Consider the following 57,234-nt stretch of genomic DNA (forward strand, 5'->3'; position numbering starts at 1 on the left):
AACGAGTTGAACACTCTGCTCGATATGCTCGACGATCATAAGATTGTTAAACAAGATCGCGACTTGCCAAAAGAAGTGTGGGATTTTCTGCGTAAGGAGCGTTTCTTCTCTCTGATCATTTCTAAAGCATATGGTGGCCGCGAGTTCTCAGCGTTAGCTAACTCCACGATTGTCACTAAGATTGCTACTCGCAGTATCAGTACCGCAGTTTCTGTGATGGTGCCTAACTCACTTGGTCCGGGTGAACTCTTGTCTCACTATGGTACGCAAGAGCAGAAAGATTACTGGTTGCCGCGTTTGGCCAATGGTACCGATATTCCGTGTTTTGCGCTCACAGGCCCAGAGGCGGGTTCTGATGCTGGCGGGATCCCTGATGAAGGTATCGTCTGTTATGGCGAACACGAAGGCAAGGAAGTCTTGGGGGTGCGCCTCAACTGGAACAAGCGCTACATCACGCTTGCCCCGGTTGCCACGGTCTTGGGTTTGGCATTCAAGATGTATGACCCTGAGGGTCTGATGGGCGATAAAAAAGACATTGGTATCACTTGTGCGCTTATTCCTGCTGATCATAAAGGCGTTGAGATTGGCGAACGCCACGATCCGCTTGGCTTGGCGTTTATGAATGGCCCAACCCGCGGGCAAGATGTGTTCATTCCTATGGAATGGTTGATTGGTGGTCAAGACTACGCGGGTAAAGGTTGGCGCATGCTGGTGGAATGTTTATCGGCGGGGCGCGGTATTTCACTGCCTGCGCTGGGTACAGCCATGGGTCACCTAACGGCTCGTACGACTGGGGCATACGCTTATGTACGTAAGCAGTTTGGCATGTCGATCGGTAAGTTCGAAGGTGTTGCGGAAGCGTTGGGCCGGATAGGCGGTATGACGTACTTGCTTGAGGCAACGCGCACACTAACGACGACGTCGTTGGATTTAAAAGAGAAACCGGGCATCGTCACCGCTATTGCGAAATACCACATGACAGAAATCGCTCGATCTATTCTCAATGACTCAATGGATATCCATTCTGGTCGCGCCATTCAAGACGGTCCGATGAACTACTTAGCGGCGCCTTATCTGGGGATTCCAGTGGCGATCACCGTAGAAGGGGCCAACATCCTGACACGTAATCTAATGATCTTCGGCCAAGGTGCGACGCGTTGTCACCCTTACGTACTCAAAGAGATGGAAGCAGCGGCGAATCCAGATGACAAGCAAGGTGCAAAAGATTTCGACGATTTGCTGTTTAAACACATTAAACACGCGATGGGCAACACCTTTGGTGCGTTTGGTGCGGCGCTGACTGGCTCGCGCTTTATCAAAGCGGATATGAGTGGCCCCACGCAACACTACTATAAAGAGATGACTCGTTTGAGCCGAGCACTCGCGGTAAGTGCGGATATTGCGATGGCGACTCTGGGGGGGGACCTCAAACGCAAAGAGATGATTTCGGCACGTTTGGGAGATGTGTTGGCTTATCTTTACATGAGCTCTGCCGCACTGAAAAAATACGAAGATGAGGGTCGCCAACAGCAAGATCTTGACTATGTACACTATGCTGTCCAGCACTGCTTGTACCATGCGGCACAATCGCTTGAACAAGCCTTTAGCAACTATCCGCAAAAAGCCGTGGGTCGTTTGTTGAAAGTGATTATCTTCCCGTTGGGTAACCATTACGCGAAACCAAGTGATGATCTGACGGTTAAGTTGGCCGACAGCTTAATGACGCCAGGAGCACACCGTGATCGCCTGACCAACTTATGCTTTATTGGTAAAGGGGAAGACGACAGCGTTGGCTTAATGGAGAACGCGTTCCTAGCTATGTACGATATCAAGAGTCTAGAGCGTAAACTGATGCGCGCAGCTAAAGAGGGTAAGGTCGCCCGTAAGGGGCTGTTAGCTGACCGCTTGGCACAGGCGTTAGAGGCCGATGTGTTAACTCAGGAGGAAGTCGATAAAATCTTGGCAGCAGACAAATTGCGTTACAAAGCGATTCAGGTCGACCACTTTAGTCATGACTTTAGCGAAGTACGCACCCATGGTGATAAAAAAAAGCGCAAGGCGAAGCTCAATAGCGCCGCGTAACTCATCGCTGTTTCCATTCTAAGGCACCTAATCGGGTGCCTTTATTTTTGCCTTAGCTCTAGCTATTGGCTGAAAGTGCTCCAACCACTTACATTTTAGAGTCATTTTGACAGAAATTAGATGCGAACTGAGGGCGAACCTTTTATCCTAGCGGGGTTTTTTAAAGGAAGTTGAATATGATCATCAAACCTAGAATTCGTGGATTTATCTGTACCACAACGCACCCAGTGGGTTGTGAAGCTAACGTAAAAGAACAAATCGCATACACAAAAGCGCAAGGTCCAATCAAAAACGCACCTAAGCGCGTGTTGGTGGTTGGCGCATCCAGTGGCTACGGTCTATCTTCTCGTATCGCGGCAGCATTTGGTGGCGGCGCTTCAACTATCGGCGTGTTTTTTGAAAAAGAAGGCACGGAGAAAAAGCCAGGCACGGCAGGCTTTTATAACTCAGTCGCGTTCGAAAAGCTGGCACGAGAAGAGGGGCTGTACGCGAAAAGCCTAAACGGTGACGCCTTCTCGAACGAAGCGAAACAAAAAACCATCGACCTGATTAAGCAAGACTTAGGTCAGATTGATATGGTGGTTTACTCGCTCGCCTCTCCAGTACGTAAAATGCCAGAAACGGGCGAGCTAGTGCGCTCTGCTCTGAAACCGATTGGTGAAACTTACACATCAACAGCCGTTGATACCAACAAAGATGTGATCATCGAAGCGAGCGTTGAGCCAGCTACAGATGAAGAGATCAAAGACACTGTGACCGTAATGGGCGGTGAAGATTGGGAACTTTGGATCAAGGCGCTATCTGAAGCGGGCGTTCTGGCTGACGGTTGTAAGACAGTCGCCTACAGCTACATTGGTACTGAGTTGACTTGGCCAATCTACTGGGATGGTGCACTAGGTAAAGCAAAAATGGATCTAGACCGCGCCGCGAGCGCTCTTAACGAGCAATTATCGGCAACTGGCGGCAGTGCAAATGTTGCGGTTCTTAAGTCGGTTGTGACTCAAGCTAGCTCTGCGATTCCAGTTATGCCACTGTACATCGCCATGGTGTTTAAGAAGATGCGTGAAGAAGGTGTCCACGAAGGTTGTATGGAGCAAATCTTCCGCATGTTCAGCCAACGTCTATATAAAGAAGATGGTAGCGAACCTGAAGTAGACGAGAAAAACCGCCTACGCCTAGATGACTGGGAATTGCGTGACGACATTCAGCAGCATTGTCGTGAACTATGGCCACAAATTACTACCGACAACCTAAAAGAGCTCACCGATTATGTTGAGTACAAAGAAGAGTTCTTGAAACTGTTTGGTTTCGGTGTTGAAGGGGTCGACTACGACGCTGACGTTAATCCAGACTACAAAGCCGATTTCATCGCGATCTAATTAATCGTCGGAACGGTTATTTGTACGAAAAAGGCCAGCAATTATGCTGGCCTTTTTGCACTTGGCTTAATCTATCACTTAAAGGTTGACCAAATCGGTGCGTGGTCAGATGGCTTTTCAATACCGCGCAGTTCGTAATCGACATCGGACTCAACACACTTCTCAGCCAGCTTTGGCGTTGCTAAAACCACATCGATACGCAGGCCACGATTGTCATCGAACCCTCTTGAGCGGTAATCGAACCATGAAAAACGATCGTTAACGTCGGGATGGATCTGGCGGAATGTATCAACAAATCCCCAGTCTAATAATGTCTTCAACCATTCACGTTCTTCTGGTTGAAATGAACATTTGCCTGTTTTCAACCAGCGCTTACGGTTGGGTTCTCCAATGCCAATATCACTATCGAGTGGACTGATATTGATGTCTCCCATGACGATCAGTTGTTCTTCATTGGTATGATGTTGATTAAGATAAGTCATTAAGTCTTTGTAAAACTGACGTTTGTAAGGGTATTTAGTTTCGTGAGCGATGTTATCACCCTGTGGGAAGTAACCATTCAATACAGTGACTTTCTCTCCGTTGTCATCCTCAAGCGTCACCATAATCATGCGTTTCTGATGCTCTTCGCTATCAGTGGGAAAACCCTTTTGTACTGACAGAGGCGTTTTCTTACACAGCATAGCCACTCCATAGTGCGCTTTTTGACCGTGAAAATAGACTTTGTAGCCCATCGCTTCGACGGACTCTGTAGGAAAAGCCTCATCGTGAACCTTGATTTCTTGAAGGCCAATCACATCCGGTTGGTGCTTATCGATAACCGCTTGTAGTTGATGAAGGCGAGCACGCAGACCATTGATATTGAAAGAGATGACTTTCATCTGGATTCCTTTTTACTGACAGTTCGTTTTTTTGTTGTCGTCATACTAACATCAAATAAACGCTGACGTGAAACCTAGTCACCCTGTCAGTGAGTGTTAACATAATTGAAACTTTCGATTGATAAATCGGCGAATTATGATGTAATTCACTGTGTTATTAAGGTTTATACCAAACAGCAAGAATGACCAGACATTTATGCTGTTTGGTATTAGCCTAACAGTCAAAATCGAGTTTGCTAAAAGGATGTAGTATGCGAACCTTATCAGTGCAATGGAAAATCACCTTGCTAGCCGGATTCTGCCTGCTAGTTACGTCTCTCTCTTTGATCGGTTTTTCAGTCTTTAATGCGGTCACCAATCAGCAACAAATTAAAGCCCAGAGTGCTCAGTCTGTCAGTGATAAGTCTGAACAGATTGTTGAAACCAGAGCACTGTTAAATGCGACGGAAGTCTCTGAATACTTGAGTGAAGCTCTATACCGAGCAGAAATGTTGGCATCGAGCGCGATGTTCCAAAAGACGCTGAGTGAAGAAAATTTCGGCGACAGTGAAACCTTGCGTACTGGCCTTGATGAGATGGTGCGACGTGCGGTGCTCGATTTTGATACGATTCAGGGCGCCTACTTGGTGTTCAAACCTGATTTACTCGACGCGGAAGACAGCAACTATATCGATGCTGAGTATGTGGGCTCCAACGATATCGGTCGTTTTGCACCTTATTGGACGGTAGCTGAAAACGGTGAAAACGTCGTGGCGAATGTGCTGTCCGAAGCGGCTTTAACAAATGATGCAAACAGCGAACGTTTCTTCTGCCCTTTGTCCTCTGGCGGAACTTGTATTACTACACCTCGATTAGTCAGCCATGACAATGGTCAGTTCCTTACCGCCTCTATTTCTGTTCCGTTATTAGTTGATGAAGTCGCAATAGGCTTTTTTGGTATTGATCTGCGTCTTGATGGGTTATCTGGAGTGGTTTCTCAGTCTGACAAGGAGCTGTTCTCTGGCAGTGGTAACGTCAACCTAGTGAGTTTGGATGGCACCTTGATTGCGACAGATAACAGTGAACAACGGATTGGACAACCTTATGTCAGTGATACTCTGACCAATGCTCAGTTGACGGATCTGCTGTTTGGCCAGCAAGTCGATACCCGATGGAGCGAGGATGGCGAGTGGCTGCGGGTGTTTGCTCCCATCATGATTGCCAACCAAACCTGGGGTGTGCTGTTTGATATGCCGCGCGAAAGTGTGTTGGCAGATGCTGTGGCCTTAGACGAGACGATTAGCCAGCAGGTGGAGTCAAGTATCAGTAAAGAACTCGTTGCCGGAATGGTTTTGGTTATTCTCGGTTTGGCTACCATTGCGATAACGGCAGCGCGTCTTGTGAAACCAATTCGTGCGGTTGTGGCTCGGCTTGAAGATATTGCCTCGGGAGAGGGGGATTTGACTCAGCGCTTAGAGGTCGCATCACAAGACGAAATCGGTCAACTTGCGCGTGGCTTTAATCAATTCTTAGATAAGTTGCAGTCGATTATTAGTGATGTGGTCGACACCACGTTGCAAATTGGCACTACCTCACAGCAGTCAAGTGTTGCCGCGCAGCAAACGCGTGCGAGTAGCGATTCCCAGTTTAAAGAGGTCGACTTAGTTGCTACCGCGGCAGAAGAGATGACGCAAACGGCAAGCTTAGTGGTGCAAAATGCAGAAACGGCGGTCAATGCAGCCGAACAAGCAAATGAAGCCGCAGGAAGCGGGCAGAAGGTGATTGAGCAATCACAAGCGGAAATGGCTCGCTTGGTCGAAAGGATGACGGCTGCGGTCCCTGTCGTTGAGGAACTGGCGAGCAATAATGCCAATATTACTGAGATCTTAACCGTCATTGAGGGGATCTCTGAGCAGACGAATCTACTCGCTCTCAATGCTGCCATTGAAGCGGCTCGCGCAGGAGATCAAGGGCGTGGGTTCGCAGTCGTCGCAGATGAGGTGCGAAACCTTGCCAGTCGAACCCAAGATTCAGTCGGCGAAATACGCCAAGTTATTGAAAGTGTCCAAACGGGTACGCGCGATGTCGTGCAAGCGATTCAAGATGGCAACGATTTGGCCAATGATTCCGCGGACCATGTGCAAAATGCGGCAGCTGAACTGACGCATATTTTTGAAGCCATCGCATCCATCAATGATATGAACTCGCAGATTGTTCGCGCGGCCGAAGAGCAGCAATCGGTATCGGCAGAGGTCAACCAGAGTGTCAGCAATATCCGCGATCTGAGTGCTCAGATCTTGTCACAGGCTGAAGAATCAGAAAGTGTCAGCACGCAAATTGGTGGCTTGTCACAACGGCAGCAGCAGCTAGTGAATCAGTTTAAGGTGTAAAGCTTTAGCGGTGAAAGTGATGTTCAGAAAGGCTTCGCGCTGTCGAAGCCTTTGCTTTATTCATGATTATTGTCGAGCTTATTAATTAAATCCGCTTTGACGATTTCAAGCGCTGCCAAAGCAGTCTTTGGGTCGACGTGGTTGCTTTCAAGCAAGTAGATCAGGTCAACGGCGAGCTTAATTTCATCGGGCGCAGTTTCAAGTCCATGGGTTGGCGCAGTCATGACTGATGTCTCTCTCTATATGTGATCTGCTTTTCTATTTTCAGTTTTGCCTCTTGGCAACGTTTTAGGCGTTGCTCGGTTGCTAACAACGCTTGCTGAGCGGCCTGTTGTTGAAAAGGGGGGGCGTATTGCAATGCGAGCTCTTTATCTCTGACCATCTCCATTAATCTTCTCTCCCACTCCTGATGCTGAGATAAGTGTTGATAGAGCTCATTGATTGGCTTTTGAAAATAGCTTTTGTGTTTCGGCTCGTGCTTACGAATATTAGTGGTCGCGAGTTCACGTTGGATAGCGGAAACTTGCGCCAATAACCGTTCTGTCAAGTACTCCGCTCGCATAGGGGTCAGCTTGCTCGCTTCTTCCTCCCGAACTAAGGTCTTTAACGTCGCTTGAGTTTCTTTAACACACGGAACAAGGAGTTTAGACTTCGAGTGAAACAGACGTTCGTCAAATAGCGGTAGGTGATGTTCACCCCGTTGTCGATCAATGGCGGCGGCTTGCACTGCAAGCTGCTCTAATGTGGCTTGTAATTGACGAATCTTACTCATTGCAGCTACTCAATCAAAGTGGAACAAACCAAGCATCATAAGCGAGTTTTATCGCTAAAACGCTCACTACGGTAACAAAAACCGGACGGATAAACTTGGCGCCAAACCGAATGGCCGAATGGGCACCGACAAAGGCACCAGCCATTAGGCAAACGCCCATTGTTAAACCTAACACCCAATCAATATGTCCTAGCACGGCAAACGTGATCAAAGAGGTAAAGTTGCTGGTAAAGTTCATCGCCTTGGCTAGGCCTGAAGCCAACAAAATATTGAGTCGATACAGCGCCATCGAGCTGACCGTCCAAAATGCGCCAGTTCCCGGTCCTGCAACACCATCATAAAACCCAAGAGAAAGGCCTTGTAAGTATTGTTTCTTGTTTAAGGTAGGACAAGGTTCGGGGATCGCGCTGTCTGATGTTGCTGGTGTTTTATGCCATATGGTGTAGATGGCTGCGGCCAGAATAATCAGCGGCAAGATCTTCTCCAACCACTCTGTGCTGATCCAGTCGACGACCAAAGTGCCCAGAATCGCCCCCACCAAGGTCGCAAAAAAGGTTCTTCCCCAGCATTCTGGTTTGAACAACCGCTTGCGATAGTAAGTGAAAGCTGCGGTCGATGAGGCGAATGTGGCGGCGAGTTTATTAGTGCCAAGCGCGATGTGCGGAGGCAACCCCAAGGACAGTAGAGCCGGGACTGTTAACATTCCGCCACCGCCTGCAACAGCATCGATAAAACCCGCAGCAAAAGCGACTAATGCCAACACAATCAACACGGTTGGCTCGAGTAATTCCATAGATAATTCTTCTTGTTGTTCGGAGTATTATTCAATCACGCGTTTAAAAGGCGGGAGTGAGTCGAGTAATGCACTGCCATAGCGTTTAGTGACTAAACGGCGATCGAGAATAATGACTGTACCAGAATCCCGCTCTTTTCGCAGCAAACGACCGACAGACTGAATTAACTTTTTACTCGCCTCTGGGACACTGATTTGCATAAAGGGATTGCCACCACGGCGTTCGATGTACTCTGCATGAGCTTGTTCTACCGGAGAGGTAGGGACGGCGAAAGGTATCTTAGTAATAATCAAGTTTTCCAGTAACTCGCCGGGTAAGTCTAATCCTTCAGAAAAGCTACCCGTACCAAACAGTACACTGGTTTTTTGACATTGTACTAACGCTTTATGTTTTTTTAGTATTTCTGAGCGAGATTCTTGCCCTTGAACTTGTAGCGCCCAACCTTTTTTTACAAACTGAGTCGATAACGCATCGGCGACTTGATTCATCTGCCAATAAGAAGAGAACAGCACCAGGTTCGCTTTTTGTTTCTCTATGAGCTCTGGCAGTGCCTCTATTAAGTAGTCGGTAAACTGTGGTGCTTGTGGTTCACACGGCGTGTGTGGAATGCGCAGTTCTGCCTGATTTGTATAATCAAAAGGTGAGGCAAGGGCCAAAAACCGCACGCCATCCTGCGCTTTTTCGCTGATCCCCGCCTGACGACAGAAAAAACTGAATGAGTTGAGCGCTCGAAGCGTCGCGGAGGTAAGCACCGCGCCAACGCAACGACTCCAAACTTGTTGGTCAAGCTGCCAGCCCACTTCTAAGGGAGAGACGTTAACAATGAAATCACCTTCTCGCTCAGGGCTGACTTCCAGCCAGCGGGCTAACGGGGCGCCTTTTTCGCGCGTTGGCTCAGCCATTAACCGCCAAACTTGAGCAAGATTATCCATCCTCTGAATATAGAACCCGAGTTCAGCTAGGGCGGGTTCAGCAAGTTTGTTAGATAACTCACCCTCTTTGACTCTTTCAGCGATTAGGTCGGTGATTTTCGTCACGGCTTGTGCGCCTTTTTGTGACAACTTTTTGAGGTCTTTCGCTTCTTCTTCCAACCACGTGGGCAGTTCACCATTTTCAAATCGGTAAATATTGTCGACAAAGTGAGCAGGATCAAACCGATTGGCAAGCTGAGCTAAAGAGGGAAGTAATTGTTGAACGGAGTCTTGTAACTCATTGCGAAATTGGGCTACGCGCTTTTCGTCGGCTAGATTAGCGAACTTGCTCACTGACTGGTTGAGTCGTTCAAGCCATGATGCTGCCCCTTTAAGGCTCGCGGCCGCTGAAGAGTGATCACGAGCTACGTGTGGAAGATGATGGGCTTCGTCGAAGATATAGAGAGTGTTTTCTGGTTCTGGCAAAATCACACCACCGCCTAGATCGGCATCAGCCATCACTAAGCTATGATTGGCGATAATCACATCTACTTTGTCGAGCTCTGCACGGGCTTTCTGAAAAGGACAGTCTCTGTGAACAGGCATACTGTTGTTACAGCTATGCTTATCGCTCACGATCATCTGCCATAGTTCGTCTTTAATCGGTTTTGGCCACGCATCGCGATCACCATCCCATTTTCCTTGTGCCAGTGCGCGGTACATAGTTTCGAGTTGCTCGACTTCTTTGCGTTTGGGCTTGTTCTCAAACATTGCCAATTGGCCGCCATCAACACCACTGGCCGACGCGAGTTTTTCGGCGCAGCAATATCTCTGTCTTCCTTTTGCCAGCAAAAACGAAAATTCAAAGTCAGTCAGGCGTCGATAAAGCGGGAGATCTTTATTAATTAACTGCTCTTGTAGAGCGACGGTAGCGGTTGAAATAACCACTTTGCGGCGATTGAAAACAGCCACAGGAATCGTCGCCATCAGATAGGAGAGCGATTTACCAATGCCCGTGCCCGCCTCCGCCACAATCATACGTGTAGTTTTATGGTATTCACCACAGAGTGTTTTTGCTATTTCAGCAACGAGATAGTTTTGTGCTCTACGTGGGACAAAGTGGTCAAGTTGAAACTGAAGATTTTTATAGCTAGTGCGAATAGCTTGTTGGGCTTTACTGGTAATCATATCGTGACCTAACTGATGGGGGCGGCATCATAGCACAGTTTGATAAACACTACTTAGTTCACGAATTAGAATCCTTAATTCCAAAATGTGGATCTTGTTCACAAAAAAAAACTGAACCTTCAGAGACTTACAATTAATTCTAAATATAAAAAATATATCACGCCACATACGCTTAACATCCAGTTGTTTGTTCTGTGTTGATTTATTTTAGATTAGAATTTTAGGTTATTATTCTAGATCTGAACTCAAGCGCATTTGGTTGAATAAGACTGAAAAACTTATGAACCTGGTCGTATTTTGCGCATGTAAATGTGTAACTCTTTGTTTTTGTTGGTTTTTATGTTTTTTTAGTCTGGTTTTTTATAAGATTTGACACGCAGGATAATCTTTTGCAATCTAGACCCCGAATTTAGTGGCGATGCCATCTTACTCACAAGAAGTAAGAGTCATCATCAAAAAACAAGGGAACCGGATAAGGATTTCCCAATCTATAGAAAAGGCAGTGGATTATTATGAAAAAGACTCTAGTAGCTCTTTTAGTAGCTTCAGCAGCAACAGCAGCACCTTTTGCTAACGCAGCTATCGAACTTTACAACGAAGAAGGCGTAACAGTTAACCTTAAAGGTGATATCGAAGTTGTATACCGCAACGACGTTGATGGCAGCAGCCAAATGCAACAGCGCATCGAAGATGCTGACTTCGGCTTTGACATCCGTTACATGGTAAATACAGATTGGACTGTAGGCGCTTACTGGGAATTCAATGGTTCTGAGAGCACTAACTCAGAAATCACTCGTAACGGCGATACTTACGTTGCAGCTTACCACAATACTGCGGGTTCTATTAAGTTCGGCCGTCTATGTACTGCTGCTGATGACCTAGGTATCGGTTCAGATGAAGCATTCGGTATTTCTACTCTTCTAGACGCTGCGACTGATGAGTGTTCTGACGAGGCAGTTCGTTACGACTACGACAACGGTACGTTCTACGCAACTGTAGGTTACGTTCAAAACAAACTTACTCAAGGTCTAGTTCTTGACGGAACTGATCTAAAAGTAGAATCTAAGCAGCGTGATACGCAAGATACTTACCTAGACGCACGTGCTGGTTACCGTTTTGCTGACTTTGACGTGTCTGCTTTTGTTGCTCAGTACAACGCAGAAGACGAAACAGCTAAGAAAGACGACACTGCATACGCTCTAGAAGTTGTATACGGCGGTATCGAGAATGTTGGTCTATCTGTTGCTTACTACGCAGTAGACGCTGATGCTGATAACTCAGACAACAACATCTTTGCTTTTGCTGCTGATTACACAATGGGCAAAGTAGGTTTTGCGGCAGGTTACTCTAAAGGCGACCACGACCAAAAAGCTAAAGAAGCTGACCGTTGGTTCGTTAACACTACTTACGCTGTAGCGCCTAACACTAAGCTATACGCTGAAGTTGGTGGTCTTGACCAAGAAGGTGTTGAAGATAACACTGGTCTAGCAATTGGTGTTGAAGCTTCATTCTAATTTTTTGTTAGAACAAGCTTAAATTTTAAAAAGCCACCCAAGGGTGGCTTTTGTCTTTTTTAGTGTTTAAATTACAGTCTTTTGGTTAATTGGGAAGTGAAAATGAAGTATTGCCTTATCATTACTATGTTAAGTAGCCTAGTCATTGGCTCTGTTAGTGCGGCCACTTTAACGCCAAAGCGCGGGGTGGATATTCTGTACATCAACGGGCAGGCATCTCAGAGTAAAATTGGAGAAAACCAAATAGAGCAAGGTTTTAACCAAGTGGTTCTGCGAATGAACAAAGATATGTCTAAAGGTTCGAGCAGTGACGTGTTTACCTCAAAGCCCTTTGCAATTTCATTTGATGTTAGAGGTGATGAAGTAGTGATCGATCACCCGATTGCTAGAAGTATGAATGAAGCAAAAAAAGCATTTAAAAACAATACCCCTGAGTGGTTTGTTGAAGTTGATGGAAATCTTGTTGACTATCAACAGTCTCACATCAAAGGAAAGTCAGGATTTTTGCCTTTTTCTGGGCTTCAAAAGCGTGTTGCGGAGCATAATGCAAAGCAAGGAATTTATTTTAGTAATGGCAAGTTAGTTGATAAACCCGCGGATCCACTAACAGTGCAACAAGCGGTTTCTGTAGCTTCGGTCACCTCTGCTGCCTCAAGTCCTTCAAAAGTATTGGAAACGAACACGAAGAAAGTAAGTACTCGAGTGGAAGAGCAAGCGCCTCAAAACCTAGATCAACTCAAAGCTTGGTACTTAAAGTCTTCTAAAGAAGAACGCAAAGCGTTCCGCCGTTGGATGATTGACCAAGAATAATCACCCGCTCAAACTGAGTTTCTAGTTCCTAGACTTATCTGGGAACTAGAAATATACGCTATTCTCTAGCCAAAAAGCATTCTTCACTTTCCAACGCAGACTTAATTGCGGTAATTAGCGTTTCAATATGTTCCGGCTGGCTTATAAACGGCGGCATCATATAAATTAGCTTACCAAAAGGTCGAATCCATACTCCCTGCTCAACAAAGTGAGCTTGAATCGTTTCCATATTGACTGGTCGCTTAGTCTCGACGACGCCAATGGCGCCGAGCCAGCGTACGTCGGCAACTAACTCGTGCTGCTTTAGTTCAGGGAGCCGCTCTGAGAAGAGTTGCTCAATTTGTTTTGTCTGTTGCTGCCATTCATTACGTTCTAACAGTTCCATACTTGCGTTTGCCACGGCGCAAGCCAGCGGGTTACCCATAAAGGTCGGGCCGTGCATAAAACAGCCAGCTTCGCCTCCGCAAACGGTATCGGCGACATTTGATGAGGCGAGCGTAGCAGAGAGAGTCATGTAACCACCGGTTAATGCTTTGCCCACACATAGGATGTCGGGCTCTATACCCGCATGCTCACAAGCAAACATTTTACCTGTGCGGCCGAAGCCGGTCGCGATTTCATCTAAGATCAACAACACGCCAAACTCGTCACACAGCGTTCTGACTCCGGCTAAAAACTGAGGATGGTAGATACGCATACCGCCCGCGCCTTGAACGATCGGTTCGAGGATCACTGCTGCTATCTCAGTATGGTGCTTGGTCAGCTTGGCCCTAAAATCATCGAGGTCTGATTGATTCCACTGTTGCCAGAAACCCGTTTTCGGTGAGGTGGCAAAGATGTGCTCAGGAAGAAAGCCTTTGTACAGAGAGTGCATCGAGTTGTCGGGGTCTGTGACTGACATAGCCGCAAAAGTGTCACCATGGTAGCCATCCCTCAGGGTAAGAAACTTAGAGCGAGATTCACCTTTCGCATGCCAATATTGCAGGGCCATCTTTAAACTTACTTCTACCGCGACCGAGCCGGAGTCTGCCAGAAAGACATGTTGCAGATTATCTGGTGCCAGAGAGAGTAACTTTTTACTTAGATTGATCGCAGGTTCATGAGTGATTCCGCCAAACATCACGTGGGACATTTTATCGATTTGTTGGTGCGCTGCGGCATTTAGATGAGGATGGTTATAGCCGTGAATGGCTGACCACCAAGAAGACATACCATCAACAAGCTCTTTGCCGTTTTCCAACTGAAGGTAAACCCCGTTTGCTGAAGAGATTGGGTAGCAGGTCAGAGGTGTGAGTGTCGATGTATAAGGATGCCAGATATGACGGCGATCAAAGACGAGATCCATAAATAAATCCTAAAAATTACTGTCCAATAAGCAATCAAATGTAAACCTTGGTCTTTTTGGGTTGTTGACAGTCTATCGTGTGTCGGTAGACTAGCCAAGCAAACTAACAATAATTAAAGGAAAGCAGGTGGAAGTTCGTCATAACTGGACCGTCGAGCAAGTTCGATCGCTAATGGAAAAGCCGTTTATGGATTTGTTGTTTGAAGCTCAACAGATTCATCGACAGTATCAACAACCCAACCACGTCCAAGTCAGTACTTTGCTGTCAATAAAAACCGGCGCTTGTCCCGAAGACTGTAAGTACTGTCCGCAGAGTGCTCGCTACACGACAGATATCGAAAAAGAACGTTTGATGGAAGTAGAGCGAGTGTTAGACGCTGCGCAGAAAGCCAAGAGCGCGGGCTCGACGCGTTTTTGTATGGGGGCTGCTTGGAAAAATCCGAAAGCCCGTGATATGCCGCACCTTACCCAGATGATTAAAGGCGTGAAGGGAATGGGACTCGAAACCTGTATGACCTTGGGTATGCTAACGCCTGATCAAGCGCAGCAATTATCAGATGCCGGGCTGGATTACTACAATCACAATTTGGATACGTCGCCAGAGTTTTACGGCAATATTATTACCACTCGCACCTACCAAGATCGATTGGATACGCTATCCCATGTTCGTGATGCTGGAATGAAAATTTGTTCGGGCGGCATTATTGGCATGGGCGAAAGTGCCAACGACAGAGCGGGATTATTGGTCGAACTTGCTAATCTTCCTACCCATCCGGAAAGCGTGCCAATTAACATGTTGGTAAAAGTAAAGGGCACCCCACTAGAGCAAGTAGACGACGTTGAGCCGTTTGATTTTATTCGCTTAATTGCGATAGCGCGGATCATGATGCCACAATCGGCGGTGCGTTTGTCTGCTGGCCGCGAAAACATGAATGAGCAAATGCAGGCGCTATGCTTTATGGCTGGCGCTAACTCTGTGTTTTACGGTTGCAAATTACTCACCACACCTAACCCGTCAGAAGATAAAGATCTTCAACTGTTTAATAAGCTTGGCATTAATCGTGACGAAGTCTCGCAAAAACCGGATCAGATAGAAGAAAACGAATTACTAGATCGAGTGGTGGAACGCGTTGCGTCGAGACCGAGCAAGGATGACCTGTTCTACGATGCCAGCGTTTAGTCATCGAATCGAGCGAGCTCTCTCCACAAGAAAACAGCAAGGTTTGCAACGTACGTTACAGGTTGTCGAAGGTGGTAATGCTCGTCTGTTGCGCTGCGCAAACCGTCAATATCTCAATTTTTCGAGTAATGACTACCTTGGTTTAGCAACGGACAAGCAACTCACTAAAGCTTGGCAGCAAGGGCTGGATAAGTATGGGAATGGCAGTGGTGCGTCACCACTAGTCACTGGTTTTAGCTCAGCACATTACGGGTTAGAACACACCTTGTGTGAGTGGCTTGGCTTTGATCGCGCGATCTTGTTTGGCTCAGGTTTCTCTGCCAATCAAGCTTTATTATTTACTCTGCTTGAGCAAGAGGATCTTCTGCTCCAAGATAAACTGAACCATGCCTCTTTAATGGAGGCGGGGTTGCTGTCCTCTGCAACCATGAAGCGCTTTCATCATAACGATGTTAGGCATCTTGCGAAGCTGCTCAAACCACGCAGTATGGTAGTGACTGAGGGTGTGTTTAGCATGGATGGGGATGTTTCTCCTTTGGCTGATATCGCATCCTTGGTTCAGCCAGATTCTTGCTTGGTTGTCGATGACGCGCACGGTATCGGTGTTTTAGGCGCAAACGGCTCAGGTAGCTGTACACACGCGGGCATTCTGCCCGACATACTGATTGTAACGTTTGGCAAAGGCTTTGGTTTGTCGGGTGCCGCTATTATGTGCAGCCAACAGATGGGGGATTATCTCACTCAGTTTGCCCGCCATCATGTTTATTCAACTGCACTGCCTCCGGCGCAAGCTTTTGCCTTGCAAACAGCAGCTGAAATGATTCAGCAGCAAGATTGGCGTCGTGAAAAGCTCGCTGAACTGTCTAATTACTATGACCACCTTTTACGTGATTGTATGGGATATCGTCATACCAGTACTGCTATCAAGCCTTTTGTGCTTGGAGAAAGCCGTGTGGCTGACAGATACTCGCATCAATTAAAGCAGCAAGGTATCTGGGCTAGTGCGATTAGACCACCGACTGTGGCACCGGGAAGTGCTCGCCTTAGACTAACCTTGACGGCGTCGCATACTAAGCAAGATATCGAATTGTTAGCAAGTCAGCTTAAACGTTTGAGTCAGGAGTTCCAGTGATGCAAGATGCGTTAACACTGCCTACACCTAACAGTGACAAACAACCTATTGCTGACGCGTTTGGACGCGCCGCGCGAACTTATGACAATCATGCGGCGTTTCAGCGTGAAGTTGGCGAGCGTCTTTTGAGCAAAATGCCACAAGACCTAAGCGGGAAAGTGGTTCTCGACTTAGGTTGTGGTACCGGTTACTTCTCCGAAGCTCTATTGCTTAGAGGGGCCGAGGTCATCAGCTTCGACTTGTCATCCGAGATGTTGTCGGTGGCTAAAGAGCGCTGCGGTGACAACGCTGTGTGTTATGTTCAGGGCGATGCCGAGGCATTGCCTTTGCGTAATGACAGCGTCGATTATGTGTTCTCGAGTCTCGCTTTGCAGTGGTGTGCGGATTTTTCCAACCCGCTCAAAGAAGTTCGAAGAGTTGTCAAAGAGGGCGGAGAAGCCTATGTGTCTACGCTATTAGATGGGTCGCTATATGAGCTCAAACAGGCATGGAGAAAAATTGATGCATATCAACACGTCAACCAGTTTACTTCACTCAATCAGATAAAAATTGCGTTAGCGCAATCTGAGTGTGATACCCATCAACTAGACTTACCGGCTATTACGGTTTGGTATGCGTCAGCATTTGCTCTGATGCGTGACTTAAAAGGTATTGGTGCCACCCATGTCAATGGGCGCTCGCAAGGCCTAACCAGTCGTCGTGTTTTGCTTGGTGTTGAACGAGAATATCAGACCTATCGTAACCATCAAGGTCTTCTACCTGCAACATATCAGGTTTGTTTAGGGGTTATTCATCTATGATTGATGCATTTTTTATTGCGGGTACGGATACCGATGTTGGAAAAACAGTTGCGTCGAAAGCGATTCTCAATGCGCTCGCACAACAAGGCTTGCGCACCATTGGTTATAAGCCGGTGGCCGCAGGTAGTGATAAAACGGAGTTAGGCTTTCGCAACTCGGATGCGCTTTATTTGCAAAAAGCGGCGACGGTTGACGTTGACTACGACAGCGTTAATCCTTACGCGTTAGAGTTGCCCGCCTCACCTCACATTGCCGCTAAACATGAAAGCGTAACTATTGATTACGCTTTGCTAAGCGACAAACTCGACCAGCACAAACGAAGCTCGGATATCGTTTTGGTTGAAGGGGCTGGGGGGTGGCGAGTCCCTGTGTCAGATACAGACTGCCTATCAAGCTGGGTGCAGCAAGAAAAGTTGCCCGTAGTACTGGTGGTCGGTATTAAATTGGGCTGCTTGAGTCATGCGCTCCTGACCTTGGACGCTATTAAAGCGGATGGTCTGGAAGTGATAGGTTGGGTTGCTAATCGAATCAACCCAGGAACCGAGCATTATGCGGACATCATTGCCATGTTAGAGCAAAAGATTGATGCGCCAAAAATTGGCGAAATTCCTTATGTACCGAGCGTGAAGCGAAAAGATTTGGCCAAGTACATTAATGTCGAACCGCTTCTTAGCGAGTAAAGTTAAAAACAGACAAGAAGGGCTGCCGTATGGCAGCCCTTCTTTATACATTTGTTGTTATCTGTCTTGATTTAGCCCCATCAGCGCGTGCTGGGTTTCAAGTATACGTTGTTGAGTTTTATCTTCGGCAGAAATACCAAGCTGCTGCTTCGCTTCGTCCTCAGAAATACCTAGATGACAACACAACAGATCAATAGCCATTTGATAGTCGTTAGTTTCAACCATGATTTTGTTCCTTATTCCTTGGAATTTTCAATCTAAGCTAAATTTAGCAGCTTTGACTCGACCCACAATACGACCAAAGTCTAACCCGCCTCGATATCGTGTCCACTTTGAGCACAAACTATCGAAAACCAGTGGACGCAAGAGTTTGCATGTTATTGAACAAACTGGAAAACAAATGTTTCAATTTACTTCTTAACCTTGTAAATAAACAGAATAGACTATATCTATACACTAACAAAAAAATCTAGGCGCTTTTGCCTAGAGAGTAAGATGCTTGCGTATCTGGAGAAAAGTAAATGAAGCGAGTCATGTTATTTTTGGCAACTAACCTTGCGGTTGTGCTGGTGCTTAGCGTTGTCCTAAATATTGTTTATTCTGTAACTGGGATGCAGCCTGGGAGTTTGTCTGGGCTACTTGTAATGGCTGCTTTATTTGGTTTTGGCGGCTCTTTTATCTCTTTGATGATGTCAAAGGGCATGGCACTACGTTCCGTCGGGGGCATGGTGATTGAAACACCACGCAACGAAACGGAACATTGGTTGCTTGAAACGGTGCGTCGTCAATCTGAACAAGTCGGTATTGGTATGCCAACAGTGGCCATTTATGACTCGGCAGATATCAACGCGTTTGCCACAGGGGCCAAGCGTGATGATTCATTGGTGGCAGTTTCGACTGGGTTGCTGCATAACATGACTCGTGACGAAGCAGAGGCGGTTCTTGCCCATGAGGTAAGTCACATTGCCAATGGTGACATGGTCACTATGACCTTGATGCAAGGTGTGGTGAACACTTTTGTTATCTTCTTATCACGCTTTATCGCCAACATTGTGGCATCAAATGATAATGAAGAGGAAGGTGGCAGCAGCATGATGGTTTACTTCGGTGTCAGCATGGTACTGGAGTTAGTGTTTGGGTTTTTAGCCAGCTTTATTACGATGTGGTACAGCCGTCATCGCGAGTTTCATGCCGATGCCGGTGCGGCACATTTAGTGGGCAAACATAAAATGATCGCGGCGTTAGAGCGCTTGAAAATGAGCCATGAATCGCAGCTTGAAGGTTCGATGATGGCGTTTGGTATTAACGGCAAGCGTTCGATGACCGAACTATTAATGAGTCACCCGCCACTCGATAAACGCATTAGTGCACTGCGCAACTCTTAATGTTGTCATCTAATATATTGAAAAGGCTTGGTTTATAACCAAGCCTTTTTTGATCTGTTTGTGAACCACCGACGTACAAGAGACAACAAAAAGTTATACAAATTATTTTTTGTACAACTTTTCAAAATCATCTATGGTTTAATAGTTGTACAAAAATAAACGTTGTACATGATTTTAGGAGGGTGTAAATGGATGTTCAGTCAGTGAGTCAAGTCTATCAACAGCTTAACAAATCCAATCTACATCTGTTGTCAGACGTCTATCATCAGCAAGTCGTGTTTGAGGATGCAGCACATCGCCTTGAGGGCTGGCAACAGCTTGAGCGCTATTTTGAGACTCTGTACGCTAACGTTAAGCGTTGTGACTTCAATATTATCGAACATCAACAGGCGGGGGATAGTGGTTTTATCACTTGGCAGATGGCACTCGAACATCCCAAGCTTTCCAAAGGGGCTGTCGTTCAGGTGAATGGGGTTAGCCATATCAAGTTTCATGAGGGCAAAGTGATTTACCATCGTGACTATTTCGATCTCGGTGAGATGCTTTACGAAAATTTGCCGGTGTTAGGATCCATCATCAAAACCATTAAACAGAGGTTGGGGCAATGAAGCGTGTTCTGATCACTGGAGCGACATCGGGCATTGGCAAGCAGTTGGCTGTTGATTACGCCAAACAAGGAGTAGAGGTGTTCGCTTGTGGGCGTAACCAACAGGTGTTGGACGAAATGAGTGACGCTTTTCCAGCCATAACTGGTCTCGCCTTTGATTTAACTGATTTGGAGCAAACCAAGCAAGCTTTAGCCTCTCTAAAACAGGTACCGCACCTTTGGGTGTTTAACGCTGGGGACTGTGAGTACATAAATGACGGTGTGATTGACGCCGGGCTTTTTCGTCGCGTTTTTGAGGTCAACGTACTGGGTTTGACCAATGCACTGGAAGCTTGTCAGGGCTATTTCCAGGTCGGGCATCGAGTGGCTATCGTAGGCTCGATTGCCAGTGAAGTCGCGCTTCCAAGAGCCGAAGCATATGGCGCTTCTAAAGCGGCCGTGAGCTATTTAGCGCGCACCTTACAGCTCGACCTTAAACCGAAAGGGGTAGATGTATCGATTATCTATCCTGGTTTCGTCAAAACGCCTCTAACTGACAAAAATACCTTTGAAATGCCGATGCTGATCTCGACTGAACGTGCTTCTGATGAGATTCGACAAGGACTGGATAAAGGGCAAGCCCATATTTATTTTCCGAAACGCTTTACCTCGATTTTACGCTTGATTGGCGCGTTGCCTTATCGTTGGCAAAACGCATTGACGGCGAAATTACTCGCTCAAGGACAGGACTGATATTCATGAAAATTGCAATCATAGGAACCGGCATATCAGGTTTGACATGTGGGTATTACCTCCATACGCGACACGATGTGACATTGTTCGAAGCAAACGACTACATTGGTGGACACACCGCAACTGTCGACGTTGAACTGGATGGAAAAACTTACGCCGTGGATACGGGCTTTATTGTTTACAACGACAGAACTTACCCTAATTTTATTGCGCTGATGAACGACATTGGCGTCAAAGGTAAACCCAGTCAGATGAGCTTTAGTGTGCGCAATGACGATAACGGACTGGAGTATAACGGCCATACTATCAGTACGTTATTTGCTCAAAAGCGAAATTGGTTAAACCCGAAGTTTTACTCTTTCATCTTCGAGATTTTGCGCTTCAACCGCATGGTAAAAGAGGTGGCTAACAATGTTGAGTCAAGCGAGCAGACGTTGGGGGAGTTTCTTACCCAGCATGCCTTTAGTGACTTCTTCAGCGACAATTATATTCTGCCGATGGGGGCCGCGATCTGGTCCTCGACCTTAGCCGACATGCGCGCGTTTCCTTTGTCTTTCTTTGCTCGATTTTTCTTAAATCATGGGTTGCTTGACGTCACTAACCGACCGCAGTGGTACGTCATTCAAGGCGGTTCGCGTGAGTACATCAAACCACTGATCAAAGGCTTTGCGGAGCGAGTTCGTCTTAATAGCCCTGTCGAGAGTGTAGTGCGTGACCAAGCTGGTGTGACCTTGCAGGTCAATGGTCAAACAGAACGTTTTGATCAGGTTATATTTGCTTGTCATAGTGACCAAGCGAGAACGCTGCTCACTGATGCGGGGCAAAGTGAGCAGCAGATTTTGGGTGATTTGACCTACCAAGCCAACGACGTGATTTTACATACTGATGAAAGCTTGCTGCCAAAACGTAAAGCGGCTTGGGCTTCTTGGAACTATTGGATTGAAGGAAGTGAGGATCAGCAACTTCGCGCACCAACCTTGACCTACAACATGAACATCTTGCAGCACATCGATGCGCCACAAACGTTCTGCGTCTCCCTTAATAGCCATCAACATATTGATGCAGACAAAATATTGCGTCGTTTCGTTTATCACCACCCAGTATTCAACCAACAATCCATTGCAGCCCAACAGCGACGAAGCGAAATCAACGGAATGTCTCGAACCTGGTTCTGTGGTGCCTATTGGTACAACGGGTTTCACGAAGATGGCGTACGTAGCGCACTGGATGTGGTGCGAGGTATCGAGAAGCTAGAAAATGAATTGACGACACGAGGAGCGGCCTAATGGTGGAAGCTAGGCGTAGTCGTTTGTTGGTAGGGAGTGTCCGACATCGACGTTTCACTCCAGTCGTCCATGCGTTGGACTACGGCCTATTTATGCCCATGATCGATCTCGATGAGCTGGAATCTCTTCAGCAACAAGTGTGGGGATTTGGTCATCGGTGGTGGCACTGGGCGCGCTTTAAGCGAGAAGACTATCTTGGTCAAGGTAATTTAAAGAGCGCAATATTGAATAAAGCCCATGAGCTGGGTGCAGAGCGGCTAGAGGGCCGCGTCGAAGCCGTACTTCATTTACGTTACTTTGGTCTCTATTTCAGTCCGGTCAACTTTTACTATCTTTATGACCAGCACGATGAGTGGCGTTATTTACTGGCAGAGGTGAGCAACACACCTTGGAATGAGCGTCATTACTATCTACTTGATGCACACGATGAAACAACTTGGCGTCATCAAAAAGCCTTCCATGTTTCGCCTTTTAATCCGATTGAGCAAGAGTATGTTTGGAAGTTAAAGCCACTGAAAGACAAGCTATCTATCCATCTCGAATGCCACCGTGAGAAAAAAGAGTTTGATGCTACGCTTAAAATGACCAAACAACCGTTTAACTCTAAAGTATTACTCAAGCATTTGATCGCAACCCCCATCATGGCAGTAAAAGTAGTCACGGGTATTTACTGGCATGCATTGAAGCTTTGGCTCAAGAAAGCACCTTTTTACTCTCATCCAAAATATCAACAAGGTGCAGGTAAAGGCAAAACCAAGCACGAAGCAGAACAATAACAAGGAGCTTAGGAGATGATTAATTCGCAAACCCTACCATTTCCCACCCAACTGACTTCATTGCAAAAGTCGGCAAGAAATATTGCATTTACATGCCTTTACAAGCTACAAATCGGCTCGTTGACCGTGATTGAAAACTTTTCACAAGATGCGGGCAGGCAAGAACATTTCGGTAAGCCGCAAGAAGGTCAGCCCCATGCCATCATTGAGGTCAACAATCCTGCTTTCTATGCTCGCCTATTAAAAGGGGGAAGTATTGCTGCTGGTGAGGCTTATATGGATGGCTGGTGGGACAGCCCAGACTTGACCAAGGTGATGGAGCTGATGGCGCTCAACCTGAACGCGCTTGACTCTATCGAGAGCCGCTCAACTTTTTTGTCCAAGCTAACCTATCAAATATCGCATTGGCTTAACCGAAATACACTTAGCAACTCAGCAAAAAATATTGAAGCGCATTACGACTTAAGTAATGATCTTTACCAGACCTTCCTCGATAAGAAGATGCTCTATTCATCGGCACTGTTTTCGTCAGAGCAAGACACATTAGAGCAGGCGCAAGTAAATAAGATGGAGCGTCTTTGCCAGCAGCTTAAGCTCACTGAGCAAGACCACGTGATTGAGATCGGGACTGGATGGGGGGCAATGGCGATATACATGGCAGAGCAGTACGGATGCCGAGTGACCACCACGACAATCTCAGAGCAGCAGTATCAATATGCTAAGGCAGAAATTGAGCGAAAGGGGTTGGAGCAGAAAATTACTCTGCTCAAGCAAGACTATCGCCTGTTAGAAGGGCAGTTTGATAAGTTGGTATCGATAGAGATGATTGAGGCGGTCGGAAAACAATACCTCACGTCTTACATCCAAAAGTGCCAGTCTCTGTTAAAGCGTGGTGGACTGATGGCCATTCAGGCGATCACCATTGCTGATCAGCGTTACGACTATTACAGTAACAATGTCGATTTCATCCAGAAGTACATTTTCCCAGGCGGCTTTTTACCGTCCATCACTGCGCTGACCCAAGCGACGACCAAACACAGCGATTTGGTATTGCGAGACCTGTTCGATATTGGCCAAGACTATGCGCGAACGCTCAGAGAGTGGTATCTACGCTTTAATCAGCAGCATCAGCGAGTTGAGCAACTGGGCTTCGACCAGCGCTTCGTTAGAATGTGGAACTACTATTTCTGTTATTGTGAGGGTGGCTTTAAAGCGCGCTCGATCAGTACCGTTCATATGACATTTGAAAGACCGTAGGGCCGATTCCGTGTCAGTTAAGCAGCTCATTTTTGTTTCGACCTGGTTTCAGATCTTGTGGTTTGTTGCCGTTCTTGGGCGCGAAAGCTGGCAGTGGTTGGCACTGCTTTTAGTCACAACGACATGGGTAGCGAGTTATGTGGCTGCGCGCTTTAACCTTTATCGTAGCGGCCTAATATTGGTTATTGGCGTAGTGGTTGATTATCTCAATATGTCGCTCGGTCTGTTCAGCTTTTCAAGTTCATTTATACCTTTGTGGCTAATCGCGCTGTGGGGGATTTTTGCCTGGTATGCGTTTTATTTATACCCCATAGTGAGCCGATTTCCATTGTGGAGCGTATCAATGGTTGGCGGTGTAGCAGGCGCATTGAGCTATCTAGCCGGAGCTAAGTTGGGCGCGGTTTCATTTGGGCTTTCAACACTGCCTATGCTGGCGACTCTATTTGTACAGTGGGTTGCTGTGATTTATTTGATAGTCAAGGTGTTGGGTTATGAAAGTCGTTTTCGTGATGGCGGTGTTTCTGGCATCAATTAATAGTGCACTAGCGGCAAACGTTGATGACAACCGAGCTGATTGGCGGCAGTGGCCCCAAGTTGGTGAGGCGCAGCTTTCGATGTTGTTTTTTGATATTTACTACTCACAACTACTGACACCGACTGGACAATACCAGCAATTGGACGACGTGACGCCACATCCACTCGCACTGTCGATCACCTATCAGAGAGACATAAGTCAACAGCAACTGCTTGATGCAACCGTCGAACAATGGCAGAAACTGGGCTATGACCCACAGCAAATTGTTCCCTGGGTTAATCAGCTTGCGTCTGTTTTTCCCGACATCGAGCAAGGCACCAATCTGACTTATGTCACCGATGGAAAAACCGGGCGATTTTACTACGCTAAAGCACTCGGAGATGCTCAATCTGGTTCTCGTCCTCAAGTGATTGGGCAGATTGACGATGAGTTGTTTAACGATGCGTTCGTATCGATTTGGCTTGCGCCAAATACCGAGTACCCGAAATTGCGCGCTCAATTAATAGGAAGTCGTTAATGAACCGTTGGATCACAAAATGCTTTGTTTTCATAAGTTTGCTATTTGGCTTGTCTGCCTGCTCAAGTGATATCGATGATTATCAAGCTGCTGAGCCTCGCTTTAACCTGTTCGAATATTTCCAAGGCGAGTCGACAGCATGGGGGATGGTGCAAGATTATACCGACCTACAGACCCGCCGTTTCGAGGTCAAAATCGTGGGGAGTGTGGAAGGGAACACCTTAACCCTGGTCGAAGACTTTGTGTTTGACGACGGTGAGCAAACTCGACGCATATGGACGATAGAACGTTTAGGCGCAGGAGAGTACCTAGGCAAAGCTGACGATATCATTGGTGTTGCGACAGGACGCGAGGTTGGAAATGCACTGCAATGGCAATACGATTTTGAGCTACAAATGGAAGACTCATCTATTGTGGTTTCATTTGATGATTGGCTCTATCGTCAAGACGATAGGCACGTCTTCAACCTGACCAAGATTAAGAAATTTGGAATAGAAGTTGGGCAGATCACCCTGTTTTTCCAAAAGCAGTAAACCAACTAGCAGGGCTAGAGCGAATGTTTTGCCACAATAAAAAAGAGAGGGTTAACTCACGTTAACCCTCTCTTTCTCTATCAATGACAACTATAGCTTATCTGTCAGCTCGATTGCTTGACCAATGTAGTTAGCTGGCGTCATCTCTTTCAGGCGTGCTTTCTCGTGCTCAGGAAGCTCAAGACCGTCGATGAAGTTACGCATGGCTTCGCCGTCTACACGTTTACCACGAGTTAGCTCTTTTAATTTCTCGTATGGCTTTTCGATGCCGTAACGACGCATTACCGTTTGTACTGGCTCTGCGAGAACTTCCCAATTCTTATCTAGTTCAGCAAGAAGCGCTTCACGGTTAACTTCTAGCTTGCTGATGCCTTTAAGCGTAGAAGTGTAGGCGATAATCGCGTAGCCAACACCAACACCAAGGTTACGTAGAACGGTTGAGTCAGTTAGGTCACGCTGCCAACGAGAGATCGGCAGTTTCTGTGCGAGGTGACCGAATACCGCGTTCGCAAGACCTAGGTTACCTTCTGAGTTTTCAAAGTCGATTGGGTTAACTTTGTGAGGCATGGTTGAAGAACCGATCTCACCAGCAATGGTTTTTTGCTTGAAGTGGCCTAGTGCAATGTAACCCCAAACGTCACGGTCGAAGTCAATCAGGATAGTGTTGAAACGAGCGATAGCATCGAACAGTTCAGCAATGTAATCGTGTGGTTCGATTTGCGTTGTGTAAGGGTTCCAAGTTACGCCTAGAGACTGCGTAATGAACTCTTCAGAGAACTTGTGCCAATCTAGCTCTGGATAAGCAGAAAGGTGTGCGTTGTAGTTGCCTACTGCACCGTTGATTTTCGCTAGGATTTCAACATTTTCGATTTGCTTGAACTGACGCTCCATACGGTACGCGACGTTTGCCATTTCTTTACCCATGGTCGATGGAGAAGCTGGCTGACCGTGTGTACGAGAAAGCAAAGGAATGTCGCGGTATTCCACGGCTAGCGCTTTAATCGCGTCAATGAGGTTACGGATTTCTGGTAAAATCACGTTGTCACGTGCGTCTTTCAGCATTAACGCGTGAGACGTATTGTTGATGTCTTCAGAAGTACATGCAAAATGGAAGAACTCGTTAACAGCATGCAACTCAGGAACGTCTGCTACTTTTTCCTTTAGGAAGTACTCAACCGCTTTAACATCGTGATTGGTTGTGCGCTCGATCTCTTTAATACGTTGCGCATCTTCCTCAGAGAAGCTTGCAGCAAGGTCGTCTAGGAATTGGTTTGCTTCAGTGCTGAATGCTGGCACTTCTGCAATTTCAGCAGTAGCAGCAAGCTTTTGAAGCCAGCGGATTTCCACGATAGTACGGTACTTAAGTAGACCGTACTCACTGAAAATTTCGCGTAACGCAATCGTCTTGCTTCCGTAACGGCCGTCTACTGGTGAAACAGCAGTCAATGCTGACAGTTCCATGGTGTTCTCCTGAATTGGGTTTCTAAATTTCGAGAGCTTTATACCAATAACCGTCGCAATTGTCACGAATAATGCGCAAACGTTTGCGCTGGTTTGGTATTGAGCAAAAAAATCAGCTCGCAAAGAGAGCGAGCTGATACTTGGATAGGTTACATACGTGCAAGCAGGATCTGTGCTTGCTCAACCATCTTCTTACGGCCAAATATAAGATGACGACGCTTGCCGCCGACTTGACGCCAAAGCACCGCGCTTCGGATACCAGATAATAACAATGCGCGAACTTTGTGTTGGTTAGAAGTCTGTTGTAAGACAGATGGCGTGCCAGTGACTTGAATTCTCGGTCCAACTGGGCTGATAACATCCAGATAGACACTGGCTAAATTACTGATCATCTGGTCGTCCAGTAGGTCAAAATGGTCTAACTGACGTTCGAGCATTTGAATTCGGTCACCTAATTGTGACATAGCATCGTTTCTACTTTGGAGTTTACGTTCGAGAGCCATCAGACTAATGATATAGCGAGTAATCTCACTTCCGTTAGGCGTGCTATCGATGCCTTTCACTAAACATTCTAAGCCAAGCTTTAAATCCGACTCTCGGCCGTAAACACCTACCGTATTGGTCGGGCTCGTGTTCAAGATAGCTTTTAATGAAGTTTCAAATGCGTCCGAATCACAGTGACCGTTTTTTGCCACTTGTTGAACCAAAGCAACAGCTTGGCAGATTCCAGCAAAAGCGATTGTACGGTCATAAAGAGTGTTAGCCACCTAGTTTTACTCCTGATAGTTACTGATACCAACTAGGAAATTATCCCAATTGGTATTAAATGCGCTCTTCGATGATGCCACCGCCAAGACAAACTTCGCCTTGATAGAAAACGGCCGATTGGCCCGGTGTGACCGCAACTTGCGGCTCGTCAAAGATAACTTTAATGCTTTCATCATCAATTGGGATGATAGTACATGGGATATCTGTTTGACGGTAGCGAGTTTTTACACTGCATTGTAACGGTTGTTTAATCGCTTGACGATCAACCCAGTGCAGTTGTGACGCGATCAGACCTTGAGATTTAAGCAGAGGATGGTCCGCACCTTGAACAGCGATGAGTACGTTTCGCTTCAGGTCTTTGTCTGCAACATACCATGGCTCTTCGTTGCCACCGCCTCCTTTTTGACCACCGATATGAAGGCCTTTACGTTGACCTAATGTATGGTACATCAAACCTTGGTGTTCGCCGATTACCTTGCCTTCCGGCGTTTCAATCTTACCTGGCTGAGCGGGAAGGTAGCGTGATAAGAAATCGGTGAATTTACGCTCGCCAATGAAGCAGATACCGGTTGAATCTTTCTTTTTCGCGGTAATGAGTCCTTGTTCTTCGGCAATACGACGAACTTCAGGCTTTTCGAGTTCACCAACAGGGAACAGGCTGCGCGCAATCTGCTCGCTACTTAATGTATACAGGAAGTAGCTCTGGTCTTTGTTGCCGTCGATACCGCGTAACATTTGTGGTTTTTCACCCTCTTGCGGGAAAGAGCGACGAACATAGTGACCCATCGCGATGTAATCGGCATCGAGAACATCGTCTGCGAAATCAAGGAAAGCTTTAAACTTGATCTCCTTGTTACATAGGATGTCAGGGTTAGGTGTCCGGCCTGCTTTGTACTCGGCAAGGAAGTATTCGAATACATTATCCCAGTACTCAGCGGCAAAATTAATGGTGTGCAGATGAATGCCTAACTTGTCACATACTGCCTGCGCGTCGGCGAGATCCTCTGCGGCAGTACAATATTCCTCATTGTCATCTTCTTCCCAGTTTTTCATGAACAAACCTTCGACTTGATAGCCTTGCTGCTTGAGCAAATAAGCCGAAACGGATGAATCCACACCACCGGACATGCCTACGATGACTTTCTTTTGACTGTTGTCAGACATTACTAAACACCACTTAAATTAACTGGACGCAAATTCTATCAGAAAGCACAGCGAGGGGACAGATCCGAGAGCAGTCTCACACTTTCCCAATTGGTGCGTTCTTGACCAATTACGCTGAGAAATTCACGCTTTCTAGAGTATAGAGAGGGTATATGTGGCATAGTGAGTCAAATTCAAGTTAGGCAGTGAAATAATTATGAGCGAAGAGAATCAGGTTTTTGAAGAAGCGCACTTAATTGAAGTGATTGAGAACCAGTTGGCCGACAGTAACCCGGTTAAGGTAAAAGAGACATTAATGCGCTTAATGATGACAGGTACGGCGCGAGATGAAGCGGTGGCAATGATGGCGTGCGCAGTCTCGATCGAGATCTTTGATGTGATGAAGAACGAAGGTGAGTTTGACCTAAAACGTTACAGTGAAAACTTAGATAGACTGCCTGATCTCAGCTTTATGGAAGGAGAATAAACTGAGTTAACTTTTGCCCCGTCATTGCGCGTCAATATAAATGTACTGAGGGTGAACAATTAAATAGCACGGCAAACGTTTGCTATAATTCCTGATATTGCCGCATTTTATGTAGCGATGTAGAATCCGGCATCCTTTCATCCCTTATTCAGAATCAGCAATATGAAATTTCCTGGTCAACGTAAATCCAAGCACTATTTTCCCGTTCATGCTCGTGACCCACTTGTTACTCAATCACAAGAGAGCAAGAAAATGTCACGAACCCATATTATTGGTATTGACCAAACATTGGTGGATATTGAAGCAAAGGTCAGTAGTGAGCTGATTGAGAAATACAAGCTGAGCAAGGGACACTCGCTGGTTATTGATGATGAAACGGCTGAAACCTTGTACAACGAGCTTAAAGACTATGAGTTGATCACCAACGAGTATGCGGGTGGCACGATTGGGAATACCCTACACAACTACTCGGTATTGGCGGACGACCGCTCAACCTTGTTAGGCGTGATGAGTCAAGACATTAAAATTGGCAGCTATGGTTACCGATACCTGTGCAACACTTCAAGTCGAATGGATCTTAACTATTTACAAGGTGTGGAAGGGGCAATTGGCCGCTGTTTTGCTCTGATTACAGAAGAGGGTGAGCGTACCTTTGCGATCAGTGAAGGGCAGATGAATCAACTGCATCCAAACAGCATTCCAGAAAAGATTTTCAATAATGCGTCTGCGCTTGTCCTTACGGCTTATCTAGTTCGTTGCAAAGAGGGCGATCCTATGCCTGAGGCCACGATGAAAGCGATTGAGTACGCGAAGAAAAACGATGTGCCAGTGGTCCTGACCTTAGGGACTAAGTTCGTTATCCAAGAGGATCCGCTGTTTTGGCAAGAGTTCTTGCGTGATCACGTTAGCGTGGTTGCGATGAATGAAGATGAAGCCGAAGCGTTGACGGGAGAGAGTGACCCGTTGGTTGCTTCAGACAAAGCGCTTGAATGGGTGGATTTGGTTCTGTGTACGGCAGGCCCACTCGGTTTGTTTATGGCGGGTTATACGGAAGATGCAGCGAAACGTGAAACGTCACTACCGCTGTTACCAGGCAGTATTGCTGAGTTTAACCGTTACGAATTTAGTCGTCCAGCATCGAAAGCGCTATGTGAAAACCCGATCAAAGTGTATTCACATATTTCACCTTATATGGGTGGGCCAGAAAAAATTAAAAATACCAATGGTGCAGGCGACGCTGCTTTATCGGCACTCTTACACGACATGGCCGCGAATAAGTACCATAAAGAAAATGTGCCTAATTCAAGTAAGCATACCTACTCTTATCTTACTTACTCTTCTTTCTCACAAGTGTGTAAGTACTCAAACCGTGCTAGTTATGAAGTGTTGGTTCAACACTCGCCACGATTATCCAAAGGTTTACCAGAGCGTGAAGACAGTTTAGAAGAGGCATACTGGGAACGTTAATTGACACTGTCGTTAAATACCAAATTTCATCCTAATCAGTATTTATACTTAGTGCCACAAAAAATGCCTGCTAATGTCAGGCATTTTATTTGTAACAAAATAAAAAGCGCCGAATGGCGCTTTTTTAATAATGCTTGAATCAATAACTAGATTAGGAAATCATCAAGAGATTTGCCCGCATCCAACTGCTCTTGAATTGCTGAAGGCGTGCGGCCTTGACCTGTCCAAGTCTTCTCTTTACCTGAACCATCTACATACTTGTATTTCGGTGGGCGAGGAGCACGTTTTGTCTTGGTCTTGCTTTTAGTTTTCGATTCGCCAGCAAGCGCAGAAATAAGCGCATTGACATCGATGCCGTCTTTAGAAATCTGTTCTGCAATAGCGGCTAATTTCGCTTCTTGCTCGGCTGCTGCTGCTCGTTCAGCCTCTTCTGCTTCTTTACGCTCTGCGACTACCGTGGTTAATTTATCGAGAGCTTCTTCGAGTTGCTCTACTGTCAGTTCACGAGCGAACGCACGTAGACTGCGAATATTTAATAGTGTTTTTGTTAATTCCGACATTTCTTCATCTCTTCAATTTAAGTTGCCGATAGAAGAATCATAAACTGCTAATTTAAATAATACAATCGAATAGATAAATTTTTATATAAAATATATTTTTCTATTCAGAAAATATAAATAGTATACAAAATAGAATTGTTAATCAGGAAGTAATCACTCTAAAAATTTGGAATCTAGTGCATTCGTTTCATATATCTGTGAGCAATCTATTATAACGCGACGGCTATGAGCAAATTGGCATATATTGATGGTTATCTTTTGTGAAAAATTTAGCACATAAAAAGTATGGAAATGAACGCCCCTATCGTTTACGCCGAAGTCTATCCAGATTATTGAACTGGATGAATATTCAGTTAGTGTTCATATTCACCTATCTTACTGATGTTATCCTTTTGCCAAGAAAATTTAGAATAATCTGTTGAATCACATGTTGAGTTAAGTACAATGACGGCAACCTAATGCGTTGTGCTGGTTAAATTATTGTTAAATTGATTTTTCATTAGTTTAAAATTCCATCACTCGCGGTAGAGGCGCGGAATAAATAAGTAATGCTTGTTGGGGTGATGCCAATGAACAAGCAGGAAAGGTTATTTCGCCGAAGTGAGTTTTCATATCAAAGGAGCTTGCTGGGGTTACACTCGAAAGGGGTAACACTGCCATAGTCTATAATTTGTAAAACTATGGAGCGCTACTGTAGGGCTGGGTAAAGCAATCGCTTGTCCATCGCTTATTCTAACTACATTGTCGGAAATGAGTTCCTTCAACTAGTCTGCAGTAGATCTCTAACCATTTATTACTGGTTTTTGAAGATCATGAATTTAATTGATTTTGCATCATCTCCACTTTCTCTTTTGCCACCGTTGGTGGCGTTGAGTTTAGCTATTATTACTCGCCGCGTACTCGTTTCTTTAGGCGTCGGTGTTGTCCTTGGCGCTATCCTTTTAAACGATTACTCGCTGGCGAACGCCGCGGGCTACATCGGTTCTACCGTCTCGAGCGTCTTCATTGAGGATGGAGGCTTGAATACTTGGAACATGAGTATCGTTGGCTTCTTACTCCTGCTCGGTATGATGACAGCGCTGTTGACCTTGTCTGGGGGAACGCGTGCATTCGCAGAATGGGCACAAACACGCGTAAAGAGTAAACGTGGTTCTAAATTGCTGGCGGCTTTTCTTGGCGTCTTTATTTTTGTCGACGATTACTTTAACAGTTTGGCTGTGGGTGCGATTTCTCGCCCTGTGACTGACCGTTTTTACGTCTCACGCGCGAAACTTGCTTATATTCTCGACTCTACCGCAGCGCCTATGTGTGTCATCATGCCAGCGTCCAGTTGGGGTGCTTACATTATGACCATTATTGGCGGTATTTTGGTTTCCCATGGTATCACTGAGTACTCAGCGCTTGGTGCTTATGTACGTCTGATCCCTATGAACTTCTATGCCATCTTCGCACTGCTAATGGTGTTTGCTGTTGCTTGGTTCGGTCTGGATATTGGCAAGATGCGAGATCACGAAATCGCGGCTTCACGTGGTCAAGGATTTGCGAAAGAGCAAGCCGATGACTCGCAAGAAGCACATGAGCTAAACGAAGAGCTAGATATTGTTGAGAGTGAAGGCGGTAAGGTATCGGATCTTGTCCTTCCGATTGTGTTGCTGATTGTTGCAACCGTTGCGTCTATGCTCTACACCGGTGGCCAAGCACTCGCCGCAGACGGTATCGCGTTTAACTTACTCGGCGCTTTTGAAAATACTGATGTTGGAATGTCACTAATATACGGTGGTTTAGTGGGCTTAGCCGTTGCGCTATTTACTGTGTTCAAGCAAGGGCTTGCGTTTAGTCAAATCTCACGTACGTTATGGATTGGCGCCAAGTCGATGTTTGGCGCAATTCTGATCCTGGTTTTCGCTTGGACGATTGGCTCAGTGATTGGCGACATGAACACTGGTAAATTCCTCTCAACGCTGGCTCAAGGCAATATTAACCCACACTGGCTTCCAGTTATTCTGTTCTTACTTGCCGGTCTTATGGCCTTCTCTACGGGAACGTCGTGGGGGACATTCGGTATCATGTTACCTATCGCGGGTGATATGGCGGGTGCAACTGACCTTGCATTGATGCTTCCTATGCTGAGTGCTGTTCTAGCGGGTTCTGTGTTTGGTGACCACTGCTCACCGATTTCAGATACGACGATCTTGTCATCGACAGGGGCACGTTGTAACCATATCGATCACGTTGCTACTCAGCTGCCTTACGCGTTATCTGTCGCCGCAGTGTCGTGCATCGGTTTCGTTACATTAGGTATGACGGCATCAGTGGCGATTGCTTTTGCTGCTGCAAGCGTGAGCTTTATCCTAGTATGTGTTTTGTTATCTGTGCTGTCTAAGTCGAAGATGGCAGCTTGCCAAGATGCGTAACTGATTGATATTAAATCATCTTATAAGGGAGCCTCGGCTCCCTTTTTATTTGTTATATACAAAAGCAAAAAAGTTGAAATTAATAGTTGAAAAAAGCGTTCGCCTTAGTTAGTGTGGATATCAATCAAGCGAAACAAAAGAGCTTATCGAGTATGCGTTTATCAGTTATGAACATTCATCACCATCATCACCCAGTCTAGTCTTTCGGGAGATGTACGCATACCCGGGAGATAGGAAACTCCCGGAGGCCAAATCGCAAACTACAAGATTTAGAACCCTCGGGAGATACACTCTTCCGAGGGTTTTTTAGTTTTATAGTTTCACAATTTCGAATTATTACTATTTTGCACAGGGATAAAGCAATGCAAACACAACGCCTAAGAATCGCAATCCAAAAGAAAGGTCGCCTAAGTAAAGAGAGCCAAGCATTATTGAAGAAATGTGGCGTGAAGTTCAACGTGATGGGTGAGAGACTGGTTGTTCACTCTGAAAACATGCCGATTGACCTGCTGCTGGTTCGTGATGATGATATTCCTGGTTTAATCATGGATGGTGTGGTTGATCTAGGTTTCATTGGTGAAAATGAATTAGAAGAAGTTCGTCTCGATCGCAAAGCTCTGGGTGAACCATGTGAGTTTGTTCAACTTCGCCGACTTGATTTTGGTGGCTGCCGTTTGTCTATTGCCATCGATAAAGACGAAGAGTACAAGGGGCCTCAAGACCTTGCTGGTAAACGTATCGCAACGACGTACCCACAGCTGCTGAAAGCTTACATGGATGACGCGGGCGTTCCTTTTTCAACTTGTATGCTCACTGGCTCGGTAGAAGTCGCTCCTCGCGCAGGGCTTGCTGATGCCATCGCTGACTTGGTCTCTACTGGTGCAACTCTGGAGGCAAACGGCTTAAAAGAAGCAGAAATTATCTTCAAATCTAAAGCGACTCTTATTCAACGTACTGGTGAGTTTGACGCTGACAAAGTGGCACTTATCGAAAAGCTCCTAACTCGTATGCAAGGCGTACAGCAAGCGAAAGAGTCTAAGTACATCATGTTGCACGCGCCAGCTGAAAAGCTTGACCAAATTAAAGCACTGCTTCCTGGCGCTGAGGACCCAACGGTATTACCGCTGTCTGCTGACAAACAAAAAGTGGCAGTTCATTTAGTCAGTACTGAAAACCTGTTCTGGGAAACCATGGAACAGTTAAAAGAGTTAGGTGCGAGTTCAATTCTCGTCTTACCAATCGACAAAATGATGGAGTAATGCCATGAGAACCGTTGTTTGGCAGTCATTGAGTGAATCACAGCAAGATTCAATTTTGGAGCGTCCTGCAATCAGTGAAGGCGCCAATATTACCGCCGCCGTTTCTGAGGTCATCGCCAAGGTACGTCAAGATGGTGATGCGGCGTTGGTCGAGCTGACCGAAAGGTTTGATGGCGTGAAACCAAAGTCGATTCGAGTCTCAGAAAGCGACATTGAGCAAGCTTGTTTGAGACTCTCTGATGAGATGAAACAGGCTCTAGAACAAGCCTACCAAAATATTTCTAAGTTCCACAAAGCGCAAAAACCTCAACCCATTAAGGTAGAAACCCAGCCAGGTGTTGTATGTGAACAGGTGACACGTGCGATACAAAAGGTTGGCTTGTATATCCCTGGGGGCAGTGCACCGTTACCCTCAACAGTATTGATGCTAGGCGTACCTGCAAAAATTGCTGGCTGTCGCAAAGTGGTTCTTTGTTCACCTCCACCGATTGCTGATGAAATTCTATATGTCGCTAAGCTGTGTGGCATTGATGAAGTGTACAATGTTGGTGGTGGTCAGGCCGTGGCTGCAATGGCATATGGCACTGAAACGGTATCGAAAGTCGATAAGATTTTTGGCCCGGGCAATGCTTATGTGACAGAAGCGAAACGTCAGGTTAGCAACGATTTTCGCGGCGCAGCAATTGATATGCCTGCTGGTCCTTCAGAAGTCTTGGTCCTGGCAGACGAAACGGCCGATGCGGATTTTATTGCAGCCGATTTATTGAGCCAAGCCGAGCACGGCCCAGACTCTCAAGTGGTATTAGTGACACCTTCGCCCATTATTGCGGATCAAGTGACGGACGCCGTTCAGCGACAACTCAAACAGCTTTCACGTGCTGAGATTGCTCAGCAAGCGCTGGCGTCGAGTTTGATTATTATCGCAGAGTCGATCACCCAATCCATCGCAATCTCGAATTACTACGGCCCTGAGCACTTGATTGTTCAAACTAAAAATCCTCGCGAGCTTTTGCCTCTACTAGATAACGCAGGCTCGATTTTCTTGGGTGATTGGTCGCCTGAATCCGCTGGTGATTACGCATCTGGCACTAATCACGTTCTGCCAACATACGGCTACACACGTACGTATTCAAGTTTAGGTTTGGCCGACTTTTCTAAACGTATGACGGTTCAAGAATTGTCTGCTGATGGGCTAAAGAATCTAGCGCCAACGGTGGTCACTATGGCTGAAGCGGAAGGCTTGGACGCACACAAACGCGCCGTGACAATCCGTGTCGAAAAACTGGCTGCGAAGTAAGAGGATATTGAGATGGAAAAGCTAGCGCGTAAACAAGTCCAACAACTTACCCCTTATTTGTCGGCGCGCCGAATTGGTGGCACGGGCGACGTATGGCTTAATGCCAACGAATCGCCATTTAATAATGAATACAAAACCGACTTTGCTCGTCTAAATCGTTACAGCGAATGTCAGCCTAAAGAACTGATTGCTGCATACGCAGCGTATGCGGGTGTGAAACCAGAACAAACGCTGACTTCTCGAGGGGCAGATGAGGGCATCGAATTACTCATTCGCGCCTTCTGCGAACCGGGTGAAGATGAGATTCTATATTGTCCTCCGACTTACGGTATGTACGCCATCAGTGCTGAAACCATTGGTGTTGAGCGCAAAACCGTGCCGTTAACGCCTGATTGGCAACTAGACCTTGCAGGCATCGAAGCCAATCTGGATAACGTGAAACTGGTTTTCGTCTGTTCGCCAAACAACCCAACCGGTAACTTGGTTAAGCGTGAAGACATTGTGTCTTTGCTTGAGATGACAAAGGACCGAGCAATCGTTGTAATGGACGAAGCGTATATTGATTTTTGCCCAGAAGCATCAACGGTAGATTTACTGGCGCAATACTCGAATCTCGCGATTCTGCGCACTCTGTCGAAAGCTTTTGCGCTTGCTGGCCTTCGTTGTGGATTTACACTTGCCAACGAAGAGCTGATTAATGTACTTCTTAAAGTGATCGCACCTTATCCAGTTCCAGTTCCAGTGGCAGAAATTGCCACTCAGGCGCTTTCTGAAGCAGGCCTAGCGCGAGCCAGGTTCCAAGTTCTCGACTTGAACGCAAACCGTGCTTATTTACAGGTGGGTTTGTCGATGATTCCGGGATTGGAAGTCTTTGAAGGGTGGGGGAACTATCTATTAGTGAAATTCCCAGATGGCGATGATTTTTTCAAAGCCGCTTGGGATACGGGTATTATTTTACGTAACTCACCAATTGAAAACTGCGTACGTATTAGCGTCGGTAACCGCGACGAGTGCGAAAAAACGCTCGGATTTATCAGAAACTACTACTCATAAGTAGAGACAGAATTTATCGCTCTCGCATATAGCGGGGACGTCAAAAAAAATAGCAATAAGGAAGTTCGTGTGAGCAAGCAACAAAAAATCCTATTTATCGACCGTGATGGCACCTTAATTGTTGAGCCGCCAGTTGATTTTCAAGTCGACCGTTTAGACAAGTTAAAACTAGAGCCGTTGGTGATTCCAAGCTTGCTAGCTTTGCAGGATGCAGGCTACCGCCTAGTGATGGTAACGAATCAAGACGGTTTAGGGACAGATAGCTACCCTCAAGCAGACTTTGATGCACCACACAACATGATGATGGAGATTTTTGAATCTCAAGGCGTGAAATTCGATGATGTGTTGATTTGTCCTCACTTCGATGAAGATAACTGCTCTTGTCGTAAACCTAAGTTGGGGATGGTGAAAGAGTACCTTCAAGGTGGCAAAGTGGATTTCCAAAACTCAGCTGTCATTGGTGATCGTCAAACTGATATTCAACTTGCTGAAAACATGGCTATTCGCGGCATTCAATACAACCCAGAGACCATGGGTTGGAAGCAAATTGTTAAAGATTTGACCGTCAAGGCGCGCGTGGCTGAAGTGATTCGTACTACCAAGGAAACGGATATCAAGGTAGCCGTCAATCTCGATGAGCAAGGTGGCAACGACATCACTACGGGTCTTGGCTTTTTCGACCACATGCTGGACCAAATCGCGACACACGGCGGTTTCCAAATGGTGTGTAAGGTAGAAGGTGATTTGCACATTGATGACCACCACACCGTTGAAGATACCGCTCTAGCGTTGGGTCAAGCTCTTAAAGAGGCGCTAGGTGATAAGCGCGGTATCGGCCGTTTTGGTTTTAGCCTACCAATGGATGAGTGCTTAGCACAGTGCGCACTGGATCTTTCCGGTCGTCCTTACCTTAAGTTCGACGCTGAGTTCGGTCGTGAGAAAGTGGGTGATCTTTCAACGGAGATGGTGGTGCACTTCTTCCGTTCTCTGACTGACACTCTAGCCTGTACGCTTCACCTTTCATCTGCGGGCAACAATGATCACCATATCATTGAAAGTTTGTTTAAAGCGTTTGGCCGTACTCTGCGCCAAGCAATCAAAGTAGAAGGCACTGAGCTACCAAGCAGTAAAGGCGTTCTTTAAGGGAGAGTAACCAATGACAGAACAGAGAGTCGTCATTATTGATACCGGCTGTGCCAACGTTTCTTCGGTAAAATTTGCCATTGAGCGCTTAGGCTATGAGGTAACGATTTCTAAAGATCCACAAGTTGTTTTGGCTGCCGATAAGCTATTTCTTCCGGGCGTAGGAACCGCCAGCGAAGCGATGAAAAACCTTGCAGAGCGTGATCTAATTAACTTAGTAAAACAAGTAGAAAAGCCGTTGCTTGGTATCTGTTTGGGTATGCAATTGCTCGGTAAAGTTTCTCAGGAGAAAGGCCAAAAAGCCGATGAGTTAGTTGAGTGCCTTGGACTGTGTGATGGTGAAGTAAAACTGCTACAAACGGGTGATTTGCCACTGCCGCATATGGGGTGGAACACGGTGTCTGCAAAAACAGGTAACCCACTGTTCAAGGGTATTGAAGAGGGTGAGTACTTCTACTTCGTACACAGCTTTGCTATGCCAGTGGGAGAGTACACCATCGCTGAGTGTGATTACGGAAACCCTTTCACTGCAGCAGTGCAGAGTGGCAACTACTATGGTGTGCAGTTCCACCCTGAGCGTTCTTCAAAAGCGGGCGCGAAGCTTATTCAAAACTTCTTAGAATTATAAAAGGGATTTAGTGTGATTATTCCAGCTCTTGATTTAATTGAAGGACAGGTGGTTCGCCTTTATCAAGGTGATTACGGCCAAGTCACTGAATATAAAGTTGACCCAGCCGAGCAGTTCAACTTGTACCATCAAGCGGGTGCAAATTGGCTGCACTTAGTGGACTTAACTGGCGCGAAAGATACAGCAGCGCGTCAGCTTGACCTTATTGCCAAGCTTCTTGCTAGCACGCCAGCAAACATCCAAATTGGTGGTGGCGTGCGTTCTGAACAAGATGTGGTTGATTTGTTAGAAGCAGGGGCGCAACGTGTTGTTGTTGGATCGACTGCGGTAAAACAACCAGAGCTTGTGAAAGCTTGGATGGAAAAATACGGTGCAGAGAAAATCGTCCTCGCGCTAGATATCAACATCGACCAAGACGGCACGCGTAAAGTGGCGATCTCCGGTTGGCAAGAAGACTCAGGCGTGACGATTGAAGCTCTGGTCAACGATTACCTAACGGTGGGTCTACAGCACGTGCTTTGTACGGACATTTCTCGTGACGGTACGTTAGAAGGCTCAAACGTTGAGCTGTACGTCGACCTATGCAAACAGTATCCACAAGTGCAGTTCCAATCCTCAGGCGGCATCGGCTCATTAGCGGATATAGAAGCGTTAAAAGGCAGCGGTGTAGCAGGCGTGATAGTCGGTCGTGCTCTGTTGGATGGCAAGTTCACTGCAGAGGAGGCATTTACATGCTGGCAAAGCGAATAATTCCGTGTCTTGATGTTCGTGACGGGCAAGTGGTAAAGGGCGTGCAATTCCGTAACCACGAAATCATTGGCGACATCGTTCCTCTGGCGCAGCGCTATGCACAAGAGGGCGCTGACGAGTTGGTGTTCTACGATATTACCGCTTCAAGTGATGGTCGAGTCGTCGATAAAAGTTGGGTCGCTCGCGTTGCAGAAGTGATTGATATTCCTTTCTGTGTCGCTGGTGGTATTAAATCAGCGGAAGATGCAGCACGCATTCTTGAATTTGGCGCAGATAAGGTATCGATTAACTCACCTGCCTTGGCGAATCCTCAGTTGATTACTGATCTTGCTGACAAGTTTGGTGTGCAATGTATCGTGGTAGGTATCGATTCATACTACGACAAAGAGACAGGCAAATATCAGGTTTACCAGTTTACTGGCGATGAACAGAGAACCAAAGCGACTCAATGGGAAACACGTGATTGGGCACAAGAAGTACAAAAATGTGGCGCTGGTGAAATCGTACTGAATATGATGAACCAAGACGGCGTGCGCAACGGCTACGATATCGATCAGCTAAACATGGTGCGTGAAGTGTGTAATGTACCGCTGATTGCATCAGGTGGCGCGGGTGCTATGGAGCACTTTGCGGAGGCATACCAAAAAGCTAATGTGGATGGTGCGCTTGCCGCATCGGTGTTCCACAAACAAGTCATCAATATTGGTGAACTAAAGCAGTATTTGAAACAACAAGGCATTGAGGTACGACTATGAGTTTTAACACCGCCGAAGTAAGTTCGCTTTCTGAGCGCATCAACTGGGAAAAGGTGGATGGTTTGGTACCTGCCATCGTACAAGATTTCCAATCGAGCCAAGTGTTGATGATGGGTTACATGAACCAAGATGCGTTGGCAAAAACGGGCGAGACGGGTCAAGTGACGTTTTTTTCTCGTACTAAACAGCGTTTATGGACCAAAGGGGAAACCTCTGGCAATGTGTTGCAGTTAGTAAATCTTTCATTGGATTGCGACAATGACACGTTGTTAGTTAAGGTCAATCCGATTGGCCCCACTTGCCATACAGGAACCACGACTTGTTGGGATGGCGATTCGCAAGAAGAGAGCCAAATGGTGTGGCTTCATCAACTTGAGCAATTATTGGCTGCCCGCAAGAGTGCCGATCCAGACTCTTCGTATACCGCCAGTCTTTATGCCCGTGGTACCAAGCGTATTTCGCAGAAAGTGGGCGAAGAAGGTGTTGAAGTCGCGCTTGCGGCGACGTCGGGCGATAAGGCGGAGTTAGTGTGTGAATCTGCTGATTTGATTTACCACTTAATGGTATTGCTTCAAGATCAAGGGTTATCAATCAATGACGTCGTTAATAAGCTCAAAGAGCGTCACAAGTAAACTCTGAGTAAACAAAAAAACCGCCGTTAAGGCGGTTTTTTTACGTGGTTTTATTCGCTTTGAGTTGGAATCAAGGCATCAAACCTTGGGTTACCGTGCAACCCCTCCAAATCTGGTTCTGTATCGATCAAGTCTGAAATGGATGGACTTGCTTCGATGGCCTTTTCTAGATCTTCGATCGCTTGCTCTTCAACCCCCAGACGTGAATAGGCACAGGCTCTTTGATATAAAGCGGGTCCATTGGTGTTGTCTAACTCAAGAACTCGATTACATAGGCTGAGTGCCCAATGGTATTCTTTGATTTCCATCGCCGCATCGGCTTTGTAGGTCAATGCTTCTAGATCACCAGGCCTGATAGTAAGAATCTCATCGAAAACGTCGATACGCTGTTCTGCGGTCGGCATACTTTGCGCCCTCAACCATAGGTTGTGGATCTCGTTAATCTTTTCAATTTCTTTATTGTTCTCACTAATAATGCGGGTTTTGCGTTTTAGGTCGCGCTCCAGCACGCTGAATTTTTTCTCATACTCTTTGGCGATAGCATCAAGACGTTTGTCTGCCATTTCTTTCGTGTTGTGTTTAAACTCACGTAGAGACTGCCATCCCACAAAGGCAATCAGTGAGGCGACACCCGCGATAATGTAGAAAAAGTAGGTGACAGTAACGTTGGCATAGTTGAGTGACTTATCCGCCACACTAAGTTCTCGATCAGTAATTTGCACGATCACTCGTCGTTCAAGATCCTGCTGATCTTGGCGAAGAGCCTTGAGCTCATCGAGTATGTATCGCTCCATTAATGGGCGGTCGAGTAGTTCAGAATCCGAATAGGCAGTCGATTCAGTGAAACCGGGCATACTGGTTAGAGTGCAAAGCATGCCAAATAACGTTATCCACAATCGCATATTAGCGTCCATCTATCTATTTGTTTCTAGTGCATAAACTTTAACAAATTTGTTCATGACTTTATACGTTAGCTTGGTAATTTCACGCCCCCTCCCAACGCGCGGGCGCTACTCTATCACGATCTTGCCTAGCTCAAACTATTAATTAGACTACTAATGAATATTAACCTAATTTATGTGATTTATATCACATTTATTGGGTGTTTAACCGAATTGAATTTGATTTCTTAATCGATTCTAGCCGATATTAATGGCGGAAATTGTTTAGAGTTCAAAGGAAATGTTTTTATATATGATTTCTTCAGCACCTTGGGTTATGTATCCTGAAATACAGGACGGCCAACAGTCAGAATTGAGCCTTACTCAGCCTTGTGCTGAAGACGGCGATGGTATTGCCCAGCTTATTGCGGACTGCCCGCCACTCGACATTAATTCTTCGTACTGTAATTTTTTGCAGTCTACTCATTTTCGCAAAACTTGCGTAATCGCTAAGCAAGGTGGACGAGTTGCGGGGTTTATCTCTGCTTACTTAAAACCTGAGCAGCCGAACACTTTGTTCGTTTGGCAGGTCGCGATTGGTACAGATTTTCGTGGACAGGGATTGGCCTTCACTATGCTTTCCTCGTTGCTTAACCGTGAAAACTTGAGCCACATCGATGCGGTTGAGACGACGATAACCAAAGACAACCAAGCTTCTTGGGCGCTGTTTAACAAGCTCGACCAAAATCACGGTATGCAAGGGAAAGTGAGTAAGTTCCTCGATGAGCATGAACATTTCAAAGGGAAACATGATAGCGAATACTTGTATCGTATCCCATTAAACCATAACCAATAATCAGGAGTTAGAAACGGTATCATCATGGATATTTTTAAAAAGCAGGAATCAAAAGTCCGCTCTTATTCGAACAGCTTTCCAGTAGTTTTTACTAAAGCAAAAGGATGCTGGCTTGAGACAGAACAAGGCGAACGGTACTTAGATTTCCTAGCTGGGGCTGGTTCACTGAACTATGGCCACAATAACCCTGTATTAAAACTGGCTTTACTTGAGTACATCGAGATGGATGGTATAACCCATGGCCTAGATATGCACTCTCAAGCAAAAGCAGACTTCTTAACCGCGCTACAAAATTACATCTTGGCGCCGCGCGATCTTAACTACAAAGTTCAGTTTACTGGCCCGACCGGTACCAATGCGGTGGAAGCGGCACTCAAGCTGGCACGCAAGGTCAAAGGACGCGACTCAATTGTCGCCTTCACTAACGGCTTTCATGGTTGTACCACAGGAGCACTCTCTGCAACCGGTAACCAACACCATCGCCAAGGCGCAGGTACCAGCCTGACCAATGTGACACGCATTCCGTTTGAAGGATACGCTGATATCGATGGGCTTAAGCTGTTTGAAACCATGCTCAATGACAACTCTGCCGGTATGGACAAACCAGCAGCAGTATTGCTAGAGACGGTACAAGGTGAGGGTGGTTTAAACGTCGCTTCAGAACAGTGGCTTCAGCGCTTACGTAAGATTTGTGACCAGAATGACATCTTGATGATCGTAGATGACATTCAAGCTGGCTGTGGCCGTACTGGTACTTTCTTCAGTTTTGAGCCGTCGGGTATCGTGCCTGACATCGTGACGCTATCGAAATCTATCGGCGGATATGGTCTCCCAATGGCAGTCGTGTTGCTTAAACCCGAGCTCGATCAGTGGAAACCAGGTGAGCACAACGGAACCTTCCGCGGCAACAATCATGCGTTCGTGACCGCTGCTAAGGCATTAGAGATCTACTGGGCTGATGGACAGTTCGAAGAACACATTGCCCTTTGCTCTGAAAAAGTGAGCGAAGTGATTCAACGCAATATCAAACGTTACCCTGAACTGTTCTCAAAGCAAAAGGGGCGAGGCATGATGACGGGGGTTGAGTGTCATGATGGCGACATCTCCGATGAAATAACAAGCGCGTGTTTTGCTAATGGAATGGTGATTGAAACCGCGGGTCCAAATGATGAAGTGGTGAAATTCTTCTGCCCGCTAACTATTACCGAAGCAGAACTAGAAGAAGGTCTTGCGATCTTTGAGAAGTCCGTGAGCCAAGTGGCCGCAAAACACATTAAGAAAGCATCTTAGAACGAGAGATTAGTCATGATAGTTAGAACGCTAGAAGAGTGTCGTGATAGTGAACGTCGAGTAGTCGCCGAAACGTGGGAAAGTGTACGTATGTTGTTGAAAGATGACAACATGGGATTTTCTTTCCACATTACGACCATATACGAAGACACTGAAACGCACATTCATTACAAGAACCATCTCGAGTCTGTCTATTGCGTCAGTGGTGAAGGAGAGATTGAAGTGGTCGGTGGAGAAACGTATCCAATTCGTCCAGGTACGCTTTACATCTTAGATAAGCATGATGAGCACTACCTCCGTGCGTATAAAGGTACGCCGATGGTCATGGCTTGTGTGTTTAATCCGCCAATCACAGGCCGAGAAGTTCACGACGAAAACGGTGTCTACCCGCTGGTTGACTAACCGCTTGTCTTTGAGGGGCGAAAGCCCCTTTTATTTACCTATTCAACTCACATTTTAGAAACCCAAAAGGTTCTTATATGACTTATACCGTAGAGAAAATCGGCGGTACTTCAATGACAGCATTTGATGCTGTTCTCGACAATATTATTTTACGTCCCGCTGAAAATGACCGTTATAACCGAGTGTTTGTTGTATCGGCCTATGGCGGCATGACGGATTCACTACTCGAGTGTAAAAAAACCAGTAAGCCTGGCGTCTATCAACTGATTGCCAAGCGTGATGATGGTTGGCAAGAAGCACTTTCCTATTTGGAACAGCGTATGTTGTTGACTAATGAACATATGTTTGCCGATCCAATGAGTCGCCACCGTGCCGATAAGTTTATCCGTTCACGTATCGCTGAGGCGAAGAATTGCATCTCCAATATTCTTGAAACCTGTGAGTATGGCCAGTTTTCGCTGCGTCACTACTTGCCGCAGATCCGCGAGTTTTTGGCTTCAATCGGTGAAGCACACAGTGCGTTTAACACAGTACTGAAACTGAAAAACATCGGTTTAAATGCGCGTTTTGTCGACCTCTCGGGTTGGACGACAAACACACCGAAAAGCCTAGATGAGAGTATTCGAGATGCATTTGCTGACATTGACGTCACCAAAGAGCTGCCGATAGTGACGGGTTATGCTTCTTGTTCTGAGGGGCTGATGTCCACCTATGACCGTGGTTACAGTGAGATTACCTTTAGCCGAATTGCCGCGCTCACCGGCGCTGATTTGGCGATTATTCACAAAGAATACCACCTTAGCTCGGCTGACCCTCGCGTTGTCGGTCCAGAGAAAGTACTGCCGATCGGTAAAACGAACTATGATGTGGCGGATCAGCTCGCAAACTTAGGTATGGAAGCCATTCACCCTAACGCTGCCGCTGGCCTGCGTGACAAAAGTATTGAGTTACAAATTAAAAATACCTTTGAGCCAGAGCACCCAGGTACACTGATTTCTAACGATTATCAGTCGAGCAAAGATAAGATCGAGATTATCGCAGGTAAAGAGAAGGTGTTTGCTCTTCACTTGTTTGACCAAGGAATGGTCGGAAACGTCGATAATGTTAGTTACGATTTGATGGAAATTATTTCTGACGCCCATGTCAGCTTAATAGGCAAAGAGATGAACGCCAACTCAATCACTTATTACTTGGGTGGTAGCAGCGAGAATCTCAACAAAGTACTGTACAAAGCAGAAAAGAAATATCCGCAAGCCGAAATAAAGGGCCGTATGGTAGCGCTGATTTCTGCGATCGGCGCGCAAATTGATACCAATAAAGCGTTAGCCCAAGGTGTATTCGCGCTCTTGAATCAAGGGATTACTCCGGTCGCGCTACACTCATCCATGCGCAATGTGAATGTGCAGTTTGTGGTCAGTGATAAAGAGTATCAGCAAGCGATTTTCTCTTTGCATCAAGAGTTTTTTGCAGACAGACAAGCGCAAAGCACCAAACCAAAGCCACAGAAAGTGGCATAGCGGCAGAAAATCGTCTCCTCCTTAGTTGCGCCCCACGATTGGGGCGCTTTTTTGTTTTAACAACGCGTTACCTTGTATTATTCAAACAACCAGTAATAGCCATACCCGACAACAAGTGCTGGTATTGCCGAGTAGACACTGGCAACCAAAGCGGCTCTCGGGGCCAAGGCAATGGCTGGAAAAAGCGCATCGCCGTCATTGGAGATGGCATTCGATAGCTGCGCTGATAACGGCGCGACACCAGAAAGATAAAGGCTGGTGACAAGAATTTGCGGGCCACATCCGGGTAATAAACCGATGATGATTCCCGCGAGTGGCATCCAAGCTCCCCATTGACTTAGTGTTGTTGACAACTGTATATCGGCACTGGAACGAATTAATTCAAAGACAATAAACGCAACGATCACCCAAGCGGTCACAAAGTTGGTATCTTGAGCGGCCTTTTGCATGGGGTGCGAGGAGAGTGACTTGCAGTCTTCCGCAACGGTCGATTGATAATCGTTGATCTCTTTAGTTAACGACCAAAGCAGCATGCTGACCACAATTAACACCGCGCCGACCCATTCCAAGGTATGCGTGGGCAGCGACATCATTTGGTTGAGGTCTACTTGGAAAGAGTTCAGACCAGCAATAATGGCCGACGGCACCAGCATCCATTGCCAGAACAACCCTTGCAAGTTAATGGCGGTTTGCTCGATTGGTCGCTTAGTATTATCGCACCAAACGGGGAGAGGAGCGGACTGCTCTCGGGTGGGGCGCAAAAAGTCATCGCGGTGAATGGCATTGACGCCCCATCCAGTGGCACATCCAGCAACCAATCCCACCATGATGACCATCAATCCTGTTTCAGGCTGGCTGGCTAGCAGTAGAAACGCGGCATCACCCATGGTTGATGTCAGTACGGCAACCATGGCGCCAAAGCCAACTCGACCGCTGACAAACTGAGTGGTGACTATGATCGCACCCCCACAACCGGGTAGCGCTCCTAAAAATGAAGCGAAAACGACTTGGTAGTAACGTGAATCGTGATAAAGATTCACCACTCGATTAGATTGACTAAATAAGCGCGATAAATAATGGTAGAGCGCCAGCGTCAGCGCGACATAGCTCGCCACTGCCCAATAAGCATCGGCCAGCGACAGTAGAACGGTTTCTCTTGCCGCTGGCGCCGACAGCAAAATGATCAAGCTAATGGGCAGCAGTAGGCGTTTATAGGCAGGGCGGAATTGGGTTAGATTGAGGTCTATACTCCGCAGCATGTTCAGTTTGATGTTATCCATACTAACCCTTGATGCAAATGATAATAATTATCATTATATATTGGTGTGGTTTTTATTCAATAGTTTTCTGTGGGGAGGACTCATGATGCTATGCCTTATGCCGAAATAATCTTTTCCAATCGATGACAAACCGACAAAATAGGGTAAAATGTTGGGTTTGTGAGTAATTGCCCAAGTCGGGAATAAATTAAGTCAGATAGGAAAAAAGATGATTCTAGTTGTAGGTCACAAGAACCCTGATAGCGATAGTATCTGTAGTGCACTAGTCGCAACCGAACTGCTAACAGCACGTGGTGTTGAGGCAAAGCCGATTCGCCAAGGTGAGATCAACCGTGAGACTCAACACATTCTTGAAGTCGCTGGCGCAGAAGTACCAGAGTTACGCACTTCAGTGGCGGGCGAAAAAATCTGGCTGGTAGACTACTCAGATCTAGCACAAGCTCCAGATGACGTGGCAGACGCTGAGATCCTTGGCATTGTTGACCACCACCGTCTCGGTGATGTGATGACAGTCAACCCAATGGAAGCTTGGATTTGGCCTGTGGGCTGTACGAATACCGTGCTGTTCAACATGTTCAAAATCGAGGGACATGAAATTAAGCCGCAAATTGCTAAGCTTATGATGTCTGCAATTCTATCTGACACTGTGGGTTTTGCCTCTCCTACTTGTACGCAAAAAGACAAAGACGCAGTGGCCGAGCTAGCGGAAATCGCTGGTGTGACGGATGTTGATACGTTTATCAAAGATCTGTTGATTGCCAAAACCAACATAGAAGGCCTATCTGCGGCTGAACTTGTTGAGAAAGACTTGAAAGGTTACCCTTTCAACGGTCGTGATGTGGTGGTTGGTCAGGTTGAACTGGCGACACTTGAGCAAGTTGACGGCATGATCGAGGCGCTAGAAGCCGACCTAGAACGCCGTTGCAATGAAGAAGGCTTGGCGTTTGCTGCAGTCATGCTGACCGATATCACAACTGCACAAACTCGTCTACTCTACAAAGGTGAGTGGGCAGAGAAGCTGGTTAAACACGAACAAGATGGCGTGTTAATGATGGAAAACACGTTAAGCCGTAAGAAACAAGGCTGGCCTTGGTTGCAAACAGAGCTAGTGTAATCGGTCAATTCGGTATTGATTAACGCCCACGGTTTAGCCGTGGGCGTTTTATTTTAAGGGGCGGGTATGTCACAACCATTATCACCACAACAAATTGAATCGGTTAATAAAATGCGTCCAGATGAGCGTTTTAACTACTGCATTAAGGAAATAGCTCAGCAGCGCAAAGTCTGGATTCTAACCGATGAGCATGGCTGCGTAATGCTCAATAGCGAAGATGAAGACTGTGTGCCAGTATGGCCTCATCAGGAATTTGCTCAGCAATGGGCCACAGGAGAGTGGGCGCATTGCCAAGCTGAAGCCATCTCTACCGCTAAGTGGTTTAGTCGCTGGACCCATGGGCTTGAAGATGACGAGTTAGCGGTCGTCGTATTTCCAGACACTAACCAAGAAGGTGTAGTCTTGTTCCCTGATGAGTTGGAATTTGAGCTGAAAAAGCGTGGCGCTTAGCTTAATAACCGACTAATTGAAACAGCTCTCCACCGGTAGAGATAGAGACGGCGCTTTCTAGAGTGCCGTCTTTTTTATACCGCTGCAGAATAGGCCGAATGATCTCGCGTACCTGCTGTTCATTCATTCCGGCTGTGAGTTGTGGTTCGTAAAGAAGCTTGAGTAGTATAACGTCGAGCGGAGAGAGTAAATCTTCAGGTGTTTCGTCGTTAAAAATAGAGGGGTAGGCGCGTTCTGAGTCGTTCGGCAACCCTAACACTTGGGTAATTTCCTCCACAATACAGGCCAGTAGCTTACCGTGCTCTCTGGCTTGATCAACGGGAATGATCACCGCGGCTCTGGAGATAGCGCCGTCGCTGGCCACTTGATAGCCCGCCTTGCATATCGCACCGTACACGTGCTTGAGCGCCTCAACACCAAAGTGAGTTTCTATGTCTTCTCGCCATTTTGACTCACGGGTATAAATCCAGGTGACATTAGCTTGGTCGGCAGAATTGACTCGTCGTATCAGGTGTCCGGTGACGTGTTCGAGGTGGCGGATATGAGCATTGGTCAACTCATCATGCAAGTCGCGATCGCCGACTTTATGTTCAACCCAAATTTTGACAGGCTCTTGCCATTTCACCAGCGGCTTGCTGCCCGCTGAGTATTCATTGCGCAGTGCGACGTTAATAAAGGCCGTTTCGACAAACTTAGGATCGTGCCAAGTCTGTGGAATTTGGGAGGCAAATAGCTGAGAACTGGCCAATAGAGAGACGAGGATTAGGGTGGCAGTTCTTAGCATATCGGTTTACCTAAAACAGGTGGCTTTATTAAAGTGGCTTTCAACTAAGCGCTGCGTGATCGGGTGTTCAGGGCAAGAGAGTACTTGGTGCGTTTCCCCACTTTCGACAACTTTGCCTTCATGCATCACCATCACTTTGTCAGTAATGTGCTTAATGACCCCGATATGTTGCGACACATAGATAAACGATACTCCCATCTCCTCTTGAAGCTCGAGGAATAGGTTAATAATTTGTGAACGCATTGCCATGTCTAAGCCGTTAAGTGCTTCATCGGCAACAATTATCGAAGGTTGCAAGATCAAAGCACGAGCCAAACAAACACGCTGTTTCTGGCCTGTCGCTAGCATCTGTGGATAGAAGTAGGCGTGCTCTGGTAAAAGGCCAACTCGCAGCAATGTTTCTTTGACGCGTTTGGTTCGCGCTTCCGGTGGCATACTGGTATTTCTTTTTAATGGGCCTTCAAGGATGCGACCAATTTGAATGCGCGGATTCAATGACGTATTGGGATCTTGGAAAATCATCCGAATCAGTTTACAGCGCGTCGCATAGTCACGATGTTCAAGGGGCTCACCATTGACGCGAATTTCGCCTGACGTTGGTTCAACGACGCCAGCCAGCATGCGCGCTAACGTGGATTTCCCCGAGCCATTTTGACCGATAAAACCGATCGTTTGACCCGCTTCAAGGCTAAAGCTGACGGGCTTCACTGCCTGGTGAATTTTTTTTCGCAGTAGCCCAGAGCGTGTCACAAAGGACTTAGATAAATCCTGAACTTCTAACAATGCACTCATGCTTTTTTCTTCTCTGTGTTGAGCGGGAAATGACAGGCGAACTTATGATTCTTAATTCTTCGAGTCATGGGAATTTCGACACATTGGCGCTGGGCGTATGGGCAACGTGGTCCAAGTCGACAGCCAATGGGCAAGTGTTGTAGCGGTGGAATGGAGCCAGGTAACGACTGCAGTTTCTCTTTGTGAGGAATCCAGTCATTGAAATCGGGCATCGCTTTCAATAGCGCAAATGTATAGGGATGCTTTGGCTTGGTTAAAATCTTCTTTGTGTCCGCAGATTCGACCGACTGACCACAATACATCACAGTGATGCGGGTCGCCCATTGGGTAATGGTGGTCAAGTCGTGGCCAATCAATAAGATCGAAGTATTGTTTAGCTGATTCATCCGGCTTAGTAAGCGCAGTATTTGCGACTGAGTAATCGGGTCGAGGTCGTTAGTCGGCTCGTCAGCAATTAGAAGCTTAGGTTTGGTGGCGATTGCCATGGCGATCATGATTTTTTGACACTCACCATCAGTGAGTTCATAAGGGTAACTGCTCATGATTTGTTGGTGGTCTTTAATACCTACCTTGTGCAATAGGGCTACGGCTTGCTTTCTGCGCCACTTGAAACGCTGCCACCACTTACCATGAAATGAGTGAGCGGGGATCGACTCGATCAACTGTTTTCCGACCTCTTCAGATGGGTCTAAACACGTTGAAGGCTCTTGAAAAATCATCGCGATATCCCGAGCAATGACACGTCGACGTTCTTTAGGCGTCAGTTGCAATAAGTCAATATTGCCCAGACGCATTCGGTCAGCGGTGACTTTCCAATTGTCTTTACAGACCCCAACGATCGCTTTCGCAACTAAGCTCTTCCCAGAGCCTGACTCACCCACTAAGCCGCGGATCTCGCCTTCGTTCAAGGTCAAACTCATGCGATCTACCGCCTTCATCATTCCTTGAGGCGTTTCAATCTCGATTGTTAAATGGCGAATATCAAGTAATGGCATTATTCGATCCCTGCGTTAAGAGCTTGACGAACGCCTTCGCCAACGAGGTTGATGACGATCACGGTAAACATGATGGCCAAGCCGGGAAGCGTCACGGTCCATGGCGCAAGATAAATCAGTTCGACGGAGTCGCCGAGGATTGCGCCCCACTCGGTGCTGGGAGCTTGGGCTCCCAAACCAAGGAATCCTAACGCTGTGATATCAAGAATGGCGATAGAAAGCGCGAGCGTCACTTCGGAGGCAATAACGACCAAAATGTTGGGAATGATAGAGTTCCATAGTAAGTAAAAATCATTCGCCCCGTCTAGGCGCGCGGCTATGATGTAGTCCTTTTCCACCTCATTGTGTACAGCGATATAGACCGAACGGACGAAACGCGGGATGAGCGCTAAACAGATCGCGAGTAATATATTGAACTCTCCGAAGCCCAAAAAAGCGACGAAGATAATCGCGAGCAGCAATGATGGGATAGACATCACAGTGTCGAGCAGGTGGTTGAGAGTACTGGAGAGCAGGCCTTTGGTCATCCCTGCGAGTACGCCGATGACACAGCCTACTGTGGTGGCCACTAAGGTAATAACAACTGCGGCACCAAAAGTAAGGCGTGAGCCATCGATTAGGCGCGACAAAATGTCACGGCCTAAGTCGTCGGTGCCGAGAAAATATTCTACGGTCCCTTGAGGGTTCCAAGAAGGTGGGAGCAATAACTCGCCCGATTGCGCTTGTGGGTCATGGGGCATTAACCAAGGAGAGACCAACGTTAAAGCGACAATTAATACCAAACACCACAAACCGAACATGGCGAGGTTGTTGGCGCGATAGCTACGCCAGAAGCGTTCAATCTGAGTTGGGATGCGATCTTCTTGATAGACGTTATCGGTTAGCATACCACTCTTTCCTTACCAATGGGTTGACCATAGCGCCTATCAAGTCCGACAGAATATTCGCCGTGAGCACTAAAGACGCGACCACTATCACCCCTGCTTGGATGGCGACATAGTCTTGATTTGATAACGCATCGAGTAACCAACGGCCAATACCGGGCCAGTTGAAAATGGATTCAGTAATGATGGCAAGCGTGAGCATACTCGAAAGCTGGACCCCTATTTTAGGGATGATAGGGGGAATCGCGTTACGCAGAACGTGCTGGGTCACAATCTCATGCGTGGATAAACCTTTGATACGTGCGGCACGAATATAGTTTTGTCCCATAACTTCTGACACCGACGCGCGCATCAAGCCGATGACTTGAGTCGTGGGTGCTAGCGCAAGCACCATGCAGGGGAGGATGAGGTGCTCAATTACGCTTTGTAGTGCGTGTGCGCGGTACTCACCACTAGCAAAAAAGGCGTCGATCAGTGCGAAGCCAGTCACGTGATCAATCTGGTACAACAGATCGTAGCGGCCCGCAACCGGAAAGACCTCCAAATGAAGTGAAAACACCATGATCATTAAGAGCGCAATCCAAAACAACGGCGCAGAATAACCTGACATTGAGGTAAATGAAATCGCGGTATCAATCCATTTTCCTTGTTTCATTCCGGCGAGCGTACCGATGGGGATACCTATCAGCAGCGAGATAATAAAAGCCAGCAGGCACAGTTCTAGCGTGGCTGGAAATACCACTTTCAACTCATCAACAATCGCCACTCCTGTTTTACTGACGCCAAAATTGAGTTGCATTAGCTCACCCAAGTAGGTTAGCCAGCCACTCCAAAAGTCATGTAAGGCCCAAGGTGAGTTGGGCTCAAGGCGTAAGATGCTAAAGCCGACCATGGTCAAGATAAGCAAGGTAATAATAAATAAGTTGAGTCGACGTACGCTATATAACAGCACTATTTTACCCTCTCGACATTATCAAATGGCTGGGCATTAAACGGGCTTACTTTAAAACCGGTTAAAGACCGGTGTTGCGCCTGAAGTTGCATGCCGTGATTCAGTGGGATGACAGGAAACTCCTCATTGAGGATATTCTGGGCTTGTTTATAGAGATTGAGACGATAGCGCGGCTTATCAACTTCGAGCGCAAGGTCGAGTAAAAAGTCGAAATCAGGATTACACCAGCTCGATACATTGAGGCCCACACGGTTGGAATCGCACGACAACAAGGGACGAAGGAAATTATCAGGATCGCCGGTACTCGCTATCCAACCAGTCAGGTAGAGGTCGACATTGCTGTCGATGTTACTGCGATCAAAACGGTCCTCGGTCAGCAGATTCAACGTGATGCCGACGTCAGCAAAATTGGCTTGGATCAGCTCTGCGGTTTTACGCGGGCTCGGGTTATACGCACGAGGCTCTAAAGGTACCAACATGCTGAGCTCTAAACCTTGACTAAAGCCCGCATCGCGCAGCAAAGCCAGCGCGTAGTTTCTATCGTAGCGTAATTGCACCACATCTTTCTGATAGGCCCATGACGATGGAGGTAATACCGAATACGCCTGACTGCCTGTGCCGTAATAGACTGAATCAAGGATATTTTGTCGATTGATGGCGTAGTTGAGCGCTTTTCTGACTCGTGCATCGTTCAAAGCTGGGTGTGATGTGTTCACCGCCACAAAGGAGATGTTCATCGCAGGCTTTGCCAGGAGTTCGATATCACGATTTTGAGTGATCACTGGCAGTTGACTAGAGAGTGGAGAGTTCAACACGTCGCACTCTTTACGCAGTAACTTAGCCAGCGTACCGGTACCACGTTGAGAGATATCGAATACTACTTGATTCATTTTAGGTCGACTCTTCCAGTAACCATTGTGGCGCTTTAGCCGAATCAAATCGTTGAACTGATACTCGGCTAGATAAAACGGCCCTGTTCCTACAGGGTGACTATCGAGCATGCCTTTATCATCGCGAAGCTCTAACTGACTGGCGTATTCTTTGGAATGAATCACGGCGTGACTGGTAGCGATATTGGACAAAAATGTGTTATCGGGACGACTGAGAATAAAGGTCACTTGATGCTGGTTGCGAGCGACAACATCGACGACTAAGTTTTGAAAATCTATACCACTAAACCAAGGATAAAGGCCGTTGCCGACATAATGAAAGGGGTGGGTGGTATCTAAGACTCGGCGAAAGCTAAACACCACATCAGACGCATTCATGGCTCGTGATGGTGTAAACCAAGCCGTGGTTTGGAACTGAACGTTTTTTCGTAAAGTAAAAGTATACTCAGTTCCTGCTGGGTTAACGCTCCATTCAGACGCGAGATTCGGCACAGGACGATAGCTGTCTGAGTCGAGAGTCAGCAGAGTATCAAAAATTTGGGGGCTAAGACTCTCGGTCGTGATACCGCTGTCGACCAACTGTGGGTTAAACGTCGTTGGCCCTCCTTGACCGCAGTAGACAAATCCTTTTTGACGAATTTTGTCGTGGTCAAGTTCTTCACCACATCCGGCCAGCAAGGCCATACCGACCAAGCTTAATGTAAACTGTATCAATGCTTTCATAGAAAGAACAAGTGTCTGAGACAAAGCGGAAATGAACTTGTCATTATGCCTTAAGATGCGAATAATTTACCACTAAATCACTGTGGTCACCAAAGCAAAACCATAGATTTTATAGGTTAAGGAAACATATCGAGTGTCAACTTAAGTTGTTGAGATCGTATTTTCTCACCATTCCTCTAAATTGATGGTAGCTCAGGTTGAGCAGCTCTGCGGCCTTGCGTTGATTATATTGACTCTGTTTTAACGCTTGTTTAAGTATTCTTTGGTCTTGTTGCTCTTGCCATTGTTTATAATCTATTGGCAGCTCAACGTCGCATGGTTCTGTTGCTGTATTGCTTGAGCGAGTGCCGATTTCGTGACTCCAACTCGAGGCAAAAGGATCAAAGACCAAGTGTTCAATTGGGCTCGGTTGTGCACCGTGTTGGTAAACAGCACGTTCGACAAGATTCTTTAACTCGCGAACGTTTCCTGGCCACTGGTACTCCAATAGCTGCTGTTCGGCTTGCTGGCTAAAGCCAGCGAAGTAGTCAAACCCCAGTTCGCGGCACATCTTTATTGCGTAATGCTCTGCCAGTAGGCGGATATCTTCAAGTCGCTCTCTCAAAGGGGGAAGATGGACGACATCAAACGCGAGTCGGTCAAGTAAATCCGCTCTAAATTGCCCTTCCTGTGCCATTGTCGGAAGGTCGGCATTGGTGGCGCATACCAGTCGAACATTGGCACTGAGCTGTTGATGTCCGCCAACGCGTTCATATTGGCCATACTCGATGACGCGCAGCAGCTTTTCTTGCACCAGTAGTGGGGCCGTAGCGAGTTCATCAAGAAACAGAGTCCCATTCTCTGCCCGCTCAAAACGGCCCTTATGACGCCCTTTGGAGCCGGTAAAAGAGCCCTGTTCATGGCCAAACAGTTCAGAATCGATCAGCCCTTCGCTAAGGCTTGAGCAGTTAAGTGAAATCAGCGGCTGGTCCCAACGTTTGGATAAATAGTGTAAGCGCTGAGCAATGAGTTCCTTGCCAGTACCGCGTTCGCCAATAATTAATACCGGGCGGTCTATGGCTGCGAGCTTGGAGACTTTATCCAGCACCGAAAGAAACGCTGGTGACTCACCAATTAGGTTTTGTTGCATGTGACACTCCGTGGTGAAATTTACCAAACCTTGGTTAAATTCATCATACCTTAATCATAAATACAATGCTTGTTTATTTAATTTATTGATTTTTAAGGGATAAAAACTTGGCATGCTAATTGGTATATCGGTAGGGTAATGTAAATGATCAGAGTGACCTTAGTTCACTCTCTATTAGATGATAAAGGAGCTCGTTATGGGTATTTTCTCTCGATTTGCAGACATCGTTAATTCAAACATTAGTGCCTTATTAGATAAAGCGGAAGACCCTGAAAAAATGATCCGCCTAATTATCCAAGAGATGGAAGATACCTTGGTTGAGGTTCGCACCAATTCAGCCAAAGCTATCGCAGATAAAAAAGAGCTTTCTCGCAAAGTTGAATCTATTGAACAGGCTATCGATGAGTGGCAACAAAAGGCGACGTTAGCATTAACTAAACAGCGTGAAGATCTGGCTCGTTCTGCATTAATTGAGAAGCAAAAGCTGCAAGACGTGTTGAAAGGGTTGCACACCGAACAGACGCTGGTCAACGAGACCATTGATAAGCTCACCGGAGAAATCAGTAAACTCGAAACTAAGATCACCGAAACACGTGCTAAGCAGCAGGCGTTGGCTATTCGCAGCCAAAGCGCGTCAAACCGCCGTGATGTGCAAAAGCACCTGCATACTTCACGTACTCATGAGGCGATGGCAAAATTTGAGCAGTACTCGCGCAAGATTGATGAAATGGAAGCAGAGGCGGATATCTACGCTCAAAGCGGTCAAGCAAAATCGCTAGAGCAAGAGTTTGTTGAGCTGCAAGCGGAAGATGAAATAGAAAAAGAGCTGGCCAAACTGAAGCAGCAGATGGAAGATAAAAAATAATCATCCTCATTTTTTCGCTATTTATTGTTCAGTTGGACAGTGAGAGGCTTGCTGTGCCCTCACTGTCTAGTTAAGGAGTCATCTATGTCATCATTCTTGATCGCCGGCCCGCTGATGGTCTTTCTGATTTTCGTCGCGCCATTGTGGG

The 57,234-nt window shown here is 46.6% G+C and carries 57 protein-coding genes, 1 riboswitch and 1 other annotated feature (2 of these 59 only partly in view); of the genes, 37 read left to right on the plus strand and 20 right to left on the minus strand.

Annotated elements, in window-relative coordinates; translation table 11 throughout:
• Nucleotides 1–2,082: the 3' portion of an acyl-CoA dehydrogenase gene (locus FCU94_RS05415; RefSeq protein WP_176287504.1), read on the plus strand. It extends 210 nt beyond the left edge of the window; 2,082 of the gene's 2,292 nt are visible here — the last part of the coding sequence; its start codon lies beyond the left edge, outside the window; its stop codon occupies nt 2,080–2,082.
• A gap of 176 nt (nt 2,083–2,258) precedes the next feature.
• On the plus strand, nt 2,259–3,461 hold the full coding sequence (gene fabV, locus FCU94_RS05420) for an enoyl-ACP reductase FabV (protein ID WP_176287505.1): 1,203 nt from the start codon (nt 2,259–2,261) through the stop codon (nt 3,459–3,461).
• Nucleotides 3,462–3,535: 74 nt separating this feature from the next.
• On the opposite strand, the gene xthA is transcribed toward fabV, so the two are convergent.
• A complete protein-coding gene (xthA, locus tag FCU94_RS05425; protein WP_176287506.1) occupies nt 3,536–4,342 on the minus strand; it encodes an exodeoxyribonuclease III in 807 nt (268 codons plus the stop codon).
• 251 nt (nt 4,343–4,593) lie between these two features.
• Between xthA and FCU94_RS05430 the strand changes: the two genes are divergently transcribed.
• On the plus strand, nt 4,594–6,711 hold the full coding sequence (locus FCU94_RS05430) for a methyl-accepting chemotaxis protein (RefSeq protein WP_176287507.1): 2,118 nt from the start codon (nt 4,594–4,596) through the stop codon (nt 6,709–6,711).
• A gap of 56 nt (nt 6,712–6,767) precedes the next feature.
• On the opposite strand, the gene rsmS is transcribed toward FCU94_RS05430, so the two are convergent.
• Genes rsmS through dinG form a run of 4 tightly spaced genes read right to left on the minus strand, consistent with a single transcriptional unit; the run spans nt 6,768 to nt 10,376 of the window.
• Complete coding sequence (gene rsmS, locus FCU94_RS05435; protein ID WP_176287508.1) at nt 6,768–6,935, minus strand: pleiotropic regulatory protein RsmS; 168 nt, start codon at nt 6,933–6,935, stop codon at nt 6,768–6,770.
• The gene (locus FCU94_RS05440; RefSeq protein WP_176287509.1) at nt 6,932–7,483 is read right to left on the minus strand and encodes a primosomal replication protein; all 552 of its coding nucleotides are present in this window, start codon (nt 7,481–7,483) and stop codon (nt 6,932–6,934) included. Before FCU94_RS05440 ends, rsmS begins: the two co-directional genes overlap by 4 nt.
• A 13-nt stretch (nt 7,484–7,496) precedes the next feature.
• Nucleotides 7,497–8,276: a sulfite exporter TauE/SafE family protein gene (locus FCU94_RS05445; RefSeq protein ID WP_176287510.1), complete on the minus strand. Its 780-nt coding sequence runs from the start codon at nt 8,274–8,276 to the stop codon at nt 7,497–7,499.
• A 27-nt stretch (nt 8,277–8,303) separates the two neighbouring features.
• Complete coding sequence (dinG, locus tag FCU94_RS05450; protein ID WP_176287511.1) at nt 8,304–10,376, minus strand: ATP-dependent DNA helicase DinG; 2,073 nt, start codon at nt 10,374–10,376, stop codon at nt 8,304–8,306.
• Nucleotides 10,377–10,888: 512 nt separating this feature from the next.
• On the opposite strand from dinG, the gene FCU94_RS05455 reads away from it, so the two are divergent.
• Nucleotides 10,889–11,890 (plus strand): porin, encoded by a 1,002-nt coding sequence (locus FCU94_RS05455; protein WP_176287512.1) that lies wholly within the window; start codon nt 10,889–10,891, stop codon nt 11,888–11,890.
• A 102-nt stretch (nt 11,891–11,992) separates the two neighbouring features.
• Complete coding sequence (locus FCU94_RS05460) at nt 11,993–12,700, plus strand: YccT family protein (RefSeq protein ID WP_176287619.1); 708 nt, start codon at nt 11,993–11,995, stop codon at nt 12,698–12,700.
• Between the two features lie 58 nt (nt 12,701–12,758).
• Here the strand turns inward: FCU94_RS05460 and bioA are convergent, their stop codons facing one another.
• Entirely contained in the window at nt 12,759–14,045 is a 1,287-nt protein-coding gene (bioA, locus tag FCU94_RS05465) for an adenosylmethionine--8-amino-7-oxononanoate transaminase (RefSeq protein ID WP_176287513.1), read from the minus strand.
• Nucleotides 14,046–14,172: 127 nt separating this feature from the next.
• Between bioA and bioB the strand changes: the two genes are divergently transcribed.
• The 4 genes from bioB to bioD are packed head-to-tail and all read left to right on the plus strand — an operon-like array spanning nt 14,173 to nt 17,837.
• A complete protein-coding gene (gene bioB, locus FCU94_RS05470; protein WP_176287514.1) occupies nt 14,173–15,225 on the plus strand; it encodes a biotin synthase BioB in 1,053 nt (350 codons plus the stop codon).
• Entirely contained in the window at nt 15,197–16,357 is a 1,161-nt protein-coding gene (locus FCU94_RS05475) for an 8-amino-7-oxononanoate synthase (protein WP_255199227.1), read from the plus strand. The genes bioB and FCU94_RS05475 overlap by 29 nt, the downstream gene beginning before the upstream one ends.
• Nucleotides 16,357–17,157, plus strand: a complete 801-nt coding sequence (gene bioC / locus FCU94_RS05480) for a malonyl-ACP O-methyltransferase BioC (RefSeq protein ID WP_176287515.1) — start codon at nt 16,357–16,359, stop codon at nt 17,155–17,157. The genes FCU94_RS05475 and bioC overlap by 1 nt, the downstream gene beginning before the upstream one ends.
• Complete coding sequence (gene bioD / locus FCU94_RS05485; protein ID WP_176287516.1) at nt 17,154–17,837, plus strand: dethiobiotin synthase; 684 nt, start codon at nt 17,154–17,156, stop codon at nt 17,835–17,837. The genes bioC and bioD overlap by 4 nt, the downstream gene beginning before the upstream one ends.
• Before the next feature lie 57 nt (nt 17,838–17,894).
• On the opposite strand, the gene FCU94_RS05490 is transcribed toward bioD, so the two are convergent.
• Complete coding sequence (locus FCU94_RS05490; protein ID WP_176287517.1) at nt 17,895–18,062, minus strand: hypothetical protein; 168 nt, start codon at nt 18,060–18,062, stop codon at nt 17,895–17,897.
• A gap of 296 nt (nt 18,063–18,358) precedes the next feature.
• Between FCU94_RS05490 and htpX the strand changes: the two genes are divergently transcribed.
• From htpX to FCU94_RS05535, 9 genes are all read left to right on the plus strand, one after another.
• Nucleotides 18,359–19,222 carry a protease HtpX gene (htpX, locus tag FCU94_RS05495; RefSeq protein WP_176287518.1) on the plus strand — a complete coding sequence of 288 codons (864 nt, stop codon included), beginning with the start codon at nt 18,359–18,361 and terminating at the stop codon, nt 19,220–19,222.
• A 188-nt stretch (nt 19,223–19,410) separates the two neighbouring features.
• A complete protein-coding gene (locus FCU94_RS05500) occupies nt 19,411–19,830 on the plus strand; it encodes a nuclear transport factor 2 family protein (RefSeq protein WP_176287519.1) in 420 nt (139 codons plus the stop codon).
• On the plus strand, nt 19,827–20,561 hold the full coding sequence (locus FCU94_RS05505) for an SDR family oxidoreductase (protein WP_176287520.1): 735 nt from the start codon (nt 19,827–19,829) through the stop codon (nt 20,559–20,561). Before FCU94_RS05500 ends, FCU94_RS05505 begins: the two co-directional genes overlap by 4 nt.
• A 5-nt stretch (nt 20,562–20,566) precedes the next feature.
• The gene (locus FCU94_RS05510; protein ID WP_176287521.1) at nt 20,567–21,847 is read left to right on the plus strand and encodes an NAD(P)/FAD-dependent oxidoreductase; all 1,281 of its coding nucleotides are present in this window, start codon (nt 20,567–20,569) and stop codon (nt 21,845–21,847) included.
• The gene (locus FCU94_RS05515) at nt 21,847–22,623 is read left to right on the plus strand and encodes a DUF1365 domain-containing protein (protein ID WP_176287522.1); all 777 of its coding nucleotides are present in this window, start codon (nt 21,847–21,849) and stop codon (nt 22,621–22,623) included. The genes FCU94_RS05510 and FCU94_RS05515 overlap by 1 nt, the downstream gene beginning before the upstream one ends.
• 15 nt (nt 22,624–22,638) lie before the next feature.
• Nucleotides 22,639–23,880, plus strand: coding sequence for an SAM-dependent methyltransferase (locus tag FCU94_RS05520; RefSeq protein WP_176287523.1), 1,242 nt, complete (start codon nt 22,639–22,641; stop codon nt 23,878–23,880).
• A gap of 10 nt (nt 23,881–23,890) precedes the next feature.
• Nucleotides 23,891–24,415 (plus strand): DUF2878 domain-containing protein, encoded by a 525-nt coding sequence (locus FCU94_RS05525; RefSeq protein WP_176287524.1) that lies wholly within the window; start codon nt 23,891–23,893, stop codon nt 24,413–24,415.
• On the plus strand, nt 24,372–24,932 hold the full coding sequence (locus FCU94_RS05530) for a chalcone isomerase family protein (protein ID WP_176287525.1): 561 nt from the start codon (nt 24,372–24,374) through the stop codon (nt 24,930–24,932). The genes FCU94_RS05525 and FCU94_RS05530 overlap by 44 nt, the downstream gene beginning before the upstream one ends.
• Nucleotides 24,932–25,465: a DUF3833 domain-containing protein gene (locus FCU94_RS05535; RefSeq protein WP_176287526.1), complete on the plus strand. Its 534-nt coding sequence runs from the start codon at nt 24,932–24,934 to the stop codon at nt 25,463–25,465. Before FCU94_RS05530 ends, FCU94_RS05535 begins: the two co-directional genes overlap by 1 nt.
• A gap of 90 nt (nt 25,466–25,555) precedes the next feature.
• Here the strand turns inward: FCU94_RS05535 and purB are convergent, their stop codons facing one another.
• The 3 genes from purB to mnmA form a co-directional block, all read right to left on the minus strand.
• Nucleotides 25,556–26,926, minus strand: coding sequence for an adenylosuccinate lyase (gene purB / locus FCU94_RS05540; RefSeq protein ID WP_176287527.1), 1,371 nt, complete (start codon nt 26,924–26,926; stop codon nt 25,556–25,558).
• A 149-nt stretch (nt 26,927–27,075) separates the two neighbouring features.
• Nucleotides 27,076–27,693, minus strand: a complete 618-nt coding sequence (gene hflD / locus FCU94_RS05545) for a high frequency lysogenization protein HflD (protein WP_176287528.1) — start codon at nt 27,691–27,693, stop codon at nt 27,076–27,078.
• A gap of 55 nt (nt 27,694–27,748) precedes the next feature.
• Nucleotides 27,749–28,858: a tRNA 2-thiouridine(34) synthase MnmA gene (mnmA, locus tag FCU94_RS05550; RefSeq protein WP_176287529.1), complete on the minus strand. Its 1,110-nt coding sequence runs from the start codon at nt 28,856–28,858 to the stop codon at nt 27,749–27,751.
• Between the two features lie 196 nt (nt 28,859–29,054).
• On the opposite strand from mnmA, the gene FCU94_RS05555 reads away from it, so the two are divergent.
• Both FCU94_RS05555 and FCU94_RS05560 read left to right on the plus strand, forming a co-directional pair.
• The gene (locus FCU94_RS05555; protein WP_176287530.1) at nt 29,055–29,324 is read left to right on the plus strand and encodes a hypothetical protein; all 270 of its coding nucleotides are present in this window, start codon (nt 29,055–29,057) and stop codon (nt 29,322–29,324) included.
• A gap of 162 nt (nt 29,325–29,486) precedes the next feature.
• Nucleotides 29,487–30,791: an inosine/guanosine kinase gene (locus FCU94_RS05560; RefSeq protein ID WP_176287531.1), complete on the plus strand. Its 1,305-nt coding sequence runs from the start codon at nt 29,487–29,489 to the stop codon at nt 30,789–30,791.
• Nucleotides 30,792–30,937: 146 nt separating this feature from the next.
• On the opposite strand, the gene FCU94_RS05565 is transcribed toward FCU94_RS05560, so the two are convergent.
• Complete coding sequence (locus tag FCU94_RS05565; RefSeq protein WP_176287532.1) at nt 30,938–31,351, minus strand: H-NS histone family protein; 414 nt, start codon at nt 31,349–31,351, stop codon at nt 30,938–30,940.
• Nucleotides 31,352–31,868: 517 nt separating this feature from the next.
• Nucleotides 31,869–32,050: riboswitch (Lysine riboswitch) on the plus strand.
• Between the two features lie 113 nt (nt 32,051–32,163).
• On the opposite strand from FCU94_RS05565, the gene FCU94_RS05570 reads away from it, so the two are divergent.
• From FCU94_RS05570 to hisIE, 9 genes are all read left to right on the plus strand, one after another.
• Nucleotides 32,164–33,765 carry a Na+/H+ antiporter NhaC family protein gene (locus FCU94_RS05570; protein ID WP_176287533.1) on the plus strand — a complete coding sequence of 534 codons (1,602 nt, stop codon included), beginning with the start codon at nt 32,164–32,166 and terminating at the stop codon, nt 33,763–33,765.
• A gap of 175 nt (nt 33,766–33,940) precedes the next feature.
• Nucleotides 33,941–34,076 (plus strand) — a sequence feature (His leader region).
• Between the two features lie 51 nt (nt 34,077–34,127).
• On the plus strand, nt 34,128–35,024 hold the full coding sequence (hisG, locus tag FCU94_RS05575; protein WP_176287534.1) for an ATP phosphoribosyltransferase: 897 nt from the start codon (nt 34,128–34,130) through the stop codon (nt 35,022–35,024).
• A 4-nt stretch (nt 35,025–35,028) separates the two neighbouring features.
• Nucleotides 35,029–36,321, plus strand: coding sequence for a histidinol dehydrogenase (gene hisD / locus FCU94_RS05580; protein ID WP_176287535.1), 1,293 nt, complete (start codon nt 35,029–35,031; stop codon nt 36,319–36,321).
• 12 nt (nt 36,322–36,333) lie between these two features.
• Nucleotides 36,334–37,374 carry a histidinol-phosphate transaminase gene (gene hisC, locus FCU94_RS05585; RefSeq protein WP_176287536.1) on the plus strand — a complete coding sequence of 347 codons (1,041 nt, stop codon included), beginning with the start codon at nt 36,334–36,336 and terminating at the stop codon, nt 37,372–37,374.
• A 69-nt stretch (nt 37,375–37,443) separates the two neighbouring features.
• Nucleotides 37,444–38,517, plus strand: a complete 1,074-nt coding sequence (hisB, locus tag FCU94_RS05590) for a bifunctional histidinol-phosphatase/imidazoleglycerol-phosphate dehydratase HisB (protein ID WP_176287537.1) — start codon at nt 37,444–37,446, stop codon at nt 38,515–38,517.
• 13 nt (nt 38,518–38,530) lie between these two features.
• Nucleotides 38,531–39,145, plus strand: coding sequence for an imidazole glycerol phosphate synthase subunit HisH (gene hisH / locus FCU94_RS05595; protein WP_176287538.1), 615 nt, complete (start codon nt 38,531–38,533; stop codon nt 39,143–39,145).
• 12 nt (nt 39,146–39,157) lie between these two features.
• Nucleotides 39,158–39,895, plus strand: coding sequence for a 1-(5-phosphoribosyl)-5-[(5-phosphoribosylamino)methylideneamino]imidazole-4-carboxamide isomerase (hisA, locus tag FCU94_RS05600; RefSeq protein ID WP_176287539.1), 738 nt, complete (start codon nt 39,158–39,160; stop codon nt 39,893–39,895).
• Nucleotides 39,877–40,650 (plus strand): imidazole glycerol phosphate synthase subunit HisF, encoded by a 774-nt coding sequence (hisF, locus tag FCU94_RS05605; RefSeq protein ID WP_176287540.1) that lies wholly within the window; start codon nt 39,877–39,879, stop codon nt 40,648–40,650. Before hisA ends, hisF begins: the two co-directional genes overlap by 19 nt.
• Entirely contained in the window at nt 40,647–41,282 is a 636-nt protein-coding gene (hisIE, locus tag FCU94_RS05610) for a bifunctional phosphoribosyl-AMP cyclohydrolase/phosphoribosyl-ATP diphosphatase HisIE (RefSeq protein WP_176287541.1), read from the plus strand. Before hisF ends, hisIE begins: the two co-directional genes overlap by 4 nt.
• A 50-nt stretch (nt 41,283–41,332) precedes the next feature.
• Here the strand turns inward: hisIE and FCU94_RS05615 are convergent, their stop codons facing one another.
• Nucleotides 41,333–42,184: a TPR end-of-group domain-containing protein gene (locus FCU94_RS05615; protein WP_176287542.1), complete on the minus strand. Its 852-nt coding sequence runs from the start codon at nt 42,182–42,184 to the stop codon at nt 41,333–41,335.
• Nucleotides 42,185–42,476: 292 nt separating this feature from the next.
• Between FCU94_RS05615 and ectA the strand changes: the two genes are divergently transcribed.
• The 4 genes from ectA (at nt 42,477) to FCU94_RS05635 (ending at nt 46,228) form a co-directional block, all read left to right on the plus strand.
• On the plus strand, nt 42,477–43,019 hold the full coding sequence (ectA, locus tag FCU94_RS05620) for a diaminobutyrate acetyltransferase (RefSeq protein WP_176287543.1): 543 nt from the start codon (nt 42,477–42,479) through the stop codon (nt 43,017–43,019).
• 24 nt (nt 43,020–43,043) lie between these two features.
• The gene (gene ectB / locus FCU94_RS05625; RefSeq protein WP_176287544.1) at nt 43,044–44,309 is read left to right on the plus strand and encodes a diaminobutyrate--2-oxoglutarate transaminase; all 1,266 of its coding nucleotides are present in this window, start codon (nt 43,044–43,046) and stop codon (nt 44,307–44,309) included.
• Between the two features lie 15 nt (nt 44,310–44,324).
• The gene (locus tag FCU94_RS05630; protein WP_176287545.1) at nt 44,325–44,711 is read left to right on the plus strand and encodes an ectoine synthase; all 387 of its coding nucleotides are present in this window, start codon (nt 44,325–44,327) and stop codon (nt 44,709–44,711) included.
• Nucleotides 44,712–44,788: 77 nt separating this feature from the next.
• Nucleotides 44,789–46,228: an aspartate kinase gene (locus FCU94_RS05635; RefSeq protein WP_176287546.1), complete on the plus strand. Its 1,440-nt coding sequence runs from the start codon at nt 44,789–44,791 to the stop codon at nt 46,226–46,228.
• Nucleotides 46,229–46,305: 77 nt separating this feature from the next.
• Here FCU94_RS05635 and FCU94_RS05640 read toward each other — a convergent pair whose 3' ends face one another.
• Nucleotides 46,306–47,508, minus strand: coding sequence for a putative manganese transporter (locus tag FCU94_RS05640; RefSeq protein WP_176287547.1), 1,203 nt, complete (start codon nt 47,506–47,508; stop codon nt 46,306–46,308).
• A 208-nt stretch (nt 47,509–47,716) separates the two neighbouring features.
• Between FCU94_RS05640 and FCU94_RS05645 the strand changes: the two genes are divergently transcribed.
• Nucleotides 47,717–48,622 carry a manganese-dependent inorganic pyrophosphatase gene (locus FCU94_RS05645; protein WP_176287548.1) on the plus strand — a complete coding sequence of 302 codons (906 nt, stop codon included), beginning with the start codon at nt 47,717–47,719 and terminating at the stop codon, nt 48,620–48,622.
• Nucleotides 48,623–48,688: 66 nt separating this feature from the next.
• On the plus strand, nt 48,689–49,072 hold the full coding sequence (locus FCU94_RS05650; protein ID WP_176287549.1) for a DUF2750 domain-containing protein: 384 nt from the start codon (nt 48,689–48,691) through the stop codon (nt 49,070–49,072).
• Between the two features lies 1 nt (nt 49,073).
• Here FCU94_RS05650 and FCU94_RS05655 read toward each other — a convergent pair whose 3' ends face one another.
• The 7 genes from FCU94_RS05655 to pspF all read right to left on the minus strand — a co-directional run bounded on the left by FCU94_RS05655 (nt 49,074) and on the right by pspF (nt 56,221).
• Nucleotides 49,074–49,856: a DUF2927 domain-containing protein gene (locus FCU94_RS05655; RefSeq protein WP_176287550.1), complete on the minus strand. Its 783-nt coding sequence runs from the start codon at nt 49,854–49,856 to the stop codon at nt 49,074–49,076.
• 6 nt (nt 49,857–49,862) lie between these two features.
• The gene (locus FCU94_RS05660; protein ID WP_176287551.1) at nt 49,863–50,648 is read right to left on the minus strand and encodes a peptide ABC transporter ATP-binding protein; all 786 of its coding nucleotides are present in this window, start codon (nt 50,646–50,648) and stop codon (nt 49,863–49,865) included.
• Nucleotides 50,645–51,643 carry a peptide ABC transporter ATP-binding protein gene (locus FCU94_RS05665; protein ID WP_176287552.1) on the minus strand — a complete coding sequence of 333 codons (999 nt, stop codon included), beginning with the start codon at nt 51,641–51,643 and terminating at the stop codon, nt 50,645–50,647. Before FCU94_RS05665 ends, FCU94_RS05660 begins: the two co-directional genes overlap by 4 nt.
• The gene (gene sapC, locus FCU94_RS05670) at nt 51,643–52,530 is read right to left on the minus strand and encodes a putrescine export ABC transporter permease SapC (protein WP_176287553.1); all 888 of its coding nucleotides are present in this window, start codon (nt 52,528–52,530) and stop codon (nt 51,643–51,645) included. Before sapC ends, FCU94_RS05665 begins: the two co-directional genes overlap by 1 nt.
• On the minus strand, nt 52,517–53,479 hold the full coding sequence (locus FCU94_RS05675) for an ABC transporter permease (protein ID WP_176287554.1): 963 nt from the start codon (nt 53,477–53,479) through the stop codon (nt 52,517–52,519). Before FCU94_RS05675 ends, sapC begins: the two co-directional genes overlap by 14 nt.
• Nucleotides 53,479–55,092, minus strand: a complete 1,614-nt coding sequence (locus tag FCU94_RS05680) for an ABC transporter substrate-binding protein (protein ID WP_176287555.1) — start codon at nt 55,090–55,092, stop codon at nt 53,479–53,481. The genes FCU94_RS05675 and FCU94_RS05680 overlap by 1 nt, the downstream gene beginning before the upstream one ends.
• 136 nt (nt 55,093–55,228) lie before the next feature.
• Entirely contained in the window at nt 55,229–56,221 is a 993-nt protein-coding gene (gene pspF, locus FCU94_RS05685) for a phage shock protein operon transcriptional activator (RefSeq protein ID WP_176287556.1), read from the minus strand.
• A gap of 196 nt (nt 56,222–56,417) precedes the next feature.
• Here pspF and pspA point away from each other — a divergent pair, with 196 nt between their 5' ends.
• Nucleotides 56,418–57,086 (plus strand): phage shock protein PspA, encoded by a 669-nt coding sequence (pspA, locus tag FCU94_RS05690; protein ID WP_176287557.1) that lies wholly within the window; start codon nt 56,418–56,420, stop codon nt 57,084–57,086.
• 84 nt (nt 57,087–57,170) lie between these two features.
• On the plus strand, nt 57,171–57,234 hold the beginning of the coding sequence (pspB, locus tag FCU94_RS05695; protein WP_176287558.1) for an envelope stress response membrane protein PspB. 170 nt of this gene lie beyond the right edge of the window; 64 of the gene's 234 nt are visible here — the first part of the coding sequence; its start codon is at nt 57,171–57,173; the stop codon falls past the right edge of the window.

Source organism: Vibrio sp. JPW-9-11-11 (assembly GCF_013369335.1).
GTDB lineage: Bacteria > Pseudomonadota > Gammaproteobacteria > Enterobacterales > Vibrionaceae > Vibrio.

Excerpts from the sequence above, each read along its gene's own strand:
- fabV (WP_176287505.1), top strand. The coding sequence starts at position 2,259 with ATGATCATCAAACCTAGAATTCGTGGATTTATCTGTACCACAACGCAC.
- xthA (WP_176287506.1), bottom strand. The coding sequence starts at position 4,342 with ATGAAAGTCATCTCTTTCAATATCAATGGTCTGCGTGCTCGCCTTCAT.
- FCU94_RS05430 (WP_176287507.1), top strand. The coding sequence starts at position 4,594 with ATGCGAACCTTATCAGTGCAATGGAAAATCACCTTGCTAGCCGGATTC.
- rsmS (WP_176287508.1), bottom strand. The coding sequence starts at position 6,935 with ATGACTGCGCCAACCCATGGACTTGAAACTGCGCCCGATGAAATTAAG.
- FCU94_RS05440 (WP_176287509.1), bottom strand. The coding sequence starts at position 7,483 with ATGAGTAAGATTCGTCAATTACAAGCCACATTAGAGCAGCTTGCAGTG.
- FCU94_RS05445 (WP_176287510.1), bottom strand. The coding sequence starts at position 8,276 with ATGGAATTACTCGAGCCAACCGTGTTGATTGTGTTGGCATTAGTCGCT.
- dinG (WP_176287511.1), bottom strand. The coding sequence starts at position 10,376 with ATGATTACCAGTAAAGCCCAACAAGCTATTCGCACTAGCTATAAAAAT.
- FCU94_RS05455 (WP_176287512.1), top strand. The coding sequence starts at position 10,889 with ATGAAAAAGACTCTAGTAGCTCTTTTAGTAGCTTCAGCAGCAACAGCA.
- FCU94_RS05460 (WP_176287619.1), top strand. The coding sequence starts at position 11,993 with ATGAAGTATTGCCTTATCATTACTATGTTAAGTAGCCTAGTCATTGGC.
- bioA (WP_176287513.1), bottom strand. The coding sequence starts at position 14,045 with ATGGATCTCGTCTTTGATCGCCGTCATATCTGGCATCCTTATACATCG.
- FCU94_RS05475 (WP_255199227.1), top strand. The coding sequence starts at position 15,197 with ATGACCTGTTCTACGATGCCAGCGTTTAGTCATCGAATCGAGCGAGCT.
- bioC (WP_176287515.1), top strand. The coding sequence starts at position 16,357 with ATGCAAGATGCGTTAACACTGCCTACACCTAACAGTGACAAACAACCT.
- bioD (WP_176287516.1), top strand. The coding sequence starts at position 17,154 with ATGATTGATGCATTTTTTATTGCGGGTACGGATACCGATGTTGGAAAA.
- FCU94_RS05490 (WP_176287517.1), bottom strand. The coding sequence starts at position 18,062 with ATGGTTGAAACTAACGACTATCAAATGGCTATTGATCTGTTGTGTTGT.
- htpX (WP_176287518.1), top strand. The coding sequence starts at position 18,359 with ATGAAGCGAGTCATGTTATTTTTGGCAACTAACCTTGCGGTTGTGCTG.
- FCU94_RS05500 (WP_176287519.1), top strand. The coding sequence starts at position 19,411 with ATGGATGTTCAGTCAGTGAGTCAAGTCTATCAACAGCTTAACAAATCC.
- FCU94_RS05505 (WP_176287520.1), top strand. The coding sequence starts at position 19,827 with ATGAAGCGTGTTCTGATCACTGGAGCGACATCGGGCATTGGCAAGCAG.
- FCU94_RS05510 (WP_176287521.1), top strand. The coding sequence starts at position 20,567 with ATGAAAATTGCAATCATAGGAACCGGCATATCAGGTTTGACATGTGGG.
- FCU94_RS05515 (WP_176287522.1), top strand. The coding sequence starts at position 21,847 with ATGGTGGAAGCTAGGCGTAGTCGTTTGTTGGTAGGGAGTGTCCGACAT.
- FCU94_RS05520 (WP_176287523.1), top strand. The coding sequence starts at position 22,639 with ATGATTAATTCGCAAACCCTACCATTTCCCACCCAACTGACTTCATTG.
- FCU94_RS05530 (WP_176287525.1), top strand. The coding sequence starts at position 24,372 with ATGAAAGTCGTTTTCGTGATGGCGGTGTTTCTGGCATCAATTAATAGT.
- FCU94_RS05535 (WP_176287526.1), top strand. The coding sequence starts at position 24,932 with ATGAACCGTTGGATCACAAAATGCTTTGTTTTCATAAGTTTGCTATTT.
- purB (WP_176287527.1), bottom strand. The coding sequence starts at position 26,926 with ATGGAACTGTCAGCATTGACTGCTGTTTCACCAGTAGACGGCCGTTAC.
- mnmA (WP_176287529.1), bottom strand. The coding sequence starts at position 28,858 with ATGTCTGACAACAGTCAAAAGAAAGTCATCGTAGGCATGTCCGGTGGT.
- FCU94_RS05555 (WP_176287530.1), top strand. The coding sequence starts at position 29,055 with ATGAGCGAAGAGAATCAGGTTTTTGAAGAAGCGCACTTAATTGAAGTG.
- FCU94_RS05560 (WP_176287531.1), top strand. The coding sequence starts at position 29,487 with ATGAAATTTCCTGGTCAACGTAAATCCAAGCACTATTTTCCCGTTCAT.
- FCU94_RS05565 (WP_176287532.1), bottom strand. The coding sequence starts at position 31,351 with ATGTCGGAATTAACAAAAACACTATTAAATATTCGCAGTCTACGTGCG.
- FCU94_RS05570 (WP_176287533.1), top strand. The coding sequence starts at position 32,164 with ATGAATTTAATTGATTTTGCATCATCTCCACTTTCTCTTTTGCCACCG.
- hisG (WP_176287534.1), top strand. The coding sequence starts at position 34,128 with ATGCAAACACAACGCCTAAGAATCGCAATCCAAAAGAAAGGTCGCCTA.
- hisD (WP_176287535.1), top strand. The coding sequence starts at position 35,029 with ATGAGAACCGTTGTTTGGCAGTCATTGAGTGAATCACAGCAAGATTCA.
- hisC (WP_176287536.1), top strand. The coding sequence starts at position 36,334 with ATGGAAAAGCTAGCGCGTAAACAAGTCCAACAACTTACCCCTTATTTG.
- hisH (WP_176287538.1), top strand. The coding sequence starts at position 38,531 with ATGACAGAACAGAGAGTCGTCATTATTGATACCGGCTGTGCCAACGTT.
- hisF (WP_176287540.1), top strand. The coding sequence starts at position 39,877 with ATGCTGGCAAAGCGAATAATTCCGTGTCTTGATGTTCGTGACGGGCAA.
- hisIE (WP_176287541.1), top strand. The coding sequence starts at position 40,647 with ATGAGTTTTAACACCGCCGAAGTAAGTTCGCTTTCTGAGCGCATCAAC.
- FCU94_RS05615 (WP_176287542.1), bottom strand. The coding sequence starts at position 42,184 with ATGCGATTGTGGATAACGTTATTTGGCATGCTTTGCACTCTAACCAGT.
- ectA (WP_176287543.1), top strand. The coding sequence starts at position 42,477 with ATGATTTCTTCAGCACCTTGGGTTATGTATCCTGAAATACAGGACGGC.
- ectB (WP_176287544.1), top strand. The coding sequence starts at position 43,044 with ATGGATATTTTTAAAAAGCAGGAATCAAAAGTCCGCTCTTATTCGAAC.
- FCU94_RS05630 (WP_176287545.1), top strand. The coding sequence starts at position 44,325 with ATGATAGTTAGAACGCTAGAAGAGTGTCGTGATAGTGAACGTCGAGTA.
- FCU94_RS05635 (WP_176287546.1), top strand. The coding sequence starts at position 44,789 with ATGACTTATACCGTAGAGAAAATCGGCGGTACTTCAATGACAGCATTT.
- FCU94_RS05640 (WP_176287547.1), bottom strand. The coding sequence starts at position 47,508 with ATGGATAACATCAAACTGAACATGCTGCGGAGTATAGACCTCAATCTA.
- FCU94_RS05645 (WP_176287548.1), top strand. The coding sequence starts at position 47,717 with ATGATTCTAGTTGTAGGTCACAAGAACCCTGATAGCGATAGTATCTGT.
- FCU94_RS05650 (WP_176287549.1), top strand. The coding sequence starts at position 48,689 with ATGTCACAACCATTATCACCACAACAAATTGAATCGGTTAATAAAATG.
- FCU94_RS05655 (WP_176287550.1), bottom strand. The coding sequence starts at position 49,856 with ATGCTAAGAACTGCCACCCTAATCCTCGTCTCTCTATTGGCCAGTTCT.
- FCU94_RS05660 (WP_176287551.1), bottom strand. The coding sequence starts at position 50,648 with ATGAGTGCATTGTTAGAAGTTCAGGATTTATCTAAGTCCTTTGTGACA.
- FCU94_RS05665 (WP_176287552.1), bottom strand. The coding sequence starts at position 51,643 with ATGCCATTACTTGATATTCGCCATTTAACAATCGAGATTGAAACGCCT.
- sapC (WP_176287553.1), bottom strand. The coding sequence starts at position 52,530 with ATGCTAACCGATAACGTCTATCAAGAAGATCGCATCCCAACTCAGATT.
- FCU94_RS05680 (WP_176287555.1), bottom strand. The coding sequence starts at position 55,092 with ATGAAAGCATTGATACAGTTTACATTAAGCTTGGTCGGTATGGCCTTG.
- pspF (WP_176287556.1), bottom strand. The coding sequence starts at position 56,221 with ATGCAACAAAACCTAATTGGTGAGTCACCAGCGTTTCTTTCGGTGCTG.
- pspA (WP_176287557.1), top strand. The coding sequence starts at position 56,418 with ATGGGTATTTTCTCTCGATTTGCAGACATCGTTAATTCAAACATTAGT.